General features: G+C 64.0%; 51 protein-coding genes and 1 tRNA gene (1 of these 52 only partly in view). 30 read left to right on the forward strand and 22 right to left on the reverse strand.

All coding sequences use genetic code 11. The features are described 5' to 3' along the window. Nucleotides 1-112: 112 nt before the first annotated feature. A complete protein-coding gene (locus FJ419_RS21010) occupies nt 113-808 on the reverse strand; it encodes an RlmE family RNA methyltransferase (RefSeq protein ID WP_140633990.1) in 696 nt (231 codons plus the stop codon). Beyond that, a complete protein-coding gene (locus FJ419_RS21015; RefSeq protein ID WP_140697653.1) occupies nt 808-2157 on the reverse strand; it encodes a Ppx/GppA phosphatase family protein in 1350 nt (449 codons plus the stop codon). The genes FJ419_RS21010 and FJ419_RS21015 overlap by 1 nt, the downstream gene beginning before the upstream one ends. A gap of 264 nt (nt 2158-2421) precedes the next feature. Here FJ419_RS21015 and FJ419_RS21020 point away from each other — a divergent pair, with 264 nt between their 5' ends. Both FJ419_RS21020 and FJ419_RS21025 read left to right on the forward strand, forming a co-directional pair. Further along, nucleotides 2422-3354 (forward strand): YbhN family protein, encoded by a 933-nt coding sequence (locus FJ419_RS21020; RefSeq protein ID WP_140697656.1) that lies wholly within the window; start codon nt 2422-2424, stop codon nt 3352-3354. A gap of 195 nt (nt 3355-3549) precedes the next feature. After that, nucleotides 3550-3623 (forward strand) — tRNA-Gln (locus FJ419_RS21025). Between the two features lie 47 nt (nt 3624-3670). On the opposite strand, the gene FJ419_RS30850 is transcribed toward FJ419_RS21025, so the two are convergent. Continuing rightward, nucleotides 3671-3838 carry a hypothetical protein gene (locus FJ419_RS30850; protein WP_181170767.1) on the reverse strand — a complete coding sequence of 56 codons (168 nt, stop codon included), beginning with the start codon at nt 3836-3838 and terminating at the stop codon, nt 3671-3673. A 138-nt stretch (nt 3839-3976) separates the two neighbouring features. Between FJ419_RS30850 and FJ419_RS21030 the strand changes: the two genes are divergently transcribed. Next, nucleotides 3977-4225 (forward strand): hypothetical protein, encoded by a 249-nt coding sequence (locus tag FJ419_RS21030; protein WP_140697659.1) that lies wholly within the window; start codon nt 3977-3979, stop codon nt 4223-4225. On the opposite strand, the gene FJ419_RS21035 is transcribed toward FJ419_RS21030, so the two are convergent. Next, nucleotides 4214-4633 carry a hypothetical protein gene (locus FJ419_RS21035; RefSeq protein ID WP_140697662.1) on the reverse strand — a complete coding sequence of 140 codons (420 nt, stop codon included), beginning with the start codon at nt 4631-4633 and terminating at the stop codon, nt 4214-4216. The genes FJ419_RS21030 and FJ419_RS21035 overlap by 12 nt on opposite strands. A gap of 409 nt (nt 4634-5042) precedes the next feature. Between FJ419_RS21035 and FJ419_RS21040 the strand changes: the two genes are divergently transcribed. Then, nucleotides 5043-7301, forward strand: a complete 2259-nt coding sequence (locus FJ419_RS21040) for a hypothetical protein (RefSeq protein WP_140697665.1) — start codon at nt 5043-5045, stop codon at nt 7299-7301. A gap of 113 nt (nt 7302-7414) precedes the next feature. Here FJ419_RS21040 and FJ419_RS21045 read toward each other — a convergent pair whose 3' ends face one another. Then, on the reverse strand, nt 7415-8068 hold the full coding sequence (locus FJ419_RS21045) for a hypothetical protein (RefSeq protein WP_181170768.1): 654 nt from the start codon (nt 8066-8068) through the stop codon (nt 7415-7417). 110 nt (nt 8069-8178) lie between these two features. On the opposite strand from FJ419_RS21045, the gene FJ419_RS21050 reads away from it, so the two are divergent. Continuing rightward, nucleotides 8179-8835, forward strand: coding sequence for a hypothetical protein (locus tag FJ419_RS21050; protein WP_246679279.1), 657 nt, complete (start codon nt 8179-8181; stop codon nt 8833-8835). Between the two features lie 401 nt (nt 8836-9236). Further along, a complete protein-coding gene (locus tag FJ419_RS21055; protein WP_140697671.1) occupies nt 9237-9470 on the forward strand; it encodes a hypothetical protein in 234 nt (77 codons plus the stop codon). A gap of 131 nt (nt 9471-9601) precedes the next feature. Here the strand turns inward: FJ419_RS21055 and FJ419_RS30855 are convergent, their stop codons facing one another. Further along, nucleotides 9602-9775, reverse strand: a complete 174-nt coding sequence (locus FJ419_RS30855; protein WP_181164972.1) for a hypothetical protein — start codon at nt 9773-9775, stop codon at nt 9602-9604. Nucleotides 9776-10083: 308 nt separating this feature from the next. On the opposite strand from FJ419_RS30855, the gene FJ419_RS21060 reads away from it, so the two are divergent. Beyond that, nucleotides 10084-10263, forward strand: coding sequence for a hypothetical protein (locus tag FJ419_RS21060; protein WP_140697675.1), 180 nt, complete (start codon nt 10084-10086; stop codon nt 10261-10263). Between the two features lie 977 nt (nt 10264-11240). Here FJ419_RS21060 and FJ419_RS21070 read toward each other — a convergent pair. Next, nucleotides 11241-12674 (reverse strand): aldehyde dehydrogenase family protein, encoded by a 1434-nt coding sequence (locus FJ419_RS21070; RefSeq protein ID WP_140697681.1) that lies wholly within the window; start codon nt 12672-12674, stop codon nt 11241-11243. 257 nt (nt 12675-12931) lie between these two features. Between FJ419_RS21070 and FJ419_RS21075 the strand changes: the two genes are divergently transcribed. After that, nucleotides 12932-13957, forward strand: a complete 1026-nt coding sequence (locus FJ419_RS21075; RefSeq protein WP_246679285.1) for a YeiH family protein — start codon at nt 12932-12934, stop codon at nt 13955-13957. Between the two features lie 25 nt (nt 13958-13982). On the opposite strand, the gene FJ419_RS21080 is transcribed toward FJ419_RS21075, so the two are convergent. Genes FJ419_RS21080 through FJ419_RS21090 form a run of 3 tightly spaced genes read right to left on the reverse strand, consistent with a single transcriptional unit; the run spans nt 13983 to nt 15386 of the window. Next, nucleotides 13983-14492, reverse strand: coding sequence for a GAF domain-containing protein (locus FJ419_RS21080; RefSeq protein ID WP_140697684.1), 510 nt, complete (start codon nt 14490-14492; stop codon nt 13983-13985). Between the two features lie 34 nt (nt 14493-14526). Next, nucleotides 14527-15081 (reverse strand): GNAT family N-acetyltransferase, encoded by a 555-nt coding sequence (locus FJ419_RS21085; protein ID WP_140697687.1) that lies wholly within the window; start codon nt 15079-15081, stop codon nt 14527-14529. Further along, nucleotides 15078-15386, reverse strand: coding sequence for a DUF1778 domain-containing protein (locus tag FJ419_RS21090; protein ID WP_140697869.1), 309 nt, complete (start codon nt 15384-15386; stop codon nt 15078-15080). The genes FJ419_RS21085 and FJ419_RS21090 overlap by 4 nt, the downstream gene beginning before the upstream one ends. Nucleotides 15387-15564: 178 nt before the next feature. On the opposite strand from FJ419_RS21090, the gene FJ419_RS21095 reads away from it, so the two are divergent. The 7 genes from FJ419_RS21095 to FJ419_RS21125 all read left to right on the forward strand — a co-directional run bounded on the left by FJ419_RS21095 (nt 15565) and on the right by FJ419_RS21125 (nt 22313). Continuing rightward, nucleotides 15565-15993, forward strand: a complete 429-nt coding sequence (locus FJ419_RS21095; protein ID WP_140697690.1) for an NUDIX domain-containing protein — start codon at nt 15565-15567, stop codon at nt 15991-15993. Then, nucleotides 15990-16967 (forward strand): GlxA family transcriptional regulator, encoded by a 978-nt coding sequence (locus FJ419_RS21100; protein ID WP_140697693.1) that lies wholly within the window; start codon nt 15990-15992, stop codon nt 16965-16967. The genes FJ419_RS21095 and FJ419_RS21100 overlap by 4 nt, the downstream gene beginning before the upstream one ends. Nucleotides 16968-17116: 149 nt before the next feature. Beyond that, the gene (locus FJ419_RS21105) at nt 17117-18421 is read left to right on the forward strand and encodes a Xaa-Pro peptidase family protein (protein ID WP_140697696.1); all 1305 of its coding nucleotides are present in this window, start codon (nt 17117-17119) and stop codon (nt 18419-18421) included. 14 nt (nt 18422-18435) lie between these two features. Then, on the forward strand, nt 18436-18681 hold the full coding sequence (locus tag FJ419_RS21110) for a hypothetical protein (protein WP_181170769.1): 246 nt from the start codon (nt 18436-18438) through the stop codon (nt 18679-18681). Nucleotides 18682-18689: 8 nt separating this feature from the next. After that, entirely contained in the window at nt 18690-19367 is a 678-nt protein-coding gene (locus FJ419_RS21115; protein WP_140697702.1) for an isochorismatase family protein, read from the forward strand. A 5-nt stretch (nt 19368-19372) separates the two neighbouring features. After that, nucleotides 19373-20413, forward strand: coding sequence for an alpha/beta hydrolase (locus tag FJ419_RS21120; RefSeq protein WP_140697705.1), 1041 nt, complete (start codon nt 19373-19375; stop codon nt 20411-20413). Nucleotides 20414-20672: 259 nt separating this feature from the next. Continuing rightward, nucleotides 20673-22313, forward strand: a complete 1641-nt coding sequence (locus tag FJ419_RS21125) for an ABC transporter substrate-binding protein (protein ID WP_140697708.1) — start codon at nt 20673-20675, stop codon at nt 22311-22313. Between the two features lie 330 nt (nt 22314-22643). Here the strand turns inward: FJ419_RS21125 and FJ419_RS21130 are convergent, their stop codons facing one another. Further along, nucleotides 22644-23426 carry a hypothetical protein gene (locus FJ419_RS21130; protein ID WP_140697712.1) on the reverse strand — a complete coding sequence of 261 codons (783 nt, stop codon included), beginning with the start codon at nt 23424-23426 and terminating at the stop codon, nt 22644-22646. A gap of 149 nt (nt 23427-23575) precedes the next feature. Between FJ419_RS21130 and FJ419_RS21135 the strand changes: the two genes are divergently transcribed. From FJ419_RS21135 to FJ419_RS21165, 7 genes are read left to right on the forward strand one after another with little or no spacing between them, the layout of a single operon-like run. Beyond that, entirely contained in the window at nt 23576-24202 is a 627-nt protein-coding gene (locus tag FJ419_RS21135; RefSeq protein WP_140697715.1) for a DUF4129 domain-containing protein, read from the forward strand. Next, nucleotides 24199-25413: a DUF4350 domain-containing protein gene (locus FJ419_RS21140; protein ID WP_140697720.1), complete on the forward strand. Its 1215-nt coding sequence runs from the start codon at nt 24199-24201 to the stop codon at nt 25411-25413. The genes FJ419_RS21135 and FJ419_RS21140 overlap by 4 nt, the downstream gene beginning before the upstream one ends. Further along, entirely contained in the window at nt 25400-26356 is a 957-nt protein-coding gene (locus FJ419_RS21145) for a MoxR family ATPase (protein ID WP_140697723.1), read from the forward strand. Before FJ419_RS21140 ends, FJ419_RS21145 begins: the two co-directional genes overlap by 14 nt. Next, on the forward strand, nt 26353-27657 hold the full coding sequence (locus FJ419_RS21150; protein WP_140697726.1) for a DUF58 domain-containing protein: 1305 nt from the start codon (nt 26353-26355) through the stop codon (nt 27655-27657). The genes FJ419_RS21145 and FJ419_RS21150 overlap by 4 nt, the downstream gene beginning before the upstream one ends. Continuing rightward, entirely contained in the window at nt 27654-28670 is a 1017-nt protein-coding gene (locus FJ419_RS21155) for a stage II sporulation protein M (protein WP_140697729.1), read from the forward strand. Before FJ419_RS21150 ends, FJ419_RS21155 begins: the two co-directional genes overlap by 4 nt. Beyond that, the gene (locus FJ419_RS21160; protein ID WP_140697732.1) at nt 28657-29535 is read left to right on the forward strand and encodes an RDD family protein; all 879 of its coding nucleotides are present in this window, start codon (nt 28657-28659) and stop codon (nt 29533-29535) included. The genes FJ419_RS21155 and FJ419_RS21160 overlap by 14 nt, the downstream gene beginning before the upstream one ends. Before the next feature lie 15 nt (nt 29536-29550). Next, a complete protein-coding gene (locus tag FJ419_RS21165) occupies nt 29551-29904 on the forward strand; it encodes a hypothetical protein (protein ID WP_140697735.1) in 354 nt (117 codons plus the stop codon). A gap of 8 nt (nt 29905-29912) precedes the next feature. Here the strand turns inward: FJ419_RS21165 and FJ419_RS21170 are convergent, their stop codons facing one another. Next, nucleotides 29913-30599, reverse strand: a complete 687-nt coding sequence (locus FJ419_RS21170; RefSeq protein WP_140697738.1) for a D-lyxose/D-mannose family sugar isomerase — start codon at nt 30597-30599, stop codon at nt 29913-29915. A gap of 204 nt (nt 30600-30803) precedes the next feature. On the opposite strand from FJ419_RS21170, the gene FJ419_RS21175 reads away from it, so the two are divergent. Further along, entirely contained in the window at nt 30804-31862 is a 1059-nt protein-coding gene (locus FJ419_RS21175) for a D-TA family PLP-dependent enzyme (RefSeq protein ID WP_140697741.1), read from the forward strand. Between the two features lie 109 nt (nt 31863-31971). Here the strand turns inward: FJ419_RS21175 and FJ419_RS21180 are convergent, their stop codons facing one another. The 8 genes from FJ419_RS21180 to hutI form a co-directional block, all read right to left on the reverse strand. Continuing rightward, on the reverse strand, nt 31972-32775 hold the full coding sequence (locus tag FJ419_RS21180; RefSeq protein ID WP_140697744.1) for a heme ABC transporter permease: 804 nt from the start codon (nt 32773-32775) through the stop codon (nt 31972-31974). Between the two features lie 198 nt (nt 32776-32973). After that, entirely contained in the window at nt 32974-34743 is a 1770-nt protein-coding gene (locus tag FJ419_RS21185) for a glucan ABC transporter ATP-binding protein/ permease (RefSeq protein WP_140546108.1), read from the reverse strand. 375 nt (nt 34744-35118) lie between these two features. Next, on the reverse strand, nt 35119-43698 hold the full coding sequence (locus FJ419_RS21190) for a glucoamylase family protein (RefSeq protein ID WP_140697747.1): 8580 nt from the start codon (nt 43696-43698) through the stop codon (nt 35119-35121). A 268-nt stretch (nt 43699-43966) separates the two neighbouring features. Then, complete coding sequence (locus FJ419_RS21195; protein WP_140546971.1) at nt 43967-44554, reverse strand: HutD family protein; 588 nt, start codon at nt 44552-44554, stop codon at nt 43967-43969. A 5-nt stretch (nt 44555-44559) separates the two neighbouring features. Beyond that, on the reverse strand, nt 44560-46233 hold the full coding sequence (gene hutU, locus FJ419_RS21200; protein ID WP_181170770.1) for a urocanate hydratase: 1674 nt from the start codon (nt 46231-46233) through the stop codon (nt 44560-44562). Nucleotides 46234-46264: 31 nt separating this feature from the next. Then, the gene (gene hutG, locus FJ419_RS21205) at nt 46265-47080 is read right to left on the reverse strand and encodes an N-formylglutamate deformylase (RefSeq protein ID WP_140697753.1); all 816 of its coding nucleotides are present in this window, start codon (nt 47078-47080) and stop codon (nt 46265-46267) included. 220 nt (nt 47081-47300) lie between these two features. Beyond that, complete coding sequence (gene hutH / locus FJ419_RS21215; RefSeq protein ID WP_140697756.1) at nt 47301-48836, reverse strand: histidine ammonia-lyase; 1536 nt, start codon at nt 48834-48836, stop codon at nt 47301-47303. Then, a complete protein-coding gene (hutI, locus tag FJ419_RS21220; protein WP_181170771.1) occupies nt 48833-50062 on the reverse strand; it encodes an imidazolonepropionase in 1230 nt (409 codons plus the stop codon). Before hutI ends, hutH begins: the two co-directional genes overlap by 4 nt. Before the next feature lie 97 nt (nt 50063-50159). Between hutI and FJ419_RS21225 the strand changes: the two genes are divergently transcribed. Continuing rightward, nucleotides 50160-51515, forward strand: a complete 1356-nt coding sequence (locus FJ419_RS21225; protein ID WP_140697762.1) for a formimidoylglutamate deiminase — start codon at nt 50160-50162, stop codon at nt 51513-51515. A 13-nt stretch (nt 51516-51528) separates the two neighbouring features. After that, on the forward strand, nt 51529-52275 hold the full coding sequence (hutC, locus tag FJ419_RS21230; RefSeq protein WP_140697765.1) for a histidine utilization repressor: 747 nt from the start codon (nt 51529-51531) through the stop codon (nt 52273-52275). 183 nt (nt 52276-52458) lie between these two features. On the opposite strand, the gene FJ419_RS21235 is transcribed toward hutC, so the two are convergent. After that, nucleotides 52459-52803, reverse strand: coding sequence for a RidA family protein (locus FJ419_RS21235; RefSeq protein WP_140697768.1), 345 nt, complete (start codon nt 52801-52803; stop codon nt 52459-52461). A 220-nt stretch (nt 52804-53023) separates the two neighbouring features. Here FJ419_RS21235 and aztA point away from each other — a divergent pair, with 220 nt between their 5' ends. The 4 genes from aztA to FJ419_RS21255 all read left to right on the forward strand — a co-directional run bounded on the left by aztA (nt 53024) and on the right by FJ419_RS21255 (nt 56232). Beyond that, nucleotides 53024-53851: a zinc ABC transporter ATP-binding protein AztA gene (aztA, locus tag FJ419_RS21240; RefSeq protein ID WP_140697771.1), complete on the forward strand. Its 828-nt coding sequence runs from the start codon at nt 53024-53026 to the stop codon at nt 53849-53851. After that, a complete protein-coding gene (aztB, locus tag FJ419_RS21245) occupies nt 53851-54723 on the forward strand; it encodes a zinc ABC transporter permease AztB (protein WP_140697773.1) in 873 nt (290 codons plus the stop codon). The genes aztA and aztB overlap by 1 nt, the downstream gene beginning before the upstream one ends. A gap of 29 nt (nt 54724-54752) precedes the next feature. Beyond that, nucleotides 54753-55694: a zinc ABC transporter substrate-binding protein AztC gene (gene aztC, locus FJ419_RS21250; RefSeq protein WP_140697776.1), complete on the forward strand. Its 942-nt coding sequence runs from the start codon at nt 54753-54755 to the stop codon at nt 55692-55694. Nucleotides 55695-55893: 199 nt separating this feature from the next. Next, entirely contained in the window at nt 55894-56232 is a 339-nt protein-coding gene (locus tag FJ419_RS21255) for a TIGR01244 family sulfur transferase (RefSeq protein ID WP_140697780.1), read from the forward strand. A gap of 74 nt (nt 56233-56306) precedes the next feature. Here the strand turns inward: FJ419_RS21255 and FJ419_RS21260 are convergent, their stop codons facing one another. After that, nucleotides 56307-56774, reverse strand: a complete 468-nt coding sequence (locus FJ419_RS21260) for an Lrp/AsnC family transcriptional regulator (protein WP_140697783.1) — start codon at nt 56772-56774, stop codon at nt 56307-56309. Nucleotides 56775-56911: 137 nt separating this feature from the next. Here FJ419_RS21260 and hppD point away from each other — a divergent pair, with 137 nt between their 5' ends. Continuing rightward, nucleotides 56912-57671: the 5' portion of a 4-hydroxyphenylpyruvate dioxygenase gene (hppD, locus tag FJ419_RS21265; protein ID WP_140697787.1), read on the forward strand. 356 nt of this gene lie beyond the right edge of the window; only the first 760 of its 1116 coding nucleotides appear in the window; it begins with the start codon at nt 56912-56914; its stop codon lies off the right edge, out of view.

Raw genomic sequence — 57671 nt, forward strand, 5'->3', positions numbered from 1 at the left:
ATGAGGGGTGCTCCAGGGAAAGCTAGCGTCTCACTCCGCTGGAACACCCCTCATCCGTCTCGGCGCTATCGCGCCGATCCACCTTCTCCCACAAGGGGAGAAGGTAAAGGCGCTATCCCTTGAACTCCTTCGCCAGCAAATACAGCTCCACCGATTCATCGCGCGAGGCCGGCGGCTTCACGTGATGGACGGAGCGGAAATTCTGCTTCAGCAATGACAAAAGCTCGTTTTCGGCGCCGCCCTGAAACGCCTTGGCGAGGAAATGTCCGCCGGGCTTCAGGACGTGCAGCGCGAAATCGGCCGCGACTTCGCAAAGATGCATGGTGCGCAGATGATCGGTGCGGCGGTGACCGGTCGTGGGTGCCGCCATATCGGACAGCACCAGGTCCGGCTGGGCACCGAGCGCCTCGGCAAGTTTTTGCGGCGCGTCGGGATCAAGGAAATCCATCTGCAGGATGACGGCGCCCGGAACCGCGGCCATTTCGAGATAGTCGATGCCGACGACATGTGGGTTTTCCGCCGTCGACTTCGTCCGCGCGGCCGCCACCTGGCACCAGCCGCCGGGCGCAGCGCCGAGGTCGATGACCTTCATGCCGGGCTTCAGCAGATGATGCTTGTCGTCGATCTCGATCAGCTTATAGGCCGCGCGCGAGCGGTAGCCGTCGGCCTTGGAGCGCTGCACATAGGGATCGTTCATGTGGCGCTCGAGCCAGCGGCGCGAGGATTCCTTCAAGCCGCTCTTCTTCTTGATCCTGGTCTTGAGAACGCGAATGCCGGCGGAACCCGGCTTATCTGGTTTTCTAGCCATCAACGGCCTCGCCCGCCATCGCGCCAGATACCGTCATCGGCCATCAATTCGCTCAGGATCCCCTCGCGCAGGCCGCGGTCGGCGACGCGCAAGCGCTCGGACGGCCAGACACCGCGGATCGCTTCCAGGATGGCGCAGCCGGCGAGCACGAGGTCGGCGCGGTCGGCGCCGATGCAGGGGTTGGCGCAGCGCTGCTGAAAATCCCAGCCGATCAGCCGTTCGATCATGCGGTCGACGCTGTCGCGGTCCATCCACAGGCCGTCGACGCGGCGGCGATCGTAGCGATCGAGATCGAGATGCACGCCGGCCAGCGTCGTCACCGTGCCGGAGGTGCCGAGCAGGTGGAAGTTGGGACTTGCCAGCACATGTGCCAGCCGGTCGCGGCCGTCGAAGACCTTCAGCCGCGCGGCCACGTCGTCGACCATGGCGGCAAAGGTCTCGCGCGTGACCGTGCGGCCGCCGAAGCGCTCGGCGAGCGACACCACGCCGACGGGCAACGACGTCCAGGAGACAATGTGGTTGGCGAGCCGCGGAGAGCGCCGGCCGGTCAGGTCGATCAGCGCGATTTCCGACGAGCCGCCGCCGATGTCGAACAGCACCACGCCTTGCGTGTCGCGCTCGACCAGCGAGCCGCAGCCGGAAACGGCAAGGCGGGCCTCGGTCTGGCGGTCGATGATCTCGAGCTTCAGTCCGGCCTCGCGCTCCACCCGATCCAGGAACTCGACGCCGTTTGCGGCCGAACGGCAGGCTTCGGTGGCGATCAGCCTGGCTTTCCTGATCTTGCGGTTGCGCAGCTTTTCGCCGCAGATCTTCAGCGCCTCGACCGCGCGGTCCATCGCGGCCTGGCTGAGCCGGCCGCTGGCGGTCAGGCCCTCGCCCAGCCTGACGATGCGCGAGAAAGCGTCGATGACGCGGAACTGGCCGTGACGGCCGGGCACAGCGACCAGCAGCCGGCAATTGTTGGTGCCGAGGTCGAGCGCGGCGAAGACAGGCAATTCCTGTTGCGGCGGTCGCTGCGGGGCCGCCAGCCTTGGCTCAACCGGCAAAAGCCCGCTCGGAGGCTGCCTTGCCGCCGTGGCGGCAGGCGCGGCAGGCGGCACGGCGACGTTCTCGTCGCGCGCGAACACCTTGCGGCCGCGCTTGCGCTTGCGTCGCTTGCGCGTCTTGCCTTTCGGTTGATCGCCATGCTGGTCGGCCTGGCTTAGGCCAATCTGTCGCTGGCCGGCATGTCTTTGGTGCGCGCCCGCGTGGCGGCTGAATCGCGCCGTGTGCGGGCCCGCCGATTGCGTCGGCGATGCCCCGGACATGCCCACTGCCGACGCGCCCGCGCCGGTATCGTGGTCTTCCACTTTAGTTCCTTCCGGCGCCGCGCGAACCGGTAGCGGACGCAGCAGGCACCTCGATTTGTTTCAAGTTGGCAACAGAGTAGCAGCGCCGTTCACAATCACCAAGAGCGCGAGGCCGAATTTCGCTAACGTCGCATTTTGCCGGATCACGTTGGGGCAATGTCTTGCCGGTTGAATAGCCGGCTTCAATCAGGCATGTCTGAAATGAAGGTTCGAAGGGTTGGGCAACATCAAAATCAATGAGTTGCAACGCATGATGACGACGCCATGAATTGGAGGCGCTATTTCTGGCCGGTCATAGGCATCGCGGCCGTGGCGTTCTCGCTGTGGCTGCTCATCCACGAACTGCGCGGCGTTTCGCTCGACGACGTCTGGGCCGGCATTGCCGCCATCCCGCCGCGCGGCTGGGTGCTCGCGGCACTGAGTGCGGTCGTCGCCTATGCCTCGCTCGCCGGCTACGACCACATCGCGCTGCTGCATATCGGCAAGAAAGTATCGTGGCTGTTCGTCACGCTGTGCTCCTTCACCACTTACGCGGTGTCGCACAATATCGGCGGCTCGGTGTTTTCCGGCGCGCTCATCCGTTACCGCGCCTACGGCACGCGAGGGCTGACCGGCCAGGAGGTCGGCGTGCTGGTGGCGATCTGCTGGTTCACCTTCATCCTGTCCAGCGTTTTTCTTGGCGGCCTCGTGCTGTTGCTGGAACCCCAGATCATCGATCGTTTCACGGGCGCGCCGCATCACGGCGCCGCATTCGCCGCCGGGCTCGCCATGCTCATCCTTGCCGGTGCCTACGCCTTCGGCAGTTGGCTGCGGCTGAGACCGCTGAAGATAGGCAGCTTCCAGCTGCACTATCCGGCGCTGCCGATCGTGGCGCGGCAATTGCTGATCGGACCGGTCGAACTGCTGGGGGCCGCCGCGATCATCTATTTTGCCCTGCCCGAGATCGGCAATCCGGGCTATTTCGTGGTGCTCGGGGTGTTCATGGTGTCGTTCTCGATCGGGCTCCTGTCGCACGCGCCTGGCGCGCTGGGCGTGTTCGAATTCGTCTTCCTCACCGGGCTTTCAGACATGGATCCGGTCGGCGTGCTCGCCGCACTTCTGGTGTTCCGCCTGTTCTATCTCATCATTCCGCTGCTGATCGGCCTTGGCGTGGTGCTCTATTTCGAGCATTCCCAATACAGCAAAGGCGAGAGCTGAGCCTTCGGCGCCTGGCGGCAGAGCCAATGCATGTCGCCCAAAGCGCGGAACGGCTTTGGGTGACAGGCATCGGACAAAGGCGCAAAAAGCCTGCGTTGATCTCAGCTGCGGGCTTGACTATTTTCGGATGGCGGCTACAAGGCAGCGCTCGCGGCACATGAGCCGCCCGCATCGCGCGATACCAGACGCGCCTGCTGGGGAATAGGTTAACGGTAGACCCACGGACTCTGACTCCGTTAGTCCTGGTTCGAATCCAGGTTCCCCAGCCACTCTTATTTTCGCAATAAAATCAGAGGTTTAGCTCTTTTTTGAGCGGCTAAGTGATACGTTGCTGGGCACCTCTAGGCCCACCCTGTGGAAATCGCTTCCCCCATTGGATGGCCTTGTCGCGGGCCTCATTGTCCGCCTCGTTGATTTCCTTCAGTCGCTCAATGAGCGCGTGAAAGCGGTCGTTCGGAATGAAGGTGTCGGGTTTGGCTATCATCACGCCGCCTCCGGTAGGGAAACGTCCTCGCGGCAGATTGCTGTAGATTTTGAACAAGGATGGGTTCAGCTATTAACCTAAGCGGGATACGCTATTCGCATATCACAAGCGCTGCCCCTGAAATTTGGAGTGCGAAAGATGACCGATCTTGTAGGGCCGAAAGGATTGCTCACCAGCATTGTCGGACTCGGCGCTTTTGTTCCTGTATTATTATTTATAATTATTATTTGCTATATCGTCATTAAGGACCTTCCGACTATGGATCGGCAAGGTCGATATCTGTCACACTTTATATTTAGTCGGAAGAGAGAATGGAAAATTCTGCTTTCTCTCTGGTTTTTAGGCGCGGGTATGGTGCTTGCCACAGCCATAATGTCAAAGTTGTAGTTTCTCTGCTATCGGCTCCTTGAGTTCAAAAATTTCCGGGCCTGCTCTGCCTACGCACCTCGTCTGCCACGACGCCGCGCATGGACCGCTCAAGCTGCTTCTGCATCTGCTTAGCGAGGTCGGCGTTCTGCTTCGGGTGCCGGCGCTGCCATTGACGGTGATCGGCGCATTGATCTGGATCGGCTGCGCAACCGGCGTGTTCTGGTTCGCCGTCATGTGAGCGCGGCGCACGCCCGGCGCGCTGCCGACATAGCCGCCACCGTCGAAGTCCGCGAGCGCGCCACGGTGAAGGGCCTCAAGGTTGCCGACGCCGATCCGGTCGGTTGTCCGCTTTGACATGACATATTCGCCCTTATGGACGATGCCGGCCGGCTCATACTTCCCCGCGCGAAGAGCGGGCATCGCCATGGCCGTTCTGCATGGCCGGAAGTACTGCCGAGGTGGTTGACCATGGGGGTCTGTGACCTAGCTAGGGTTCAGAATGGACCGTCCGGACTCCCCAAAAAGCGGATTGGAACGCACCGTGGGAGAACTTTTGGGATATTGACGATGGAGAGGTGCGAGTCGGCTTTTCGGAACATTGACGGCGGGCGACAACCGGCGGCCACGGTATCTTCGAGCTTCGGTTCGAGCGCACATCTTCTGCGCCGGCATCTTCTGCCGGCGCACGACCGCGCTCCGCAACGCAACAACTACATTCGCACGGCACTGCAGGGCCCGAAGCAGTGACAGCTTTCGAGAGCAGCAGCAGCTTTAGCCGGCATCGGGGAGAAGACCCAAACACCGCTTCGCGAACTTAAGTTGCACCCAACACCACATGGGCACGACGATGCCAAATCATCTTGCCGAAATTTACACAAATAATACAGACCTCGCCATCCAGGGCGGGATTGCGATACTCGTACTGGCGGGCGTCTTTCTTGTGCTCCGGCATGCCCTTGTCGCAGTGCTGCGGAGTCGCCCGAAACCAAATGCCTACCTGAAAGAATGCAAGCCTGTTCCTCTCGAGGAGGTTCCTTGGGTCTGGGAACGCCCGGTCGATCTTGCAACCGGACCTGGTTCTTCTCAGGCTGTCGTGTCCTCGGATGCGGATGCCCGGCTTCAGGATGCAAACTACCGTCAGTTCGGGGTGCGAATCGAGCATTTCGAGATGATCTCCGAAGCTTATGAGAGTTCGCCAGGCGACCTGCCCAATCCCTTCGCTTCCCCGACAAACATCGCTACGGCCTCACCTCCCCGTGTTCGCTGGCCTATCGGTCTTGTATCACGCCTGGGCATCGCCACGATCTGCCTGGCCGTGCCGATTGGCTATACGATGACGAGACAAAATCGGGTCGAAAGCGCCCCCGCCATTTCTCGGGCCCAGAATCCCTCCCAGCCCGATCTTTCGCGATCCTTCGCGGGTCCGGCGAGTGCTGCATTGGATATGGAGGGACCAGCCCAGGGCGACGGGCGTACGAATGCCGAATCGCCTGGCCCGGATCTCGCGGCTGCCAAGGCTGAAGTCGAGGCTGCTCGTGCTCAGGCATCCGCTGCGAGGGATCTGGCCGGCCAGGAGCACCGAGCTGTGGAAGAAGAGCGCGCCAGAAGCGCCTCTCTGCAGAGTGCGCTCTTGGAATCGCGCAAGCAGGTCGACGCGCTGAGGACAAGCATGGCAGCAGCCGACAACGCATACGGGGAGCGTTTGCGCAAGGAACTCGCGGCAGCCCGCACGTATGACGCATTGCAGCGCATTGCGGGAGATGCTCGCAGGCTGCTGGGCGAGAGCATCAACTATGTCGTTACGCAAATGCCGGCTGCTCATATGGAGAGTCAGCGAACTGAATTGATGGCGCGCGACCTATCCCAAGCGCGGGCGCAAATTTCACAGCTTCAGGCCACGGCCGCCGAGGACCGCGCCAGTGCCAAGGCCTCGCTTGCGCAAGTGAACGGAGTGCTTGACGACGAGCGCCGGAAGTCGAAGGACCTTCGTGGCGACCTCGCCGCAATGGAACTGTCCAAGGCGGCGATCGCGGATAAGGCTGAGCGGGAACGAACCGGTGCAGCCACAGCGAGAGGACGGGTGGAGCAGACCGCAACCGAGACTGCGCAGATCCTCGCCCGAGAACGCGCTTCCGCAGCATCGACCCGTGAGGACCTCGATAAAGCCCGCCTCGAGCGTGACGCGACTGAACAGGAACGAGCCAAGGCTGTGTCAGCAAGAAAGCGTGCGGAGCAGACCGCAGCCGAAACGGCGCAGGCTCTGACACGAGCACGCGCTTCCGCAGCATCGACCCGTGAGGACCTCGATAAAGCCCGCCTCGAGCGTGACGCGGCTGAGCAGGAACGTGCCAAGACTGTTTCAGCAAAAGAGCGTGTGGAGCAGACCGCAGCCGAGACGGCGCAGGCTCTGACACGAGAACGCGCTTCCGCAGCATCGACCCGTGAGGATCTCGATAAAGCCCGCCTCGAGCGCGACGCGGCTGAACAGGAACGAGCCAAGGCTGTCTCGGCAAAAGAGCGTGCGGAGCAGGCCGCAGCCGAGACGGCGCAGGCTCTGACACGAGAACGCGCTTCCGCAGCATCGACCCGTGAGGACCTCGATAAAGCCCGCCTCGAGCGCGACGCGGCTGAACAGGAACGAGCCAGGGCTGTCTCGGCAAGAGAGCGTGCGGAGCAGACTGCAGCCGAGACGGCGCAGGCTCTGACACGAGAACGCGTTTCCGCAGTCTCGGCCCAAGAGGATCTCGACAAGGCCCGCCTCGAGCGCGACGCGTCCCGAACACTTTTGGGCCAGGCCGCCCTCAGATTGAAAGAGGCTCTGGACGAGCAACGTGAGGCCACCGTTGCTCTGGCCCGCGACTTGGCCGCCGCGCGCGCGGACAATGACAAGCTCAGGGCTGAGCGCCGCAGCGCGCAAATTGAGCCGCCGCTGCAGCCTCGCTCTGGCCGCGCATCGGCCGGCACCGGTCAGATGAATGCTGTCAGCCAGAAGACGACTACGCGCAGCAAGCTTCGCAACTCCTCGCGGGTGATCCGCGTGCGTACTATCGCGCTTCCCTTTGCCCTCCGACCAATACACCCGACGTCGGATTGAATTCAAAACGATTGCGACGACGGTGAAGGCTCCAGTCATTGGCCTGCACCATTCGCAACACACGGAGGCCCGGAAAAGGGGATGAATTTTCGCAAGGAGTTCCGCGCTCTGCGCTATGTCAGACCGATCACGCTGCCTTTCGCGTTCAATTCGCACCCGACCGGCGCCTGACGCGTCTCCACCCGTCCCTGATGCATATAGTCGATGCTGACCTGAATGGGGGCCGAGATCTTGCGTTTGCTCAACCGACGTATGGAACCTGCGCTGCTGACGCGCACACTGGCCGCGCCAAACTTGGCGGCGGCTTGCTCAATTGCGTCCTGGCAGGCGCGAACGACCTTATCCGGGACACCGGGCAGCGCTTCGATCGGGTGGACCGCTGATAGAACAGTGTTGTCTTCGAGAGGCTGCAGGGCGGGCGGGAGGCCGAGCGAATGTCCGCCGTCTGTGGACAGGTCGACAATGGCTGCCGGAGTTGACGGTATTGAGGCAGTTGGAGTGGTGCTGATCCCGTCATCGTTCGACGGCGGACTGCCGGTGTCGCCGACGGGATCGCCGGGATCAGCGGGATCGCCGGCAGGTCCTTTGCCCTTGCCTTTGCCGTTGCCGCCATTGTCATGGCTGCCATGCCCCCCGTTACCACCCTGATGGCCGCCACCGTCATGCCCTCCGCCGTGCGGGCCGGCGGCTGCAGTTCCAGCGCAAGCTACCGCGATCGAACAAGCCAATGCAAAATGAGCCAAGCTGAATCCAAGGGATTGACGCACGGTAGTCTCCAATGTGCCCAGCCGTCCTTGCGCGGTATGCGGTCAGAACGTCTAAACCGCCGCTGCCCCAAGGCAAAAACTGGCGAATACGGTGCCCACGGAGTTAACTAGTGGATAAATCCGCTGCATCAAGGATGCTGTGGGGGACGATCGATAGCGGCAACACAGCAATTTTTCCCAAGACCCAGAAACCACAACGCCGCAAGTTACTGCGGCGATGTTCCAGCTCCCTGCTCGGCTTGGAGAAAGTGATGACGACCACAATGTCCCCGTTTCTCACCGCCCTCACCTCCGATGGCCCTTCCGCCGATTGGGCGAAAGACATGGACCTGTACGCTTGGCTCATCGGCAGCTGGGACATGGACACGGTCCACCATCTCGACGATGGCGCGATCCGCAAATCGGATGGCGAATGCCATTTCGGCTGGGTGCTCGAAGGCCGCGCCATCCAGGATCTCTGGATCAGGCCGAGGCGCCCTGCCCCGTCCACCATGTACGGCACCACCTTGCGCGTCTTCGATCCCGGCATCGACGGCTGGCACATCATCTGGAGCGATCCGCTCAACCAGAATTACTCACGCCAGATCGGGCGGGCCGAGGGCAACGACATCGTCCAGATCGGCCATGACTCGCGCGGCCTGCAAGCGCGTTGGCGGTTCACCGACATCACGGCCGGCAGCTTCCATTGGATCGGCGAGGAAAGAGCTGCCGAGAGCGATCCCTGGCGGGTGACTTATGAGCATTTTGCGCGGCGGGCAGGTTCCTGACGCTCTGTCTGTGGCCGATCGCAGATTTCCAGGATCGCTCCTCCTTCCGCGCGCGCTCGCCTTAACGAATCACGATCATACGGCCTTGACGATGCCGAGTGGGAGTGCGTGCCGACGCCTTTCCGCGTCCCGGCGCACAGGCGGCCTTCAACCGCTTACTTTGAGCCTTTCACCGCCAAGTGCCGGTGTCGCTCGAACATCGCCAGTTTGTGCCATATGTCATCCGCACCTCGGATCGGCACCCTTCGCATCTGAACGTAGTGATGCTCGATGCGCTTCTTACATTAGCAATCAACGATATATTAATGGCTACTGTGCAGCCTGTTCGACTCGGGAAATCTCCCGATCGACGATCCGGCACTCGGTGTGCCGAGACGCTCGACCGATGCGGAGCAAAACGCATGAGTGTCGAAACAGCATTGGCGCAGCTACTGCGCATGATCCACCATCGCGCCCTGAATTTGGCTGCACTACCGGACGATGAGAGAGATCCATACTACGACAGCATCCGCCGGTCCTGTTGCGGAGCGGCCGAGCACATCGGTCAATCCCCCGACAATGCCGCCATCACCGCAAACAGCATGGTCGAATTTACCCGGGCGATGGTCGGCATCATCGAGGCGGGGCGCGGATAAATCGCACGTCGACACGCTCGCGACGAGCTCGGCAGGTGCCGAGAAGCGCGGCTACGGCGCGTTGCCTGCGGCTCGCGAGATGACGATTGCCATGCGCAGGTCGACGATCGGGCTTCCGAGCGATCGCTATCTCAGATCCCGCCCCAGATGTTCGAGGACAGGTGCTTGGTTGTCGGCATCACCGGCCAGCAAATATCCAGCTGATTGTCGGACGGCATGCCGTTCCGCATCCGCGTTGGGTTGCGGGCATCCTGCGCATATTTCAAGGCCGCGCCCATGCGGTTCAATGTCTTCAGGATCGACATAAAGTTCATCCTCAATTCGCCATGGCTGTAACGGGGGAATCCCGCCGCCTTCATGATGGCGCCTTGGATGACCGACGATCGTTTCCGCCGCGTTGCACGCAGGCGCAAGGCTCGTAACGAGAAGGACAGCCTTTGAAACATTTGTATGCAAACGAGCCGCCATGGCTTGCGAGGCGTCTGGCCGGCTCGGCTACTGCCGTTGCCGTTTCGAAACAAATTAACGTTCAAGCGCCATCAAACCGAAACCAAACTGCAGGAAAACCGCCATCGACCGGCCTGACCGGAATTTAAACAAAGGAAAAATCGAAATGTCCAAGATTGTTCGCAATGCAATTCTCGCCATTGTTGCTGTCGCCGGCTTTGCTGGTTCGGCTTATGCTCAGCAGGCGGCGCTCAATTCGTGCAGCAACCATGACGATTACTACGCCATGTGCCTGGGCGCGAACAACGGCGGCCACCATGATAGCCGCGGAAGCGATCGTCGTTAATCGATTATCCGCTGAAAAAAGCTCCGCAGGCATCTCGCCGGCGGGGCTTTTTCGCGCTTCACCACACCCCACCGGAAAACCTATGCCCTCGGGTTACCAGGTCAATTGCTCGAAGTTCGGAAAGAACGTCATTTTCAAATTGCGACGGTTGGTGAACCACCCTGGTAACCAGGCCCAGCTTGTACGCCGGCAGGCCACCCACAATGGAATCACGGCAAGTCGGCGGCCGCTATGGTAACCCGCATTTAATTAGCGTTAACTAATTATAGACCGCGCTGTTCTATTCTGACACAGCGCGGTCTACTGCCACACAATGACCGTGCAGGCGGCTCTGGCCAAACGCACCCCCCACCCAGCTGGAGCCGCCACCCTCACCATACTCGGCCCGGTTGAATTAATCCTTACCAAATATCCTTTCTGGTGTGTTTCGCGGAAAGGTAGCCTTGCAACCAAATGCTCGGTCGGTCGAGCACGACGCTTGGCCCTGAGCGCAGTTCCGTTGCCAGGAATCACTCTCGTTACAACGCGGTAGTCTGGCGGTCGCAGGACTGAAACATTGCTACTTTAACGTGCTATCGGTATCGGTAGGTGCATAGGGAGCGTGTGGCAAAATGTCGATTCCTCAAAACCTGAATGAGACAGATCTCAGATTCGAATGTCCAAGATGCCGGCATCCGATTATCCGGAAAGGCTCCTGGTTCAAGTCCGTGGCTACATTCAAATGCGGGGGCTGCCAAACGTCGATACGGCTTGGATATCCGGCAAAGCTGCGATTGTTCGAAAAACACAGGGAGTCAGCCAGCCCTAATCGCATCAGCCAAGCCTAATACGTGTCATCTCATTCCGACTAGGCGACGTCTCCGTTGGATCAGTCTTTGATATAGTGGCCGTCCCTGGTCGACTTGTTTTCAAACATTAATAACGCGGTTGAACCGCGCCTTTTTACTTCAGCGCCGACGATCACTGGCTACAGTGCCCTACTTCGCCGCCGCATACCCCGCGATGCCCTTGGTCTCGAGGAAATCCTCGAGACCGTATTCGGCATATTCGCGGCCGTTGCCGGACTGCTTGTAGCCGCCGAAGGGCAGGCCCGCGTCCCAGGCAGGGTAGTTGATGTAGACAGTGCCCGAGCGCATGCGGGCGGCCGCCTGGCGCGCCTTCTCGATGTCCTTGGCCTGGATATAGGAGGCAAGGCCGAAGACGGTGTCGTTGGCCTGCTCGATCGCCTGCTCGACTGTGTCGTAGGGCATGATCGACAGCACCGGCCCAAAGATTTCTTCCTTGGCGATGCGCATGTCGTGCGTCACGTTGGCGAAGACCGTCGGGCGGACATAGTAGCCGCGGTTGAGCTCGGCCGGGCGGCCGGGTCCGCCGGCGACCAGCGTTGCGCCTTCGTCGATGCCGCTTTGGATCAGGTCCTGGATCTTGCCGAACTGCAGTTGGCTCACCACCGGACCGAGCTTCGACGCGGGCGCGTCGGCCGGGCCGACGGTGAATTTCTCTGCCGCCTTCTTCGCATAGCCGGCGGCCTCGTCATGGCGGTCGCGCGGTACGAACATGCGGGTCGGCGCGTTGCAGGACTGGCCGCTGTTGGAGAAGCAGCCGGCGACGCCCTTGGTGACGGCCCGCTCCAGATCGACATCGGGGAACAGGATGTTGGCCGACTTGCCGCCGAGCTCCTGATGCACGCGCTTGACCGTGTCGGCCGCTGCCTTGGCGACCAGGATGCCGGCGCGGGTCGAGCCGGTGAAGGACATCATGTCGACATCCGGATGGCTGGCCAGCGACTGGCCGACGCCGGGGCCGTCGCCGTTGACGAGGTTGAAGACGCCCCTCGGCACGTCGGCCTCGTCGATGATCTCGGCGAAGATGATAGCGTCGAGCGGCGCGATCTCGGACGGCTTCAGCACCATGGTGCAGCCGGCGGCAAGCGCCGGACCGACCTTGCAGGTGATCTGGTTCAGCGGCCAATTCCACGGCGTGATCAGGCCGACGACGCCGATCGGCTCCTTGACGATGAGCGAGGAGCCCTTGATGTGGCGGAACTGGAAGGTCCTCAGCACCTCGGCCATCTTCTCCAGATGCGCTTGGCCGACGCCGACCTGGCTGTCCAGCGCCATCTGGCGCGGCGCGCCCATCTCGCGCGAGACGGCGAGCGCAAGGTCCTTGCTGCGCTTCTTATAGACTTCGATGACGCGGTTGAGGATGTCGAGCCGCTCCTCGACCGAAGCGAAGCCGAAAGTGGCGAAGGCGCGCTTGGCCGCCGCCACCGCCTTGTCGACATCGGCCTTGGAGCCGAGCGAAATCTGCGCGAACGCGTCCTCGTTGGATGGGTCGATGACATCGAGTGTGTTCGGCACAACAGGATCGACCCAGGCGCCGTCGATATAGAACTGCAGATTGTGTGACATGGTTTTCCTCGGCCAGCCGTGGGTGCTCGATTGTGGTGAATTGTCGTCGTATACCGCCAGAGATAACGGGGCGGCATACGCCCTGTCAAACGCAAGCGCCTGTTGAGCCCACTGGTTGGCGATGATCGTTCGCAAAAGGCGATCATTATAACTCAAATAATTCGTTGGAAAGATTGGTTCTGGAATGGCATTTCGGCGGCGAGCGCGCCTGGAGAATTGAATTGTCATTCCTACCCGTCACCGCGAACGATCTTCCAATCGATCTGAACCCGGTCAACGCCGAGCGCAAGCGCCCTGCCCTGACCTCGATCTCAGCCGGCGTGGTACCGGGACTGGTCCTGGTGGCGATGATCGCCAGCGTCGCCTATTCGGCGCGCGGTTTGTCCGGCCTCACCTTGTTCAGCCCGATGATCCTGGCCGTGGTGGCCGGCATGATCTATTCCAACGTGCTCGGCCTGCCCGCCCACGCCAAGGCCGGCATCGCCTTTTCGCAAAAGCGCCTGCTGCGCTTCGCCATCGTGCTGCTCGGCTTCCAGCTCACGTTCGGCCAGGTCGCGGGCATCGGCCTCGGTGGGGTCGGCATTGTCGCGGCCACGCTCGGTGCCACCTTCCTCTTCACCGTCGCGCTCGGCAAGCTGATCGGCGTCGAGGCCAAGCTGGCGCAGCTGATCGCCGCCGGCACCTCGATTTGCGGGGCTTCGGCGATCGTCGCCACCAACATCGTCACCGACGCGCGCGACGAGGACGTGACCTACGCGGTTGCCGCGATCACGCTGTTCGGCACCGTCGCCATGCTCGGCTTTCCGCTGCTGGCGCCGGTCTTCGGGCTCGACCAGCACGCCTTCGGTCTGTGGGCCGGAGCCTCGATCCATGAGGTGGCGCAGGTGATCGGCGCCGGCTTCCAGAACGGCACGCTTGCCGGCGAGACGGCGACCGTCGCCAAGCTGACGCGTGTCGCGATGCTGGCGCCGATGGTGATCGCGCTCGGCCTGATGGCGCGCCGCGGCAGCTCAGACACTTCCGGCGCCAGGCCGCCGCTACCCTGGTTCGTCGTCGCCTTCGTCGCGGTGGTGGCGCTGAACAGCCTGATCGCGATCCCGGTTCAGGTTCATGCCGCGATCGCCCTGGCCGCCCAGGTCATGCTGACCATGGGGCTCGCCGCCATGGGCCTTCAGGCCGATATTTCCCAGCTGCGCTCGCGCGGTCTTCGACCGCTGATGCTGGCCTTCTCGGCCTTCCTGTTCATCGCGGTCTTCAGCCTGACGCTGGTGAAGCTCGTCTGAGGCGGGCCGAGACCGGCCTCACCTCTCAGTCTTCGTCATCATCCTCGAACTCGCACGCCGCGACATAGATCGCGGCGAGCTTCTCGATGCCTGCCTGGTCTTCCTTGTCGAAGCGCCCGGGCATCGGGCTGTCGAGGTCGAGCACGCCGAACGCGCCTTCGGCATCGCGCAGAAGCACGACCAGCTCCGAGCGCGAATCGGCATCGCAGGCGATGTGGCCGGGAAATTCGTTGACGTCCTTGACCAGCATCGACATGTCGAGTTCGATGGCCTTGCCGCAGACGCCCTTGCCGACAGCGATGCGAACGCAGGCGGGCTTGCCCTGGAAGGGCCCGAGCACCAGCTCGTCGTCGGAGGCGAGGAAATAGAAGCCGGCCCAGTTGAGGTCGGGCACCATCTGATAGATCAGCGCCGCGGTGTTGGCGGCGTTGGCAACGGAATCGCCCTCGCCTTCGAGCAGCGCTTTCAATTGCGTGGCCAACCCCTTGTAGAAGGCTTGCTTATTGCTTGTGTCGATTGCCGTTGCCGCAAACATCGTATTGTTGCTCCGTTGCCCTTAGCGCCCGGCTTCATGCTTGATATGCCTTCATCAGATCCTGAACGGTTTTGATCGGCAGGAACAGTCGCAATTCGTTGGACGGCAATGCGGTGAAACCATGATCGACATAGAGCTTCATCCTGCGCGCTATCTTGGCCGGATCGCCGCAATCCAGTACATCCAGCATGACAACGGCAATTCCGATTTGCTCGGCAACCCTCGCTATGCGCGCCAGCGCGTCAAGCAGAAGATCGCCGCCATATCCATTGCCTGCGAAACGCAGGTCAACGCCCATCATGGACAAATAGGCCGCGGGGATGCTCCCATGTCCCGGCCGGGTTCTCGCATATTTGTGCGGTAGCTCGCCATAATCCACCGAGTGCGAATTGATGGCGTAAAAGCCGATCAGGTCTTCGGTTGGGCTGAGCATGACGAAGACACGAAGATTGTCGGCTTTGGACAGTTTGTTGGCTGTCCGTTTGAAGAAATTGTCGACCTGATCCACGCCACAGAAAAAAGCCGTTCGATCATGCTTTTCAGGATCGAACGGCTCTATGACATTGGCGACTTCGGGCTGCCGCGTCACTTGGAAATGACGGTTTTGGCATAGCGGGCAAACGACGCCCGCAGTCGGTCCGTTGGCGGTGGGGGATTGTCGATAGCCGCAAAGAAGGCAGCATGATCGACAGGCCGCAGAGCGGTGCGCTCATGAGCCTCTATCGTTTCCATGGCGGCCTTGTAGGCGGCATTCATTGTGAAAACCGAGTCATCGACACCGGCAAGAGCTGCGGCTTGCTGAATGGCCTTCTTGATGCGCGGTTTTGTGCGGAAGTTCATCCGCTCGCTGCTGCGCTCCTCGATCTCTCGAATTTCATCATGGAAATTTTCCATGTTCTTGCTCCTTCGCACATCTATGTACGTCGCATCGGCGTACAGGTCAAGAAAGCTGCATAACGGCGAGTTGCGGCGGTTGCCGCAGGCATTCTTGGTCGTTTCTCCGTTGCAAGAGCGCTGACGCGCCCGATAAAGTCCCTCCCCTCTGCCACCAGCCGCCGGGAAACAGCCCATCGTGACCTCCAGCCATTCCAAGACGGCGAGGGCCAGGACGATCCGGATCGCCGCCGCTGTCATCCGCGACGACGGCGGCAGGCTGCTTCTGGTGCGCAAGCGCGGCACGACCGTCTTCATGCAGGCCGGCGGCAAGATCGAGCCGGGTGAATTGCCCACCGCCGCCCTGGCGCGCGAATTGCGCGAGGAGCTGGGCGTTGCCGTCGATCCGGCCGCGGCCTTCCATCTCGGTTCCTTCTCGGCGCCCGCCGCCAATGAGCCGGACACCTGCGTCGAGGCCGAGCTGTTCGAACTCTCCATCATCGGCGAGCCGGTCCCGGCCGCCGAGATCGAGGAGATGATCTGGCTGAACCCGGAACTGGCAAGCGGCATGGATCTCGCGCCGCTCACAGCCGATATCGTGCTGCCGCGCTACGGCCGCCAGCCATGAGCGGGCGCAGCCAGGCAAAACAGGCGGCGGGCGAAGCGCCCCTTACTTTCGCGGTGCTGGTTTTTCCCGGCTTTCCGATGATGGCATTTTCATCCGTCATCGAGCCGCTGCGCGCCGTCAACATTCTTGCCAAGCGCGACTGCTATCGATGGGTGATCGTCGGCGCCGATGCGGGTAGCGTGGATGCATCGAACGGCGTCGTCATCCAACCCGGCTTCTCGGCAGCCGACGCGCCGAAGGTCGACCGCATCGTGGTGTGTTCCGGCGGCGACGCCGATCATGTCGTGGCCGATGAGGCGATGAGCTGGATCCGCAAAAGCCTGCGCGGCGGCGCGCATATCGGCGCTGTCGCCGACGCTGCATTCTTCCTCGCCCGCGCCGGCCTGCTCGACGGCCATGCCTGCACCTTGCACTGGACCAGCCAGGCAGCCTTCACCGAGGCTTTTCCGGATATCGAGCTTCGGCGCGATCTCTTCGTCATCGACCGCAAGCGCTTCACCTCGGCCGGCGGCGTCGGCAGCCTCGACATGATGCTGGAAATCATCACGCGCGATTATGGCGCCGAGCTTGCGGCTGGTGTCGCCGAATGGTTCGTGCACTCGCCATTGCGGTCGAGCGTCGACCGCAAGCTGATGCCGCTCAGGCTGCGCACGGGCGTCCAGAACGAGCTGGTTCTGTCGGCCATCGCCATTATGGAGGATGCGGTCGAGGAAAGGCTCGGCATGGCGGAACTGGCCGAACGGCTCGGCGTCTCGCCCGACAAGCTCGAGCGCAGTTTCCGCGCCGAGCTGGATATCTCGCCCAATGGATATTACCGGCGGCTGCGACTTAAGCGGGCTGCCGATCTGCTGGCACATTCGACGCTGATGGTGCGCGATGTGGCGCTGGCTTGCGGCTTTGCGTCGATGTCGAGCTTTGCAAGAGCGTTTCGCGAGGAGCACGGGCGCGCGCCTAAGGCGATGCGGCGGCATTAGTGTGTTTGTGCGCGCTGACGCGATGAAACGCTGGCGCGAAGGATCACGGCGTTGCCCGTTCGCCTGCGGCGTCCGGCACGACATCTGCGGGAATCCGCACACACTTCGTGTGACGTATAGATCATGTTCTCCGCAACAGGAGGCCTCCCATGAGCATCGTCGTATTCGACCCCGACAGCACCGAGGATGTGGACTTCAAGGATCGCATGCGCCACCCCGTCGCGGCCGATCCGGCCGGCGGCATGTGGCTGTCCGACACCGAGCCGTCCTTCATCGACGCTGACGCGCTGCGCAAGGGGCGGCTGGCCAAGCTGCGCGCCTGGATGCGCGAGGCTGGCTATGGCGGCGTCGTTTTGTTCGATCCATACAACCAGCGCTACGCCACCGGTTCGCGCAACATGTTCGGCTATTTCCTGCGCAACTCGACCCGCTATTTCTTCGTGCCCACCGAAGGGCCGATCGTGCTGTTCGAATATCCGCAGAGCTATCATGTCTCGATGGTGCTCGACACGATCGACGAGGCGCGGCCGTCCAAGCTCGTCTGGTCGTCGGTGTCGGGCCGCGACGACGAGACCGCGGGGCCGTTCGCCGACGAGATCGCGGAGCTTCTGAAGAAGCATGGCGGCGGATCGATGAAGCTTGGGCTCGACCGCTGCAGTCATCTGCAGGCGCTGGCGCTGGAAAAGCGCGGCTGTGAAGTGAAGGACTGCCAGGGCGAGATCCTGGCGGTGCGCGCGGTCAAGACGCCGGAGGAAGTGAAATGCCTGCTGGCCTCGATGGCGGGCGCCGAGGCCGCGGTGGCGGCGGTGCGCGAGGCGATCAAGCCCGGCGTTTCCGAGAACGAGCTGTTCGCCATCATGTATGGCGAGGTGATCCGCCAAGGCGGCGAGTTCATCGAGACCCGGCTGCTCACCTCGGGACAGCGCACCAATCCATGGTTCAACGAGGCGAGCGGCCGCAAGATCAGGCCGGGCGAGTTGCTGGCGCTCGATACCGACACGATCGGCTGCTACGGCTATTATTCCGACTTCTCGCGCACCTTCCGCTGCGGCCCGGGCAAGCCGACGCCCTATCAGAAATCGCTCTACCGCATGGCGCATGACCAGGTGCAGCACAACATCTCGATCGTGAAGCCCGGCATGGTGTTCCGCGAGATCGCCGAGAAGGCCTGGAAGATCCCGGACCGCTTCGTCGACCTGCGCTACACCTCGGTCATGCACGGCGTCGGCATGCATGGCGAAACGCCTTTCATCGCGCACGCTATGGACTACGAGACCTATGGCCGCGATGGCGTCATCGTGCCCGGCATGGTGGTGAGCGTGGAAAGCTATATCGGCGAGAAAGGCGGTCGCGAAGGCGTCAAGCTCGAGGATGAGGTCCTGATCACCGAGACCGGCACCGAACTGCTCTCGCGGTTTCCGTATGAGGATGAGTTTCTTGAGCCGCAGGTTTGATGCAGGCAAGCACGATGAGCGCCGGTCCGGCATCGCAAGCCTTGGCGATTGGCCGCAACACCAGTGCCGTCGTCATTCCAGGGCGAAGCAAGGAGCGAAGCGACGCGGCGCAGACCCAGGAATCCATGCCGTTCCGTCTCCGCTTCGCCACGGTGCGGAATTCTGTTTGGCAGCAATTGACGATCAAGGTAACGGCATGGATTCCAGGGTCTTCGCGACGCCGCTGCGCGGCTGCTGAGCCCTGGAATGACGAAATTTGAGCATACGCATGAAAACGCCCATTTCCATCCGACGCGGTACAGTGGCCGCGGTGTTCATCGATCTCCAGGAGGAGCATCGCAAGGACAAGCGCTATCTGGTCGAAGGTTTTGCCGACATCCTCGCCAATGTGCAACGCCTGCAGGAGGCGGCGCGGCGTAATTTCGTGCCGCTCTACCACTGGGCATATATCGTCGATCTCGCCGCGGCGCGGCCGTTCCACCCAGTCGATGAAAGCGGGAAATCGGCCTTTTCCGACAAGGACGATCCGCTGACCGCAATCTGCCATGAAGTGGCGCCGCAAGATGGCGAAGCCACGCTGGTCAAGCAGGAAGCCAGCGCCTTCGGCAAGAACGATTTTGGCGACAAGCTCAAGGCCTCCGGCATCGAATGGCTGGTGATTGCGGGCGTTTGGACCGAGGCCTGCATCGACGCGACGGTGAAGGACGCGGTAGCGCGCGGGTTTCGCGTGCTTTTGGTCAAGGATGCCTGCGGCAGCGCAAGTGCCGCCATGCACCAGACCGGCATCCTCAATCTCGCCAACCGTCTCTATGGCGGCGCCGTCACCAACACGCTCGACGCCTGCCGGCTGTTGGCGGGAGACACCGTGAAGGTGTGGCAGGTCGAGGGTTCGGTGCCGCTGCGCTTCACATTCGAGAACGCGGCGCAGCTCTACGCCGAGCTTTGACGGCAGTGACCAGAGCCCAAACCGATCCGTCGAGCCGCGGCCACTACGCCGACCGGCTCGATCCGGAGTTGTGGGACTATATCGACGAGGTCAACAGCTGGTACCCGCCGGAAATCGTCGCCGCGCCGATCGCGAAGCGGCGCGCGGTCTACAATCGGATGTGCGCGGCTTTTTATCAGGCTTGTCCCGAAGGCGTGACGACCAGCGACGGCCTCGTCGCGACGGCGACGCATCCAATCCCGGTGCGGCACTATCGCATGGCGGGCAAGGCGGCAGCGACCGTCGTCTATTACCATGGCGGTGGTTTTGTCCTTGGCGACCTCGATAGCCATGACGACATCTGCGCCGAAATCTGCGCCGGCACCGGTTTCGAGGTGGTCTCGGCCGACTACCGGCTGGCGCCGGAGCATCTGCACCCCGCCTCCTACGACGATGCGTTGGCAGTGTTCGAATGGGTCGCCGCGACGAGCACACTGCCGATCGTGCTTTGCGGCGAAAGCGCCGGCGGCAATCTCGCCGCTGCGGTGGCGCAGGCAACGCGGCGCCATGAACGGCAGGCTGTTGGCCAGATGTTGATCTATCCGGGGCTAAGCAGCGACGAGACCGGGCGCTCTTATGTCGAGCATGCCGAAGCGCCGCTGCTCAGCGTAAGCGACATCGAGTTCTACCGTCGCATCCGGTCCGCGCCCGGGCAGTCGACGGACGACCCGACTTTCTCGCCGCTCAGGGACCGTGACTTCTTTGGCCTGCCGCCGACGATCATCGTCACCGCCGAATGCGATCCGCTGTCGTCGGACGGCGAAGTCTATCGCGAGCGCATCCTTGCCGCCGGCGGCCGCGCCTGGTGGCGCGAGGAGCCGAGGCTGGTGCACAGCTTTCTGCGCGCAAGGACGACTGTGCCGCGCGCTGCGGAGGCGTTTCGAAGGATCATCAGCGACATCTCGAAGCTGAGCGCCGGCGATGGAGCGCTAATCTCCCTCCTCGTGGGGGAGATGGCCGGCAGGCCAGAGGGGGGCGCGAAGGAACGCGGCTCCTCGGACTTCTGATCATCTGAACGACTTGAGAAGGTAGCGCTGACTGCCGAAACGCCGGCGGGACAGCGCCCCCCTCTGCCCTGCCGGGCATCTCCCCCACGAGGGGGGAGATTGGCTGTACCCTCTGCGGAACAGCGCACAAGAACTGCGGAAAACCAAACATTTCGCCGCCGAAAGCGGACCTATCATCCCCTCGCAGGCAACGGCGCTCCGGCGGACGCATCCGCCCCCGCATGGCGGCCCGGAGCGCCCAACAACAGAGGGAACGACGATGAAATTCATGCTGACCGACAGAAAACTGCATCCGCAAGCCAAGCCGATCACCGACGATTTCAAGAAGGGCGCGATCAGTCGGCGCGAATATCTGGCCTTGATGGCCGGCTTCGGCGTCAGCGCCGCCGGAGCGATGGCGCTGGGCGGGATCGCTGCCTCGCCTGCCCGCGCCGCCGAGCCGAAAAAGGGCGGCGTGCTGCGCGTCGCGATGAACGTCAAGGGCTTTAAAGACCCGCGCACCTTCGACGGCGTCGAGATGTCCAATGTCGCGCGCCAGTGCAACGAATATCTGGTGCGCTGGAAGACCGACTTTTCCTTCGAGCCCTGGCTGCTCGAAAGCTGGGAGACCAGCGATGACGCCAAGACGATCACGCTGCACGTGCGCAAAGGCGTCACGTGGTCGAATGGCGACATTTTCAACGCCGAGGACGTGATCCACAACCTCAACCGCTGGTGCGATGCCTCGGTCGCCGGCAATTCGGTCGCGGCGCGCATGGGCGCGCTGGTCAATGCCGACACCAAGAAGCCGGTAGACGGCGGCATCCAGAAGGTCGACGACTATACCGTCAAGCTCAACCTGCCGAAGCCCGACATCTCGCTGATCACCGGCATGGCCGACTATCCGGCGCTGATCATGCACCGCTCCTATGAAGGCGATGCCGATCCGAAGAAGGCTTTGGCCATCACCACCGGCCCTTGCGAGCTGGTGAGTTGGGACGCCGAGACGGGCGCGGAGGTGAAGCGCAAGGACAAGCCGTGGTGGAAGGGCGAGTTCTATCTCGATGGCATCAAATGGGTCGACTACGGCTCCGATCCCAACGCCACGCTGTCGGCCTTCGAATCCGGCGAGATCGACACCGACCACGAGACCACGGCGGACGCCGTGTCGCAAACCGAGCACATGGGCCTGCAGAATTCCGAGATCGCCACCGGCTCGACCATCGTCGCGCGCTTCAATGTCTCCAACGCGCCCTATGACGACGTCAAGGTGCGCCGAGCCGCGCAGCTTGCGGTCGATAATGCGGCCGTGCTGAAGCTCGGGCTGGACGGCCGCGGCAAGCCCGCCGACAACCACCATGTCGGCCCGATGCATCCGGAATTCGCCGATATCGGCCCGGCCAAGCGCGAGGTGGAACAGGCCAAGAAGCTGATTTCGGAATCCGGCAAGGCCGACCACGAATATGAGCTGATCTCGGTCGACGTCGAGTGGCAAAAGAGCACCGCCGACGCGATCGCCGCGCAGATCCGCGAGGCCGGCCTGAAGATCAAGCGCACCGTGCTGCCGGCCGCGACCTTCTGGAACGACTGGGCCAAGTTCCCCTATTCCTGCACCGAATGGCTCGGCCGCCCGCTTGGCGTGCAGGTGCTGGCGCTGGCCTACAAATCGGGCGGCGCCTGGAATGAAAGCGCCTATTCCAACAAGGAGTTCGACGAGCTTCTCGACAAGGCGCTTGCAACGCCGGATGCCGCCCAGCGCAAGGAGATCATGGCCAAAATCGAGACCAATTTGCGCGATGCCGGCATCATCATCCAGCCCTACTGGCGCTCGGTCTACCGAACCTATCGCAAGGGCGTACAGGGCTGCGAACAGCACCAGGCGCTCGAGCAGCATTTCGAGAAAGTCTGGCTGGAGTCCTGATCCTCCCAGGAGCGAGCGGCCGGCGCGACCTTCCCGGTCGCGTCGGCCGAGCGCTCATTTGTCAAGCGATTGCCTTTCGGCTCAGATTGCGTCGGCGGCGATTGCTACGAAAGACGGCCACCAGTTCGTCGACGCCACCGCCCTCCTTCGCCCGCCGCAAGGCTATGTAAGTGGTCGTCGCGACGGCAGGGCGAAAAAGCACACGGCGACCGCCAGCGAGAGAACCGGATTCCGTCCGATGAACGAGAGCGCATTGCCGACTACCCCGCCCAGCCGGAATCTGCTGGCTGCACCTGGGCTCTCCAAAGCCATCGGATTGATCTCTGCTGCCTAGGAGAAGATCTCCGCCAGTTCGTCGATGCTTGCGCCTTCTTTCGCCTGGCGCAGCTCGACATAGCTCACCGCGGTTGCGATCGAGAGCACCATCGAGACCACCGTCTGCACCAGCGCGGCGCCGATCTCGGCGATGATGCCGCCGAACAGCACCAGAACGAGCAGCATTCCCCATTGGATGATCATCGCGATGATGATGAGAATGAGGAACAGGCCGAAAAGTCCCCAGCGACTGCCCTTGGTGAGGACCCGGCTGCGCGACATCGAGCCGAACACGCCCCGCCGCTCCTGGATCAGGACCGGCACCGACATCGACCAGCCGAGCCAGAGGATAATGCCCGGCACGATCAACAGCATCAGGCCGATACCCGCGCTGAGACCGACGAGAAGGCCGATGCCAAGCGTCGGCAGCAGAAAGCGGATCGCAATCTGGATGCAGTCGCCAAATGACGGACGCTTGCCATTGAGGTCCTCGATGGTCGCCCGCACCAACGCCGACTGCAGCAGCAGCGCGCACACGAACGAAATCAATCCGGCGATGATGGTGATGTAGGAATTGCGAAACATGGCGCCTGGGTCGGCCATGGTGCCGGGGTCGCGCTGCATCATGGCGTCGATCTGCGGCTGGGTCCACAGCCTGATGAGCAATGCCGGCAGGCCCGAAAACAAAGCCGCCAACCCCACGCAAAGTCCGAGGTTTCGGCCAATCACTCCGAAGGTGTTGCTGAATACCCTGCCGATCTCGAATCTGCCGGGTCGTCCCAATGTTGCAGTCGTCATGATAATTTTCCCCCGAGTCACCGCTGCGTCTATCGGCGACTTCAAAGTAAATTTGCCAAGATTGAAGGGCTACGTCCAGTGCGCTTGCAATTGTCATGGCGTATTGCCAGTGTCGGCCCCGAACCGCAGGTTGCAGGGGGAACGAGCGGGTGACAGCCGCAGCGACGGAAGAGGCCGGACGGCTGGCGCAGTTGCACAAGCAACTGCTGGGGGACGATTCGATCCAGTTCGCCTTGCCGACCTACGTGCGGCCCGAGCCGCCGGAGTGGCTGAAGCCGTTTGTGGACGGCTTGGCGAAGCTCGGTCCCTACATGATTTATCTGTTCTGGGGCGCGGTCATCATCGGCGTCGCGATCATTGCTTTTCTGCTTTTCCTCGAGGCGAAAGGCATTGCCTGGCGCCTGCCATGGCGGCGGAAACGCGAAGAAACCGAAGCGAAGGAAGAGTGGCGCCCTGACGTGGGGGCCGCCCAGGTCCTGCTCTCCGAGGCCGATGCGTTCGCCGCGCGCGGCGAATATGACGAGGCGGTGCATCTTCTGTTGCGCCGCAGCGTCTCAGACATCGCCACCCGGCTGCCCGACTTCCTGCGCCCATCGCTCACCGCGCGCGACATCGCGGCGGCGGGCTCCATCCCCACCCGGCCGCGCGCCGCCTTCAGCGAGATCGCGCGCATCGTCGAGGCCGCCTTGTTTGCCCGCCGTCCCGTCGGCGCTGAGGGCTGGCAGCAGGCGCGCGGCGCCTATGAGCAGTTCGCCTTCCGGGATGCCTGGGCATGACCGCGCAGATGACAGGCGCAGCGCAAGAGCCGTTCAGCCGCAAGACCCTGTTCTGGGGCATTTTCGCCAGCCTGTTGGCGGCGGCCGGATTTTTCCTGCTGTCCACCTATGCGCCGGATTTCCGCCAGCCCCAGGGCGGCGCCACGCCGTTCTCGAAGGGCGGCACCGGCTATGCCGGGCTTGTCGAATGGCTGAAGCTCACCAACGGACAGGCGCCGCCGATGGAGCGCGGCGAAAAGGACCTCGCGTCTCCCCTGGCATCGACCTTCCTGCTGGTCGTCACCATCGCGCCGGGCAGCGACCCGGCCGCGCTCGATCGCCTCATCAAGCTGCGCTCTGGCAAAGACACGCTGTTCGTGCTGCCCAAATGGCAGACCTTTCCGTTGTTCAGCCACGAAGGCTGGGAGGAAAAAGTAGAGCGGCTGCCCAACAACGTCGTCAACGACTGGCTCGGCCGCATCGCCAAGGCCAAGCTCGGCGAAGCCAAGAACACGCTCTCGCAGATCAACATCGCCGGCCGCATGGTGGCCGCGCCGGACGAGCTGCAATGGGTGGCGGACGACCATCCGCTGATCGCGGCGGGCGACGGCAGGGCTATCCTGACCGAGCTCGACAACGAACCCTTCTACATCCTCACCGATCCCGATTTCCTCAACAATGCCGCGCTGAAGGACGAGCAGAAGGCGACCGCGGCGCTCGACATCATCGCCATGCTGGAGCCTGCCAAGGGCGCCGTCATGTTCGACCTGACGCTGCACGGCATCGGCGGCAACTACGATCTCGCCAAGCTGCTGATCGAACCGCCCTTCCTGGCTTTGACGCTGTCGGTGCTTGTGGCGGCCGCGCTCGCCTTCCTGCACGGGCTCGGCCGCTTCGGCCCACCGCGCGCGGAGGGGCGCGCCATCGCCTTCGGCAAGCGGGCGCTGGTCGACACCACGGCGATGCTTTTGAAGCGCGCCGGGCGGCTGCAGGAGCTTGGCGACCGTTACGCAGCGCTGATGCGCCAGCGCGCGGCCGCCCTGCTCGGCGCGCCGCACGGGCTGCAGGGCGAGGCGCTCGACCGCTGGCTCGATTCCCGCGACAAGGAAGAACAGCACGGCTTCACCGCCCGCTTCAGGGCAGTACACGATTCCAACAATCTAGCCGCAATGCACGAAGCAGCCGAGAAGCTGCATGACTGGACGGCAAGGAGGCTCATTGAACGTCGATGAAGTGAAGACCCTGGCGAACGCGATCAGGGAAGAAGTGGCGAAGGCGATCACCGGGCAGCGCGACACGGTCGACCTGATGCTGACGGCGCTGTTTGCCGGCGGGCATATCCTGCTCGAAGGGCCGCCCGGCACCGCCAAGACGATGACGGCGCGCTGCTTCGCGCAGGCGCTCGGCGTCGCCTATGGCCGTATCCAGTTCACGCCCGACCTGATGCCCGGCGATATCGTTGGCGCCAACATCTATAATTTCCAGACTGGGCAGTTCACGCTGACGCGCGGCCCGATCTTCTGCGAGCTTTTGCTCGCAGACGAAATCAACCGCACCCCGCCGAAGACGCAAGCCGCGCTGCTCGAGGCCATGCAGGAGCATGCCGTCACCTTCGACGGCACCACCCATTCGCTCGGCCGGAATTTTATGGTGGTGGCGACGCAGAACCCCATCGAGCACCAGGGCGTCTATCCGCTGCCCGAAGCGCAGCTCGACCGCTTCCTGTTCAAGCATCGGGTGAGCTATCCGGATCTCACCGAAGAGCGCGCCATCATCGTCCATCACGGCGGCGGCTCGGCCTCGCACGATATCGAGCAATACGGCATCAAGGCGCGGACGGACCGCAAGACGCTGGAAGCAGCGCTCGCCACGGTCGGCGACGTCACGCTGGTCGACGATGTCGTCGGCTATATCGCGGCCCTTGTGCGCGGCACGCGCGAAAGCCCTGACCTGGAAGTGGGAGCGAGTCCACGCGCGGGCGCCATGCTGGCGAGAGCCGCGCGCGCCAGGGCGGCGCTCGACGGCCGCAACTATGTCATCCCCGACGACGTCAAGGCGCTGGCCGTGCCGGCGCTGCGCCACCGTGTCGTTCTCTCGCCGGCGGCGCAGATCGACGGGCGGCTGGTCGAGCAGATCGTCTCCGACCTCGTCGAGCAAACGGAAGCGCCGCGTTGATCTATCCGAGCGGCCGAGCGGTCTGGGCAGCGGCGGCGGGGGCGATCCCGGCCTTCCTGATCGCGCTCGCTTTGCCGCATGTCTGGTATCTCGGCCTGTTGTGGATCTGCCTGCTGCTTGCGTTCCTGGCGGTGGACGCAGCCGCAGGCAGGGGCCGCGCCTCGCTTGACGCTACGCTGACGGCGCCGCCGCAGGTCGGCGTCGGCGGACGCTTCACGCTGCACGTCGCAGCCGGCGCAGGCGCAAGGCTGCGGCGCCTGCAGGCGCGTGTCGGGCATGACCAGCGGGTCCAGCCATTGGCCGGCACCGGCGGCGCGCTACCGGCCAGTGGCGGCACGCTCGATCTCGAATTCGAGGCCATCCGCCGCGGCATCGCCGGCTTCGATCGTCTCTGGCTGCGCTGGCAGGGTCCGTTCGGGCTGATCTGGAACCAGGTCGTGTTGCCGGTCGACCACAAGGTCGCGGTGCTGCCCAATGTCGACAGCGCGCGCGACGAGGCGATCACGCTCTTGCAGCGCTCGGCCCTTGCCGACGGCCATACGCAGAAGCGCGCCGGCCAGGGCCGCGAGTTCGAGGCGCTGAAGGATTACCAGCCCGGCATGGGGCGCCGCATGATCGACTGGAAGCGCAGCGCCCGGCACGGCAAGCTTCTGGCACGCGAGTTCCGGATCGAGGAGAACAACAACATCGTTTTGGCCATCGATAGCGGCCGGCTGATGTGCGAGCCGGTCGACGGGGTGCCAAAGGTCGACCGCGCGGTGACGGCGGCGCTTCTGTCGGCGTTCATCGCGCTCAAGGGCGGCGACCTCGTCAGCCTGTTCTCCTTCGATGCCAGGCCGCGCGTGTCGAGCGGCGCGGTGCGCGGCTCGCCGAGCTTCACCATGATCCAGAAGCGCGCAGCCGAGATCGACTATTCGACCGAGGAGACCAACTTCACCCTGGCGCTGACCACGCTTTCGGCGAAGCTCGACCGGCGCTCTCTGGTCATCGTCTTCACCGATTTCGTCGACCCGATCAGCGCCGAACTGATGCTGCGCACCGTTGGCCGGCTTACCGAGCGGCATCTGGTGCTGTTTATGCTGATGAAGGATGTGGAGCTCGAGACGCTGGCCGACATGGCGCCGGCGGCGCCCGAGGATGTCGCCCGCTCCGTCATCGCCGGCGATCTGTTGCGGCAGCGGCAGGTGGTGATCGGCAGGCTCAGGCTGTTTGGCGCGCATGTCATCGAGGCCGACCACCAGCGGCTCGGTCCGGCGCTGGTCGAGCGCTATGTCCAGCTCAAGGAGGAGAACCTTCTATGACGCTGTCGGCCGGCACCGATTCCGTGCGCCAGTCGCTGGCAAGCTTCCGCCAGGAGCGCGAGGCCGACTGGAAAGCCTTCGAGGCGCTGCTTGCGCGCGTCGAGAAGCGCGCGCCGCGCGCGCTCTCGGAAGACGAGCTGCTGTCGTTGCCGCTCCTCTACCGTTCGGCGCTGTCGTCGCTCTCGGTGGCGCGCGCGACCTCGCTCGACAGCGCGCTGATCGCCTATCTCGAGGCACTGTGCCTGCGCGGCTATTTCTATCTCTATGGCGCGCGGCGGAGCTTGAGAACGCGCATCGGCGACTTCTTCCTTCACGACTGGCCGGCGGCGATCCGCGACCTGTGGCGCGAAGTATGGACATCGGTCGGGCTCACCGTCATCGGTGCCATTGCCGGCTATTGGCTGGTCGCATCGGACAAGCGCTGGTACGACGCCATCATCGCGCCGAGCCTGGCGGGCGGGCGCAACCCGGATTCGTCGGCCGAGGCGCTGCGCAGCGTGCTTTACGGCGGCGGCGACCATTTCCTGTCGGGCTTCGCGGCCTATCTCTTCACGCACAACACGCAGGTCTCGATCCTGGCGTTCGCGCTGGGCTTCGCCTTCGCCGTGCCGAGCGTGCTGATCATCCTGATGAATGGCTGCATGCTCGGCGCCATTTTCCAGATCTATGCCGCCAAGGGCCTGGGCTTCGAGCTCGGCGGCTGGCTTTCGATCCACGGCACGACGGAGCTGTTCGCCATCGCCATCGCGGGCGCTGCCGGCATGCGCATCGGCACCAGCATCGCCTTTCCCGGCGAACTGACCCGCATGGCCGCCGCCGCCCAAGCCGGGCGCGTGGCGGCGACCGCTATGATCGGCGTCACGGTGATGCTGCTTTTTGCCGGACTGTTGGAAGGCATCGGCAGGCAGACGATCACCAGCGACCTCGCCCGCTATTCGATCGGCGGCGGCATGCTGGCGGTCTGGATCTCATATTTCTACCTGTTGCGGATGGTACGGCATGGCGACCGCTAGGACAGCCAGGGCAAAGAACCCTACCGCGCTGATACGTCCGCTGGTGACACCCGAAGGCGTGGACCTGCGGGTCAAGCTGGCGGATGCCGGCACCCGCGCTTCCGGATTCCTGCTCGACGTGGTGATCATCGTCGTCGCGGCCGTGATCGTCTCGCTGGTGATGATCTTCGGCCTTGCCGGGCTTGGCATCCAGGATGCGCAGCCGCTGTTCATCGTCTGGATCATCTTCATCTTCTTCCTGCGCAACGTCTATTTCATCGCCTTCGAAGCGGGCCGGCGAGCAGCCACGCCGGGCAAGCGCATGGTTGGCGTCAGGGTCGCTTCGCGCAGTGGCGCCGGCCTCACCATCGACCAGGTCATCGCGCGCAATCTGATGCGCGAGATCGAAGTTTTTCTGCCGCTGTCGATCCTCGCCGCGCGCGCCAGCGCCGATGTCGCCGACACGCTGACGACCATCTTCGGCCTGGTCTGGGCGCTGCTGTTCTCGCTGTTTCCGCTGTTCAACCGCGACCGGCTGAGGATCGGCGACCTGCTCGCCGGCACCTGGGTGGTCGAGGCGCCGAAAGTGGCGCTGGTCGAAGACCTTTCGCAGCGCAAGGACCCGGTCGCGGCCCGCTTCCAGTTCAGCCCCGCGCAGCTCGACGCCTATGGCATCGCCGAGTTGCAGAAGCTGGAGGAAGTGCTGCGCCGCGACGATTATTCGGCGCTGAAGGCGGTGGCCGAGACCATCGCCCGCAAGATCGGCGCCCGGGTCGAGCCGATCGATTCAAAGGTTTTTCTCACCGCCTATTACGGCGAGCTCCGGGCGCATCTGGAGCGCAAGCTGCTGCTCGGGAACCGCAAGGCGGATAAGTACGCGCGGTAGGTTGGAGCTCTCGGTATGTCCACCACGATCAGCCAAGCCGAGAGCGCCAGGATAGAAAGCGCGATTCAGGCAGCGGTGTCCGGATCGTGGGAGGAATTTGCGAAACTCACCGACGTACCGTTTCCAAACGATGCATCGATGAAGGAGCAATTCGAGGATTCCTATCCGCGGCTTAAGCAGGCCAGGGGAAATTGGCAAATGACCTCAGGCATAGGTGTCGTGCCTGAAGATGGGACGCGCGTGATCACAGTCATCATCAAAGCACCGCCCACCGTGGACATCGTCCTGACGCTGCACAGCACAAGCGATCAGGATGACAGCGCCATCAGCATTTGGACGTTTTTTCAGCAGCTGAATTGGGACGATTAGGCCCTCGCCTATCTCACCCACTTCTCGTAATCCGACACCAGCAGATGCAGCGGCGCGACGTCCTCGTCGATGTTGGAGAAGCGGCCGATCGGCTCGCGAAAAACGTTGTCGGTGAGGTCGTCATTGACGGTGGAAACCTCGCCGATCAGCACGTCCTTGCCCTCGGCCCAGAAGGCGTGCCAGACGCCGGGCAAAAGCGTCACGCTCTGGCCGGGATCGAGCTTCAGCAACCCGCCCGCCGGCAATCTGGTCATGGTGCCGTCGACCGGCACCGAGACTTCGGCCTTCGGGTCGATGCCGCCGTCGCGGTCGTGCATGAACAATTCCAGCACCAGCTTGCCGCCGCCACGGTTGATGATGTCCTCGGCCTTGATGTTGTGGCGGTGCATCGGAGACAGCTGATCCTTGCGCGAGATCATGATTTTTTCGGCATAAAGCATGCCCATGCCGAGCTTCATGTCCTCGTAGCGACCGTTGCGCACGGTGAACAGGAACAGGCCGAGCTCGTCGAACTTCTCCTGGCCGTAGTCGGTGATGTCCCAGCCGAGGCGCGAGGTGAAGATGGCCGGGGAATCGCCCTTATGCGCCTTCATCTCTTCCGGCGACCAATAGGCGAAGGGCGGCATGATATAGCCGAAGGAGCGGATGAAGGCGTCGGCTTCGCGGATGATGTCGTTGATCTTGGAGCGCTTCATGGGTTCTCTTCCTTCCGGCCGCCGCCTGCTGAAATCTGCCCTTCCGAATAGCCCAATGCCGGTCCTCTGTCGACGCAAACCGGCGGGTCTGGCCCCGTGACATGGGCCGCGTTCGGGGCCATAAACCCAACTGATTTGTTTTAACGCAATGTCTTTGTCCCGCAGCGGATCGCCGCACGGAAGACATGCTCGGACGGTGACCTCATGCCAAGCATAGACGACCTCGACACACCGGCGATCCTGATCGACGCAGCCCGAGCCGAAGCCAACATCACCAAGGCGCAGGCGCATGCCGACCGCCACGGATTGAAGCTCAGGCCGCATATCAAGACGCACAAGCTGCCTTATTGGGCCAAGAAGCAGGTGGCGGCGGGCGCCGTCGGCATCACCTGCCAGAAGATCGGCGAGGCCGAGGTGATGGCCGATGCGGGGCTCGATGACATTTTTCTCCCCTACAACATCCTCGGCCGCGCCAAGCTGGAGCGGCTCAAGGCGCTGCACGGCCGCGTCACACTGTCGGTGACGGCCGACAGCCATGAGACACTAGAGGGGCTGGCCGCCACCTTCACCGATGCGGGCCATCCGCTTTCGGTGCTGGTCGAGTGCGACACCGGCATGGGCCGCTGCGGCGTGCAGAGCGCCGGCGAAGCGCTGGCGCTGGCGAAAGTGATCGACCAGGCCAAGGGCCTCAGCTTTGGCGGGCTGATGACCTATCCGGCGGCGGGGCGCGCCGCCGAGGCGGAGGCATGGCTGAGCAATGCACGCTCTACGCTAACAGCGGCCGGGCTTGAATGTGCCCGCATCTCCAGCGGCGGCACGCCGGACATGTGGCGCTCCGGCGAGGACAGCGTGGTCACCGAATACCGGCCCGGCACTTACATCTATCTCGACCGCTACCAGGTCGCCAAAGGTGTCGGCACGCTGGACGACTGCGCGCTGACGGTGCTCGCCACTGTGGTCAGCCATCCGACGGCGACTCGCGCCATTCTCGACAGCGGCAGCAAGGCGCTGTCGTCCGATACGCTCGGGTTGCCTGACTTCGGCGAGTTGCTCGGCATGCCGGGCGCCCGCGTCACGGGTCTCAGCGAAGAGCACGGCACCGTCACGCTTTCGGACGGCGCCAAGCTGCGCATCGGCGAACGCGTGCGCGTCGTTCCGGACCATTGCTGCGTGGTGACGAATTTGTTCGACCAGGTGCGTCTGATCGACGGCAACAAGGTGCTGGAAACGCTGCCGGTGGCGGCCCGGGGACGGATGGGGTGAGCGGCCTTTCCTTCTCCCCTTGTGGGAGAAGGTGGATCGGCGCGTTAGCGCCGAGACGGATGAGGGGTGCTCCAGCGAAACGAGACGCTGGCTTTCCCTGGAACACCCCTCATCCGGCCGCTTCGCGGCCCCCTTCTCCCACAGGGGGAGAAGGGGGAGCTTGCTCCGCCTGCCTCGCGGCAACTCTCCGCATCGCGGTCACGCGCCGCCTGAAAATCTCCGTGCGCATCGCCATCAGGTGCAGGGCGAAGAACAGCACGGTGAAGCCGAGCGCCATCACGGCCAACGGCCACAGCATTGAGGGGTCGATGGTCGGGCCGCCGAGCCGGAACACGGATGCCGGCTGGTGCAGTGTGTTCCACCAATCGACCGAGAATTTGATGATCGGGATGTTGATGAAGCCGACCAGCGTGATGATGGCGGCCGCCCAGGCGGCGCGGCCGGCATCGTCCAGCGCGCGGGTCAGCGCGATGATGCCGAGATACATCAGGAAGAGCACGAAGACCGAGGTCAGCCGCGCGTCCCATACCCACCAGGTGCCCCACATCGGCTTGCCCCAGATGGAGCCGGTGATCAGCGCCAGCGCGGTGAAGGTGGCGCCGATCGGGGCCGCCGATTTCAGTGCCACATCGGCCAGCGGATGGCGCCAGACCAGCGTGCCCAACGCCGCGATCGCCATGATCGTGTAGCACATCATGGCGAGCCAGGCGAACGGCACGTGGATGTACATGATGCGCACAGTGATGCCTTGCTGGAAATCCTCGGGCGCGGTGAAGCTCATGTAGAGGCCGATGGCGAGCAGGATCGCCGCGACCGCCGCCAGCCATGGGATCACCTTGTCCGCCAAGCCGACGAAGCGCGTCGGATTGGCGAGATCGGCCCAGGCGCTCAGGCGTGAGGTGGTGTCGCTCATGCCGACCTAAATAGACCGGCAGTGTGCCGGCGGCAATTCCCCTTCTCCCCTTGTGGGAGAAGGTGTCGCCGAAGGCGACGGATGAGGGGGTGTTCCAGGGAAAGCCAGCGTCTCACTCCGCTGGAACACCCCTCATCCGTCTCGGCGCTATCGCGCCGATCCACCTTCTCCCACAAGGGGAGAAGGGAAAGGCGCTGATTACGCCGCTTCCGTCACCGCACGGCTGAGGCGGCGAACTTCTTCGTCGTTGAGCAGGCCGCCGGCGCGCAGCAGGGCGGCGAAGCGGCCGTTGCGCAGCGACAGCTCGGTGAAGCCGCCCATCTCGACCACCCTGCCCTTGTCCATGAAGACGACGAGGTCGGCGTCGCGGACCGTGGTCAGGCGGTGGGCGATGATGAAGGTCGTGCGGTTGCGGCGCAGCTCGTCGATGGCATCCTTGACGCGATCCTCAGTTTCGACGTCGAGCGCGCTGGTCGCCTCGTCGAGCACCAGGATCGGCGCATCCTTGAGCACGGCGCGGGCGATGGCGATACGCTGGCGCTCGCCGCCCGAGAGCTGGCCGCCGCGCTCGCCGACGACGGTGTCGTAGCCGCCGCTCTTGGCCAGGATGAAGTCCTGGGCGGCGGCGGCATTGGCGGCGGCGTGAACCTCGTCATTGCTGGCATCGGCACGGCCGACACGGATGTTGTCCTCGATCGAGCGGTTGAGCAGGCCGGCGTCCTGGAAGACGGTGGCGATCGAATGGCGCAGCGACTTGCGGGTCACCGTGCGGGTGTCGATGCCGTCGATCAGGATGCGGCCGCTGGCGGGCGTGAAGACGCGCTGCAAGAGATTGATGAGCGTCGTCTTGCCAGCGCCGGTCGGGCCGACGATGGCGACCGTCTGGCCGGCCTGGACCTCGAAGGAGACGTCCTCGATTCCGTGGCCCGAATTGGCGAACTCGAAGCTGACATCCTCGAAGCGGACGTGGCCTGTGACGTTGGTCAACTCGCGCAATCCGTCCGGCTCGGCGGTCTCGGCAGCCGAATCCTCGAGGCGATAGAACTCCTCGAGCTTGGCACGAGCCTCGGAAATCTGGGTGGTGAAGGCCGACATCTGGTCGAGACGGGCGATCAGCATTCCGGCAAAGCCGGTGAAGGCAACGACATCGCCGACGCGGAGCTGGCCACGGGTGACGAGATAAGCGCCGATCGAGAGCACGATCATCATCGAGATGGTCGACGACAGGCGGTTCAGCGCATTGGCGATCGCCCACCAGTCGAGCACCGGGTTCTGCGCGTCGAGCAGATCCTTCACATAGCGCTTCAGCGTCGCGGTCTCGTGGCCAATGCGGTTGTAGCTCTGCAGCACGGCAACGTTGCTGACGCTGTCGGTCACGTGGGCAAACACGGTGTGGTAGTGGCGTTCGACGGCAGTCTGCCCCGACTTGGTGCGGCGCATGACGAGCCGGCCGATGCCAACGTAAAGCACGCCGAGGCCCAGCAATACGACGGACATGCGGATGTCCATGGACAGCGCGGTCGGAACCAGCAGCACCAGCGCGATGGCCGTCGAGAGATGCACGCGCATGAATTCGAGCCACAGGCTGAACAGGGTCTCGACCGCGCGCAGCAGCGTGTGGAGGGAATTGGAAGTGCCGCGCTGATGGTGCCAGGCAAGCGGCATGGTGATGACGCGCTCGAAGGACTGGCACAGCACTTCGGAGCGGCGGGCATGGGCGAAGCGGTCGGCGCCGCGCGCCACCAGCACGAAGGCGACGACGTTGAAGGCACCAAGAGCGGCCCAGACGGCGAGCGTCGAAAACACCGCGCCTTTTTCGGAGATGGCACCGATCACCCGGCCCAGCAGGATGGGCTCAAGGATCGCGATCGCCGCGAGCGCGACGTTGGCGCCGCAAATCAGCGCAACGCGCTTCTTGTCGGACGCCAGATAACCCAGCGCTCTAAAGTAGATCTGCAGAAGTGACACTTCAGCTACTCCGCCAAACTCTTGTCTGTGCTCAATGCCCGAATTGTGCACCGCACCATTTTCTGACACGTATCGGTTAACGTGTCGCGAAACAATGCGTCGTCTATCGCTTCCGTTCCCATTTAGCGAACAAAAGATGACGACGGTACGAAATCTGACGTGATCACCTAACGGTTTGAGATAAAAGGTGAAATGTCAGGCTTGCGGCAAAATAATGGCACCTGCCTCGCGCTGCCACATTTTTAATCACAAGCTGCTTGCTTAGGCTGCCCTAAAGGAAGGCGCGCGATCGGACGCGAGAGCCGCGCCAAGTAAAAAACGGCGATCGGCCGCGCACCCCGAGGGATGCGCGGCCGACGAACCAAACCTTTGATTTTACGCAGGTATCCTGACGACGACCTCGGTCTTGTCGCCGGCTTTCGGCTCGAAAGAGGCCGATTTTTTCTTCGAACCATCGACTTCTAGCGAGATCGACTTGGTCTTTTTGTCGCGGATAACACGAAGCTTGATCTCGCCGTCGAACATCTTGAGCGTCGCGGCGTAGCCGTCCCAGTGCCCGGGCAGCTTCGGCCTAAACGTGATCTCCTTGCCGCGCCGCTCGATACCGAGAATGCCCTCCACCGCGGCGCGGTAAAGCCAGCCGGCCGAGCCCGTGTACCAGGTCCAGCCGCCGCGGCCGCCCTTGCCTTCGCCGGCATAGATGTCGGCGGCCACGACATAGGGTTCCACGCGATAGTGCTCGGCCGCCGCCTCGTCCGAAGCGTGGTTGACCGGGTTCAGCATCGAGAAGCAGCGATAAGCCTCGTCGGTGCGGCCCATTTCGGCCAGCGCGATCACGAACCAGGTGGCAGCATGGGTGTACTGGCCGCCATTCTCACGCACCCCCGGCGGATAGCTTTTGATATAGCCGGGATCCTTCTCGCTCTTGGAGAAGGGCGGCGTGAACAGCTTGACGATCTTGAGCTCGTCATCGACCAAGATATTGGTCGCCTGTTCCATGGCCGTCGTCGAGCGCGCTGGATCACCCTCGCCCGACAGCACGCTCCAGGACTGGGCGATCGAGTCGATCCTGCACTCGTCCGAATTGTGCGAGCCAAGCGGCGTGCCGTCGTCGAAGCTGCCGCGCCGGTACCATTGGCCGTCCCAGGCGGTGCTTTCCAGGGCCCGCTTCAGCGCGTCCGCGTGCTTGGCCCAAGCCTGCGCCCGCTTGGTGTCGCCCTGCCCTTTGGCGACAGGCGCGAAGTCGGTGAGCGTCTTCAGCAGGAACCAGCCCAGCCACACGCTCTCGCCCTTGCCGCCCTCGCCGACACGGTTCATGCCGTCGTTCCAGTCGCCGCCAAGGATGAGCGGCAGGCCGGCGGGGCTGCTGCGCTTGATAGCGAGATCGAGCGCCCGCGCGCAATGTTCATAGAGCGGCGCGGTGTTCTTGGTGATCTCCGGCGTGAAGAAGGCGTCGTGCTCGCCCTCGCCGAGCTGCTGTCCGTCGATGAAGGGCAACTGCTCCTTGAGGATACCGGCATCGCCCGTCACCTCGATGTAGCGGGCCGTCGCATGCGCCAGCCAGACTACGTCGTCCGAGATCATCGTGCGCACCCCGGCATCGGTGCGCGGCAGCCACCAATGCTGCACGTCGCCTTCGGGGAATTGCCGGCGCGCCGCGTTGAGTATCTGGTCGCGCGCCAGCTTCGAGTCATGCGCCAGAAGCGAGAGCGTGTCCTGCAACTGGTCGCGGAAGCCGAACGCGCCGCTCGCCTGGTAGAAGGCCGAGCGCGCGCGGATGCGGCAGGCCAGGCTCTGGTAAGGCAGCCAGTGGTTGACCATGGCGTTCATCGCTTCGTCGGGCGTCTCGACCTGGATGGTGTCGAGGAAGCCGCGCCAGACGCGCTCGTTATCGGCCAGGCGCTCATCGAAATCCTTGCCGCGATGGGTCTGCACCAGCGCGCTCGCATCGGCGGGCGTGGCCGCGTCGCCGAGCAGCCAGGACAGCGTCACGTCGCCGCCGGCGGCAATGTCGATGTCGCTGGCGACGACAGCGCAGGGATCATCGCCCGCCTCGATGCGGCCGGAAAGCGCAAGCCCGCCAAGCACGGCCTGCGGATATTCGGTCGTGCCGTGCCTGCCGATGAACTCGCTGCGGTCGGCGGTTACCGAATGGACAGGATGGCTGGCCGCCAGGAAAGCGACACGCTCGCCGAAGTCGAGGCCATAGGGATTCTGCGCCAGCATGGCGCCGGTGGCGGCGTCGCGCGACGGCACGATGGTCGCCGCCGTGCGCGAGCGATGGCCGCCCAGCACCCATTCGGCATAGGAGTAAATGCGAAGCCGCGCCGGCGCTGGGCCGGCATTCTGGATGCGCAGCCGGGTGATCTTCACGGGATCGGTGGGATCGACCACCTGCGTCAGGTCCATCGACAGCGAACCGCGCCTGGAGCGGAAGGTCGAGAAGCCCTGGCCGTGCCAGGTCTCATAGGTCATCGACGGATCGCGAACCGTCGCGGCCATCGGCGAGAAGGCCTTGCCGCTCAATTGGTCGAAAATATAGAAGCCTTCGCCCGGCCGGTTCGACACCGGGTCGTTCGACCATGGCGTCAGCTGATAGTCGCGGCTGTTGCGGCTCCAGGTGAAACCGGCGCCTTCGGCCGAGACGTGGAAGCCGAAGGAAGCGTTGGAGATCACGTTGATCCAGGGCTGCGGCGTCGAACGCCGGCCGGTCAGCCGGGTGACATAGTGGCGGCCGTCGCCGTCGAAGCCGCCAAAGCCGTTCCAGAGGCTGAGACCGCTGCCGTCGGCGGCGATGTCGGCTCCGCTTCGGCTTGCCGGCACCGGCAAGGGCAGCGGCGGAACGGGCTCGCGCGGCGTGCCGCCCTCGGCCTGCATCAGGGCATCGCGAGCCTGGAGCGCCGCCGTCTCGGCACGTTCGAGTTGATCGAAGATCGTGCCGTTGCGGGTGTGCAGCACGACGCGCGCCACCGACAGCAAGGTCTTGTAGGTCGGCTCGTCCATCAGGTCGCGACGCACCGCGAAAATGTGCTGGCGGGGCCCGAGCTCACGGCCGCGCAGGCGGCTGTTCTCGCACAGCGTCTCCACCGCGCGCTGCAGGTCCTGCACGTAGGACGAGGCCTGCTCGTTGACGACGACGAAGTCGATCATCATGCCCCGCGCCCGCATGTATTCCTGGAAGCGGAGCGCCTGGGCGACGATCTCGAGATCGGCGACGTCGCCGATGCGCACGAGGAAGATCGGGAAATCGCCGGAGATGCTGGTCGGCCACAGGCTCGACTGGCGGCCGAGGCCCGACGCGATAGATTCCGCCGGCAGGCGCAGGAACGGATCGGGATAGATCAAATAGCGCGCCAGCTTCTGCACATTGGCGGCGTCGGTGAGGCTGAGCCCCAGATGGCGCGTCTGCACCTGGCTGCGCGTCCAGGCAAGCATGGCCTGGCGGGCGAAGCTCTCCTGATGGTCGAGACGCGCGATCGCCTCGTCGAGCTCGCCGCGATTGGCGCCGACAGCGGTCCAGAAGGTCAGCGATATCTTCTTGTTGGCTGGAACGCGCACCTGGCGACGCAGCGCCGCTACCGGATCGAGGGTGAAACCCTGGCCGCCCGAAAGCCTGACGCCGGGGTCGAAGGCGACGGCATCGGCGATGGTGCGGCCACGGCCGATGAAGGCGCGCCGGTCGGTCTCGGCCTCGGCATCGCGCGACGGGCCGGACGGGTCGGTGACGAAATGCACCATGGTGAGGTCGGGATCGTTGTTGTCGCGCTTGCGCCTTGTGGCGAAGATCGCGCCGTTGTTCGGCGCGATCTCGGTCTCGACGAACATCTTGGAGAACGCCGGATGCGCGTTGTCCGACGTCTCGTTGCCGAGCACCAGCTCGGCGAAGGAGGTCACTTCGATGTGCCGGTCGGTGGCGCCGTCATTGTAGAGCGTGATGCGGCGGCCTTCGCCATTGCCTTCTGAAATGACGATGCATTCGACTTCCGAACGCAGCGAACCCACGGTCTTGGTGAAGCTCGCCTTGTCGTCGCCAAACAGCGTCTGGACGCGCTCGCCCTCGGCGCGCTTCGGCTCCGCGGTGGCGGACCACCAGTCGCCGGTCGCCGCGTCGCGCAGGAAGATATAGGAGCCGAGGCGATCCTCGCTCGGATCCGGCTGCCAGCGGGTGACGGCAAGCTCGCCGAAGCGGCTGTAGCCGGAGCCGGTGGCGGTGACCATGACCGAATAGCGGCCGTTGGACATGACGTTGGTGGCCCGCAGCGCCTTGATCGGGTCGAGCACGACACGGCTGTCCGGGCTCTCGGCCTCGGTCTCGTCCTTGGAGCGCTCGTCGGCTTCCGTCCTGACGGTCGCCGTCGGAATGTCGCGCGGCGCCTTCTCCTGCAGCAGAAGCTCGGCCGATTCGATCACCGGGTCGCTGTGGAAACGCTCGCGCAGCCGGCCCTCGAAAATAGCGTCGGCTACCGCCGCGATCGTCATGCCGGAATGGTGCGCCATATAGTTCTGCACCACGGCGTGGTCGGTGCCTTCGGGCACGCGTTGCGGCGTGAAATCGACCGCGTCGTAGAAGCCGTGGCGGCCGAGCGCGCCGATCGAGCGCAGCCGCTGCAGGTTCTGCACCGCCTCGCGCGGACTGAACTGTGCGGCTAGAATCGTCGCATAGGGCGCGATCACGGTGTTCTGGCCAAGGCCGCGCTTCAGGCCGAGCCCGGGCACGCCGAAATTGGTGTACTGATAGGTGAGCTCGCGGTCGCGGGCGTTGTAGGCCGCTTCCGAAATGCCCCAGGGCACGTTCTTGGAACGCGCATACTGGATCTGGCGCTTGATGATGAGCTTGCTGGTCTGGTTGAGGATCGAGCCCTGCGGCTCCTTCATCACCAGCGGCGGCATCAGATACTCGAACATCGAGCCCGACCAGGACATCAGCGCGCCCTGGAAGCCGATCTCGACGATCGGCCGTCCCAGACGGAACCAGTGCTCGGTCGGCAGGTCGCCCTTGGCGATGGCGAACAGGCTGGTGAGCCGCGCTTCGGAAGCAAGCAGGTCGTAGCAGCTCTCGTCGAGCTGGCGGTCCTCGACGCGGTAACCGATCGAGAGCAGCTTGCGCTCCTGCCGCATCAGGAAGGAGAAATCCATCTCGAAGGCGTAGCGGCGACAGCGCTCGCGCAAGGCGAGCAGCTTGGCGCGCAGAGAGGCGACCGCGCTATCGTCATTGTGCGAGTCGTGCACATGCGCCTCGCAGGTCGCTTCCAGCCTGGCCGCCCAGTCGGCGATGATATCGCTCTTCGGCGACGCCGCCTCGGTGTGGATGGCGGTGGCGAGCTTGCGGATTTCGCCGGCCAGCACCGCAAGGTTGATGGTGCGGATCGACGCCATCTCAGGCTGCGCCTTGATGGTCGCCACCGCGCGGCGCATGCCGTCGAGACGGTCGGCAAGGCGCTGGCGCAGCGGCCGCAGTTGCCGGCGGTCGTCCGGCAGCTCGTCCAGGCTCTCGTCGAGGATGGTGACGGTGTCGATGATGCCTTCGAAATCGCCTTGCAGATGCACGGAAGGCGCTTCGGCCCATTCGGCGCAGGACGCCGCCACCGCGACGAGATGCCCAGCGAGATTGCCGCTGTCGACCGCCGAGATGTAGAGCGGATAGAGCGGCTTCAGCGTCGTCGTGTCGTACCAGTTGTAGAGATGGCCGCGATCGCGCGGCATGTTCTCGATGGTCGTCATCGTGGCGTCGATGCGGGTGATGGCGTCCGACAGGCTGATCCAGCCGAAATCGCGCGCCGACACCACCGACAGCAGATAGACACCGATATTGGTCGGCGAGGTGCGCGGCGCCACAACCGGCGCCGGGCTTTCCTGGAAATTGTCCGGCGGCAGGTGATGCTGCTCGGCCGTCACGAAGGTCTCGAAATAGTGCCAGGTGCGGCGCGCGAAGGTGCGCAGCGCGTGGATGTCGGCGGTCGAGATGCGCAGCCTGTCCTCGGTCTCGGCCGAGCGGCTGATCCAGCAGGCGACGGCGGGCGAAGCGATCCAGAAGATGGCGAAGAAGAAGGCGACGAAGGCGCCGGTGGAATCGGCCAGCACCGGAATCGCCAGGCCGACGACGCCGATGATCACTGCGCCGTACATCATGCCGTAATAGGCGCCGAGATCGTTGCCGCCCTTGGCGGCTTGAGAGGCGGTACGCCATTCCAAAAGATTTTGCCGGCTGACGAAGAGCCGATAGATGGTGCGGATGATGGCATCGCCCATCATCCAGGCGAGATGCGCCATCAAAAGCACTTTCAACGCCACAAGCGCTGTGCCGAACACGGTATCGCGGGCCAAGGCGGAGAAATGGCCGCGCGGCGTCTGGTCGCCGCTCTTCGGCAGGATGCCGTTCACGATGTCGAAGGTCGGCGCCATGAACAGGCTGAGGATCATAAGAGCCTGCCACTGCGCGGCCTGGGTGAAGGGCAGCAGCGTCCAGCCGGCGACGCAGGCCATGACCCAGAAGATCGGGGTGACCGAGCGGCGCAGATTGTCGACCATCTTCCAGCGCGACAGCGCAGGCACGCCGGAGCGCGGGTCGAAGATATGGCCGAGCAACTGCCAATCACCGCGCGCCCAGCGATGGTGGCGCGAGGCGTCGACCGAGTAGCGGGTCGGATAGTCCTCGACCAGCTCGACGTCGGTGACCAGCGCGGCGCGCGCCAGCGCGCCTTCGAGCAGGTCGTGGCTGAGGATGGTGTTTTCGTCGATGCGGCCCTTCAGCGCCGCTTCGAAGGCGTCGACATGATAGAGGCCCTTGCCGGTGAAGGAGCCGTCGCCGAAGACGTCCTGGTAGAGGTCGGAGACCGCGAAGACATAGGGGTCGAGGCCGCGATTGGCAGAGAAGACACGCTGGAAGAAGGAGGCATCGTCGCCGCTGGTGAGCGAAGCGGTGATGCGCGGCTGCAGGATGGTGTAGCCGGCGGTGACGACGCACTTGACCGGATCGAAATGCGGGCGGTTCAGCGGATGGGCGAGCTTGCCGACCAGGTCCGAGACCGCGTCGCGCGTGGTGCGCGTGTCGGCGTCGAGCGTCATCACATAGACGACGTTTTCCGGCAGCGGCACGTCGAGCGGCAGGAAGGTAGTATCGCTGTCGCCGCGCAAAAGAAGGTTCAGCTCATGCAGCTTGCCGCGCTTGCGCTCCCAGCCCATCCAGCAGCCCTGCGCCTGGTTATAGAGCCGGCGCCGGTGCAAGAGGTAGAAGCGCGGCGAACCTTCGGACGGATAGCGGGCGTTGAGCCTGGCGATCTCGTCGCGGGCATATTGCAGGATCTCGATGTCGGCGACGTCGATCTCGGTCTTGGAATCCGGCCAGTCGGACAACAGCGCGAAACGGATCTCGTCCGCCGTGTTGGCGAGGTGGTGCACCTCGATGTTGCGGATGTTTTCCTCGACGTCGTCGCGCGAGCCGATCAGCGAAGGCACCACGACCAAGGTGCGCGATTTGGCCGGGATGCCGTGCTTGTTGTAATCGTAGCCGACAAGCCTGGTCGGCTTCAGGAACAGCGCTACCACGGTGTTGAAGAAGGCCAGCGCGCCTTCGCTGGCCGGAACGGCAAACAGCGCCAGCATCAGCGTGATCGATTCCACCGACAGGCCGAGATTGACGAGCGCTTTGCCCGACAGCACCAGCAGCAGCGCCGTCAAAAGGAAAACCGGCACGACGATGCCCAGCCAGCCGGCGCTGGCAAAGCCTCGCTTGAAGGTCACGTAGAAAGGCGGCCGGTAGCCGATCGCCCTTTCCAGCTCCTGCCGGCGCGGCCCGACCAGGAAGAAGCCGACATCGGTGTGCACGTCGGGGTCGGCGGTTTCGGGCACGCCGGACGCATCGGTGAGGCCGGGCGTGTGGCCAGCAAGCTCGATCGCCTTTTCGGCGACGCGGTATTCGGAGAGATGCGAGCGGCGCGCCAGCTGCTCGATCGCGGTGCGGTACTGGTCGCGCGAGAAGAAATCGAGGTTGGCGAAATCGGTCTTGTCGCGCAGCAGCGTGTCGATGCGGCTGACGCCCTCGAACCAGACCGTCCAGTCGACGTCATTGATGAGGCGCAGACCGCGAATGATGTTGCCGGTGGTGACATTGCCGCTAGAGAGCGTCTGATGCTCGGAGATGATGATCTCCTCGGCATCGGAACCGGTCTTTTCCAGCTCGCCTTCCAGCCATTCCAGCGCGCGGCCGGCGTTCTGCGACCCGTCGCGCAGGCGGTAGAGCAGCTGGGTGGCGAAGGTGGTGTCCTGCGCATGCGCGCTGTAGTTGGACAGGATCCTGGTGCGGTCGGCATTGTCGTCGGTCGCGAGAACCCGGTCGGCGACCTCGTTGGCGACATGGCGCATCTGCCTGGTGCGGTCGACGCGAACGGCGATGCGGCGCAGGTTCTCGATCAGCACGAAACGCAGCAGCGACGGCAGCGCCCAGAGTTCGCCGATCTTCATCGGCTCGACCGACTGGAAGCCCTCGACGATTGCCTTAAACATGCTGGCGGAGACCGAGCTGTCGGAATGCTCGACATAGCTCCAGGCAACGACGAAGGCGCGCGGCAAGACGGTGCCGTTGCCGAGCGTGAGCGTCGGCAACTGCCGATAGAAGCGGCGCGGCAGGTCGCGCTTGACCTGGAAGATGGTCTCCTCGACAAGGTAGTTGTTGTCGAGCAGCCATTGCGCGGCCGGCGTGATGGTCTCGCCCTTGGCCTGGGCGGCATTGGTCGAGCGGTAGACTTCGAGAATCTTCTTGGCGCTGTCGCGAATGCGGGTATGGAACTCGAACGGGGCGAGGCCGAACAATTCCTTGACTTCACCGTTGGCGAGCCCGACGCCCAAGGCGCGCAGCCGGTCCTCAGGCAGGAAATTGGAGCGTATCGGCGCTTCCGTCGCCGCCGGGAAACCGGCGCTTGTCAGTTCAATCTTGTTCGGGTTCGTCTGAATGTTCATTGAAAATTCCGTAAGGCGGGCGCAATGCGGCGTCACCGCCACGGCAATGCCCCTAAAACCGGATCAATTGCAATTGGTTGCATGACTGGTTGGCCGAAAGTTTGTTCTGCGCACCACAACAGGGGCGTGCCCTTTCGACAGCTCGTGGGCGAACGCCCCTCGCTCTCCGCCCCGGTTGGATCAGGGCAAGGATTCAGGCTTTTTCGTGGTACATGCAAGGGGCCGGGCGATAATTCGCCCAACCCGCGATCATGTTTGGCAACAGCCGTTAATGGTTGGCGGCGAGGCGGTGGAGCCCGATCACGAAAAGCGGGCCCTGCCCCTTGGGCTGAAGCCGCAATTCCGGGCTGTCGCGGTCGAGGATCAGCGTGTCGAGCGGTCCGAGGCTCGGCCCAGCGTCCGTGAGCAGCGTGGCGCCGGCGCCGACGGCAAGAACGAGGGTGGTGTCGGCGCGCGGCGCAATGCGAACCTCGCTGGAGAGCGATCGGCGCTCGACGCTATGGGTCATGCGGCCACGGCGGGTCATGATGTTGAGATCGGTGATCGGGCCGCCGATCAGCGCCGCGCCGGTAGGCACGTCGCCAGGAAAGGCGAGCGGCGCTGAGGCCGTGGTCAGCCGCGCCGGCGGCCGGCCGGCAATGTCGAGAATGATCCCCTCGCCTTCCAGCACCGACAATGTTCGATCTATGCCTGCGAAGCTTGAGAATGGCCCGCTGGTCTCGACGCGGGCCATCGAGACGCGCCAGTCGAAATCGTCGAACCCGGCGCCGCCGGGCGAAACGGCGATTTCGGTCGTCGTGCCGCCGCCATTCTTCCACGGCATGACGCGGTAATCGGCGGCACGAAGGATGCGCATCTGGCTCAGCCCAGGATGCCCGGCAGGTTCAGCTGGTGCTCCTTGGCGCACTGGATGGCGATGTCGTAGCCGGCATCGGCATGTCGCATCACGCCTGTCGCCGGATCGTTCCACAACACGCGCTCCAGGCGCTTTGCCGCGTCAGCCGTGCCGTCGGCGACGATGACCATGCCGGCATGCTGCGAGAAGCCCATGCCGACGCCGCCGCCATGGTGCAGCGACACCCAGGTGGCGCCGGACGCGGTGTTGAGCAGCGCGTTGAGCAGCGGCCAGTCGGAAACGGCGTCGGAGCCGTCCTTCATGGATTCAGTCTCGCGATTCGGCGAGGCGACCGAGCCGGAATCGAGATGGTCGCGGCCGATGACGACCGGCGCCTTGAGTTCGCCCTTGGCGACCATTTCGTTGAAGGCGAGACCGAGCCGGTGGCGGTCGCCGAGGCCGACCCAGCAGATGCGCGCCGGCAATCCCTGGAACGAGATGCGCTCGCGCGCCATGTCGAGCCAGTTGTGCAGATGGGCGTTGCCGGGGGTGAGCTCGCGCACCTTGGCGTCGGTCTTGTAGATATCTTCCGGGTCGCCCGAGAGGGCGGCCCAGCGGAACGGGCCGATGCCGCGGCAGAACAGCGGCCGGATGTAGGCCGGCACGAAGCCCGGGAATGCAAAGGCGTTCTCGAAACCCTCGTCCTTGGCGACCTGGCGGATGTTGTTGCCGTAGTCGAGCGTCGGCACGCCGGCGTTCCAGAATGCCACCATCGCCTCGACATGCTCGCGCATCGAGGCGCGGGCGGCCTTCTCGACGGCTTTCGGATCCGAGATGCGCTTCTCGCGCCACTCGGCCATCGTCCAGCCCTTCGGCAGATAGCCGTTGATCGGGTCATGCGCCGAGGTCTGGTCGGTGAGAATGTCGGGGCGGATGCCGCGCCTGAACATCTCAGGCACGATCTCGGCGGCGTTGCCGAGCAGGCCGACCGATTTTGCTTCGCCGGCCTTGGTCCAGCGATTGATCATCTCCATCGCTTCGTCGAGCGTCTCGGCCTTCTCGTCGACATAGCGCGTGCGCAGGCGGAAATCGATCGAGTCCGGATTGCACTCGATCGCGAGGCAGGAAGCGCCGGCCATGACGGCCGCCAGAGGCTGGGCGCCACCCATGCCGCCAAGGCCGCCGGTGAGAATCCACTTGCCCTTGAGGTCGCCATTATAATGCTGACGGCCGGCCTCGACGAAGGTCTCGTAGGTTCCCTGAACGATGCCTTGCGTGCCGATATAGATCCAGGAGCCGGCCGTCATCTGGCCATACATCATCAGGCCCTTCCTATCGAGCTCGTTGAACTTCTCCCAGGTTGCCCAGTGCGGCACGATGTTGGAGTTGGCGATGAGCACGCGCGGCGCGTTGGCGTGGGTCTTGAAAACACCGACCGGCTTGCCCGACTGCACCAGCAGCGTCTCGTCCTCGCCGAGCGTCTTCAGCGAAGCGACGATGCGGTCGAAGTCGTTCCAGGTGCGCGCCGCCCTGCCGATGCCGCCATAGACGACGAGCTCGTTCGGGTTCTCGGCGACCTCGGGATCGAGGTTGTTCATCAGCATGCGCAACGGCGCTTCCGTCGTCCAGTAGCGAGCGTTGAGCTTGTCGCCGCGCGGGGCGCGCACTTCACGTATGTTGTGACGAGGATCGGTCATCATTGTCCCTTTCAAGCAAGGCGGGCGGCGCGGGTCAGCGCCCAGCCCAGTCAATGGCGGTTTCGAGGATTGTTTCCAGCGTGGCGCGGATCGGCGCGGCGTAGCTTGGGTCGTAAGGCACCGGCCAATTTTCAGGCGAACCTTTTTCCGCAGGCTCGCGCATGTAGCCGCGATTGGAGAGTTCCATCTGCAGCGCATGCACGCCGCTCCCGGGCTGGCCGAAGCTTCTGGTGATCCAGCCGCCCTTGAAGCGGCCGTTGACCACCCAGGTTTCGCCGGTCGCGGCCAGGACGGCGGCCACTTTTTCCTGCAGCACGGGATCGGCGCTCTTGCCGTCATTCGTGCCGAGATTGAAGACCGGCAGCGTGCCGTCGAACAGCCGCGGCAGCACCGAGCGGATCGAATGGCAGTCATAGAGCACGATCTTGTCATGCATTCCGCGCAGCCGGTCGATCTCGGCCTGCAGGGCGCCATGGTAAGGCTCGAAATAGGTCTCGCGGCGCTGGTCGACCTCGGATGGGCTCGGCTCCTCACCCATGCGGTAGAGCGGATCGCCGTCAAAAGTGTCTGTCGGGCAAAGGGTGGTCGTCGCCTGCCCGGGATAGAGCGAGACGCCGGACGGATCGCGATTGACGTCGATGACGGTGCGCGAGATGGCGGTGTGCACGACGGTTGCACCGAGGTCGGCGGCGAAATCATAGAGCTTGTCGATCCACCAGTCGCAGTCGCGCCGCCCGAGCCAAGTCGAGACCAGACGCGAGTCGAGGCCGGCAAGGTCGATGCCGGTGTGCGGGATCGAAACCAGCAGCGGCGCGGTGCCCTGGGTGACATTGAGCCAGGACGGGGTCATGCGAGACCTCCGCAGGTTGGAGCTCTACGGCGCCCCCCTCTGTCCTGCCGGACATCTCCCCCACTTGGGGGGAGATCAGCGGTTTCGGCGCCCCGCTCAATCCTGCGACGTCGGCGATTGGCGAAAGCCGGCGTGAAGTCTGATCTCCCCCCTCGTGGGGGAGATGTCCGGCAGGACAGAGGGGGGCGCGACAGAGCGCGGCCTACGGCTGCATTCAATGTCACGACGCAATCCCCGGCAGCTTCACGGCACCCGCCGCATTCACCGCGGCGCTGCTGCGGACCATGGCGATCGCCTTTTCCATGTCGGGATGGAAATGGCGGTCATTGTCGAGATGCGGGACTTCGGCTCGCACGAGCTTGCGCACCGCCTCCAGCGCCTCGCTGGATGCAAGCGGCGCGTGAAAATCGCAGCCTTGGGCGGCGGCCAGCAATTCGATGCCGATGACGGCGGTCGCATTCTTGATCATGCCGAGCAGTCGGCGCGCGCCGTGGGCGGCCATCGAGACATGATCTTCCTGGTTGGCCGAGGTCGGAATGGAATCGACGCTCGCCGGATAGGCCTTCTGCTTGTTTTCGGAAACGAGCGCCGCGGCCGTCACCTGCGGGATCATGAAACCGGAGTTCAGACCGGGCTTCGGCGTGAGGAAGGCCGGCATGCCGGACAATGCCGGGTCGACCAGCATGGCAATGCGACGCTCCGACAGCGAGCCGATCTCGCAGACGGCGAGCGCAATCATGTCGGCGGCGAAGGCCACCGGCTCGGCGTGGAAATTGCCGCCCGAAAGCGCGGTGTCGTCCTCGGCGAAGATCAGCGGGTTATCGGTGACGCCGTTGGCCTCCGTCTCGAGCGTATCGGCGGCCTTGCGAAGCACGTCGAGCGCGGCGCCCATCACCTGCGGCTGGCAGCGCAGGCAGTACGGATCCTGCACGCGCTCGTCGCCGACACGGTGCGATTCACGAATGGCGCTGCCGGCCATGAGATTACGCAGTGCGTCCGCGGTCTCGATCTGGCCGCGATGCTTGCGCAACAGATGGATGCGCGGGTCGAAGGGGGCGTCCGAACCTTTGGCGGCATCGGTCGACAGCGCGCCGGCGACCAGCGCCGACTGATAGAGAACCTCGGCCTCGAACAGGCCGGCCAGCGCGAAGGCGGTCGAGAACTGCGTGCCGTTGAGCAGCGCGAGACCTTCCTTGGCGCCTAATGTCACCGGCTCCAGTCCATGCGAGACGAAGGCGACCTTGGCCGGGAACCGGCCATGCGGGGTAAAGCATTCGCCAACGCCGATCATGACGGCGGTCATATGCGAAAGCGGCGCGAGGTCGCCGGAAGCGCCGACCGAGCCTTGCGCCGGCACGACCGGAATGACATCGTTGGCGAGCATTGCTTCCAGCAATTCGATAGTCCGGGGCCGCACGCCGGATGCGCCTTGGGCCAGGCTGGCGAGCTTCAGCGCCATCATCAGCCGCACCACGGCGACGGGCATCGGCTCGCCGACGCCGGCGGCATGCGACAGCACGATGTTGCGCTGGAGCGTTTCGAGATCGTCAGCCGGGATGCGGACGCTGGCCAGCTTGCCGAAGCCGGTGTTGATGCCATAGACCGGCTCGCCCTTGGCGACGATGCGGGCGACGGCCTCGGCGCTGTCCCGGATCTTCGGCCGGCAGGCGGCGTCAAGCCGCGGCACGGCGCCGCGATAGATGGCCCGCCAGTCGGCAAGCGTGGCGCTGCCGGGCTTCAGGGTAAGTTCCGTCATTGTCCTCTCCAGATTCGGGCATGGAGCGGGTTGAAGCCCATGCGGTAGACGAGTTCGGCCGGGCGCTCGATGTCCCAGATGGCGAGATCGGCCGATTTGCCGGCTTCCAGCGTGCCGGTCCTTTCAAGCAAGCCCAACGCGCGCGCGGCCTCGCGAGTGACGCCGGCAAGGCATTCGTCGACTGTCATGCCGAACAGGGTCGCGGCCATGTTCATGGTGAGCAGCAGCGAAGTAAGCGGCGAGGTGCCGGGATTGGAGTCGGTGGCGACAGCCATCTTCACGCTGTGGCGGCGAAAGAGATCGACCGGCGGCTTCTTGGTCTCGCGGATGAAGTAGTAAGCGCCGGGCAGGATGGACGCCACGGTGCCGGCCTTGGCCATCGCTTCGGCGCCTTCCTCGTCCGTATATTCGAGGTGGTCGGCCGATAATGCGCCATAGCGGGCGGCAAGCGCCGCGCCATGCAGGTTGGAGAGTTGGTCGGCGTGGAGTTTTACCGGCAGGCCGAGCGCCTTTGCCTGATCGAACACGCGCGCCATTTGCTCCGGCGAGAAGGCGATGCCCTCGCAAAAACCATCGACCGCGTCGGCGAGCTTTTCGGCGGCGACCTGCGGCAGGATAGTGTCGGCGACGAGATCGATGAAGGCGTCCTTGTCGCCCTTGGCTTCCGGCGGCAGGGCGTGGGCGGCGAGACAAGTGGTGCGGATCGTCACCGGCCGCTCATTGGCCAGACGGCGGGCGGCGCGCAGCGACTTCTTTTCATTGTCGGCATCGAGGCCGTAGCCGGACTTAATCTCGACGGTGGTGACGCCTTCGGCGATCAGCGCGTCGAGCCGCGGCAGCGTCTGGGCGACAAGGTCGTCTTCGCTTGCGGCGCGCAGCGACTTGACCGAGGAGACGATGCCGCCGCCGGCGCGTGCCACTTCCTCATATGTGGCGCCGGCCAGCCGCATCTCGAACTCGTTGGCGCGGTTTCCCGCATAGACAAGATGCGTGTGACAGTCGATCAGGCCGGGGGTGATCCAGCGTCCTGCGCAATCGACAGTCTCGGCGCCTTGCCCGGCCGCAGCCGGCATGTCGGCTTCGGGGCCGGCATAGACGATAAGCCCGTCACGCGCGGCGACCGCGCCTTTCTCGACGATGCCGAGGCCGGCCGCACCCTCGGCCATGGTCGCCAGGCGCGCATTGCGCCAGACCCGATGACCGCTCCTGTTGTTTGCTCCACCCATCATCTTTTCCATTTGAAAGGATGGTGATTATGTATATACATATTGAAACGCGACGCAAGCAATATCGTCGCTCACGCATCGAGATTTGGAGACGCAGGTGACGGCGATCTTTGCGGAACAGGCGCTTCTGCCCGAGGGTTGGCAAAGCAATGTCAGGATCGCTTTCGGCGGCGACCGCATCTCGAAGGTCGAGGCCAGCGCTTCCGCGCAAGCCGGCGACGAGCGCCACGCCATCGTCATGCCCGGCATGCCCAATTTGCACAGCCACGCCTTCCAGCGCGGCATGGCGGGTCTGGCCGAATTGCGCGGCCCTTCGGCCGACAGTTTCTGGAGCTGGCGCGAAGTGATGTACCGCTTCGCGCTGTCGATGACGCCGGACCAGGTCGAGGCTGTGGCGGCGCAGCTCTATGTCGAAATGCTGGAGGCCGGCTTTTCGCGCGTCGGCGAGTTCCACTACCTGCACCACGATCGCGACGGACAGCCTTACGCCAATATCGCTGAAATGGCAGAGCGGATCTCGGCTGCCGCCTCAGACACCGGCATTGGCCTGACGCTGCTGCCGGTTTTTTACGCCCATTCGTCCTTCGGCGGTGCGGCTCCCAACCAGGGCCAGCGGCGATTCATCAATGATGTCGAGCGCTTCGGACGTCTGCTTGAGAAAAGCTGCGAGGCGGTTCATTCGCTGGAGCAGGCCGTCGTCGGCGTTGCGCCGCACAGCCTGCGCGCCGCAACACCGGACGAGCTCGATGCGATCGCCGCGATGGCGCCGGACGGACCGATCCATATCCATGTCGCCGAACAGGTGAAGGAAGTGGAGGACTGCGTCGCCTGGTCGGGCAAGCGTCCGGTCGAATTCCTTCTCGCCAACGGCAGCGTGGACAAACGTTGGTGCCTGATCCACGCCACCCATATGACCGAGGCCGAGACTGTCGCGATGGCACGGACGGGCGCCGTCGCGGGGCTCTGCCCGATCACCGAAGCCAATCTCGGCGACGGTACGTTCGCGGCGCCGCTCTTCATCGAGCATGGCGGGCGCTTCGGCGTCGGCTCCGATTCCAATGTGCTGATCGGCCTGCCGGACGAGCTTCGGCAGCTCGAATATTCGCAGCGTCTCGCTCACCGCGCCCGCAATGTGCTGGCCCGCGCCGGCGGATCGACGGGGCGTGCGCTGTTCGATGCTTCGCTCGACGGCGGCAGCCAGGCGCTCGACGCCGGTCCGGCGCAAATTGCCGCCGGCTGCCCTGCCGATCTCGTCTCGCTCGACCAAAATCATCCATCGCTCTCCGGCAAGACAGGCGATGCGATCCTCGACGCCTGGATTTTTGCCAATGGCAGCAAGGTCGATTGCGTCTGGGTGCATGGCAAGAAGCAGGTCAGCGGCGGCAGGCATGCGAAGCGCGATGCCATCGCCGCACGGTTCCGCAAAGTCATGACCGCGCTGTCGCAAGGCTGAACAGGAACATCCGATGAGTCTTGTCGAACCGGATGATGTCGAGGGCGGCGAGAACGTCTCGCTGCATCAGCGCATCCTGTCGGACATCCGCGAAAAGATCCTGTCGGGCGCCTGGGCGCCCGGACATCGCATCCCCTTCGAACACGAGCTGACGGCTCACTATAATTGCTCGCGCATGACGGTGAACAAGGCGCTGTCGCAGCTCGCCAAGGCCGGGTTGATCGAGCGCCGCCGCCGTTCAGGCAGTTTCGTGCGCCAGCCGCAGTCGCAGGCGGCGGTGCTGGAGCTGCACGACATCAGGATCGAGGTCGAGGCGCTCGGCCTGCCTTATCGTTATGAGCGGCTGGAACGCGTCAAGCGGCGCAGCGGCGCCGAGGACCGAGCGCTGCTCGGACTTTCCGCGCCGGGTCCGGTGCTGGCGCTGGAGGGTCTGCATTTTGCCGGCGAACGGCCGTTCGCGCTCGAGCAGCGGCTGATCAATCTTTCAGCGGTGGCCGAGGCCGGCGAGGAGGAATTTCTCGATATCGCGCCGGGCCCCTGGCTGATCGGCCGCGTGCCGTGGAGCGAGGCCGAGCACCGCATCCGCGCCATGGCCGCCGACGAGACGATCGCCGATGCGCTCGATATCGACGTGGGCGCGCCCTGCCTGGTGGTCGAACGCCGCACCTGGAGCGCCGAACATCCGGTGACGCATGTTCGGTTCGTCTATCCGGCGGACAGCCATACCCTGGTGGCAAGGTTTACGCCCTCGCAGGGGTGAGTGATCTCCCCCCTCGTGGGGGAGATGGCCGGCAGGCCAGAGGGGGGCGCCGTAGAGCGCAACGTCGATTGGTCTGGCCTGGGTCTTTATGCCGAAATTGAAAGGCCGGCGGGACAGCGCCCCCCTCTGCCCTGCCGGGCATCTCCCCCACAAGGGGGGAGATTGGCAGTTCCGGCGCCGCGCTTAAATCGCCGCCGTGACAATGATCTCGACCAGATATTCCGGAGCGGCGAGCTTGGCTTCGCCGGTGGCGCGTGCCGGGGTATGGCCTTGCGGCACCCACTTGTCCCATTCCGAGTTCATTTCGGCGAAGGTGCCCATGTCGGCCAGCCAGATGATCGCCTGGACGATCTTGGTCTTGTCGGTGCCGGCCTTGGCCAGCAATTCGTCGATGGTCTTGAGGATGTCGCGGGTCTGCGAAGCGACGTTGCCGCCGGGCTCGCCGACCTGGCCGGCCAGATAGACGGTGTTGCCATGGATGACGATCTGGCTCATGCGCGGGCCGACATCGATGCGACGAATGCTCATTGGAGGTTCCTTCGTTATGGGAGTCGCTGCTCTTTAGAGTCCGGGCGGACGCGGGGCAAGGCCGGCGGACGCGAAACCAATTGAGCCAAGTGTCCGGTCTCTGCCGCCCACCTACACGGCGAGTTGACCGGTCGTGACACAATTGCGCCAGCCTGGCGTGTTGACTAATGTAATAACATCACATATCGACAGCTCACTCGATTTCGCGGACCGCCGCCCGATGACCAATGCCTGCCTGACTTTCCGCGACCTGACGCTTGGCTACGGCAGCCATCCGGCGATCCATCATCTCAACGGCATCGTCCGCAAAGGCTCGTTGACCGCGGTGGTCGGCGCCAACGGCTCGGGCAAATCGACGCTGATGAAGGGCATCGTCGGCGTGCTGAAGCCGATGGAAGGCGCGGTGGTCCGCATGCCGGGCGTCCGCACCGCCTATCTTCCGCAGCAGTTGGAGCTCGACCGCTCCTTTCCGGCGCGCGTCGTCGATCTGGTCTCGCTCGGCCTGTGGCCGAAGCGCGGCATGCTCGGCCGCTACACCAGGGAAGACCGCGACTCCGTCAGCAGGGCGCTGATGGCGGTCGGGCTCGGCGGCTTCGAGAAGCGGCCGATCGACACGCTGTCCGGCGGCCAGTTGCAGCGCACGCTGTTTGCTCGCGTGCTTCTGCAGGACGCCGATCTCATCCTGCTCGACGAGCCGTTCAATGCGGTCGACGCCAAGACGGTCGGCGATCTCATCCAGTTGATAAAGCGCTGGCATGGCGAGGAGCGCACGATCATGGTCGTGATTCACGATCTCGATCTGGTGCGGCAGAATTTCCCCGAGACGCTGCTGCTTGCCCGCCAGCCCGTTGCCTGGGGCGATACCAAGGAAACGCTGCGCCCAGAAAATCTGCTCAAGGCAAGGCGCTTCCACGAGGCGTGGGAAGAAAACGCGCCGTGGTGCGAGCCGAGTGAGCATGAGCACAGCCATGATCACGCGCACGATCATGATCATGCGCATGACCACCGACACGACCATCATCACGGCTCCGGACCGAGGGCGGCGTGATGGATATCTACGGCCTGTTCATCGCGCCCTTCGCCGATTTCGCCTTTATGCAGCGGGCGCTGTTCGGCTCGCTGATGCTGTCGCTCGGCGCGTGCCCGGTCGGCGTCTTCCTGATGCTCAGGCGCATGAGCCTGTCTGGCGACGCGATGGCGCATGCCATCCTGCCGGGCGCCGCCGCCGGCTTCCTGCTTTATGGCCTCGAAATCCTGCCGATGACCATCGGCGGGTTGATAGCCGGCATCATCGTCGCGCTCGGCGCGGGCGCGGTGTCGCGCTTCACCATCCAGCGCGAGGACGCCTCGATGGCGGCCTTCTATCTCATCTCGCTGGCCGTCGGCGTGCTGATGGTGTCGATCCGCGGCTCCAGCGTCGACCTGATGCATGTGCTGTTCGGCACGGTGCTGGCGCTCAACGATGAGGCACTCATCTTGATCGGCGGAATCGTGGCGGTGACGCTCGCCTGTCTCGCCATCTTCTGGCGCGCGCTTGTCGCCGAATGCCTTGACCCGCTGTTCCTGCGCTCGGTGAGCCGCATGGGCAGCCCGGTGCATTTCATCTTCTTAGGCCTCGTCGTGCTCAACCTCGTCGGCGGCTTCCAGGCTTTGGGCACGCTGCTCTCGGTCGGGCTGATGATGCTGCCCGCCGCCGCGGCCCGCTTCTGGACGGCGCGCGTGGAGCCGATGTGCATCCTCGCCGTGCTGATCGGCTTCGCCTCCTGCATCGCCGGGCTGCTCTTGTCCTATCACGCCTCGCTGCCTTCCGGCCCGGCGATCATCCTTTCGGCCGGCGTCGTCTATTTCTGCTCGATCCTGTTCGGCACGCGCGGCGTGCTGCGTGCCCGCATCGTGCATCACCGACATCGGACCGCCTGACCGCAATCCCCAAGCAAGGAGACCGCCCAATGCTGAAATCCTTCCGCGCCGCGCTGACGCTGAGCGTTATAACATTAAGCGCTTTCGCAACATCGGCCGCCCTCGCGGCGCCGCTCAAGGTCGTAGCGAGCTTCACCGTGATTGCCGACTTTGCGAAAAATGTCGGCGGCGACCGGGTGGACATCACCACCATTGTCGGGCCGGACGGCGACGCGCATGTCTATGAGCCGAGCCCGGCGGACGCGGTGGCGATGGCCAAAGCCGACGTGGTGCTGGTCAACGGCCTGCATTTCGAAGGTTTTCTCCAGCGCCTAGTCGACGCCAGCGCCACCAAGGCCGCGATCGTGACGCTGACCAAGGGCGTGACGCCGATCGACTTCAAGCCGGAATTCGCCGATGCGGACGCCGCCGAAGGTGCTGGCACCGGCGGCGGCAAGACCGTCACCGATCCGCACGCCTTCCAGTCGATCGCCAACGCCAAGATCTATGTGAAGAACATCGCCGAGGCGTTCTGCACGGCCGATAGCGCAGGCTGCGACAGCTACAAGGCGAATGCCGCCGCCTACACCGCCAAGCTCGATGCGCTGGACGGCGAAGTGAAGGCGGCGATCCAGTCGATCCCCCAAGCCAAGCGCGTCGTCATCACCTCGCATGACGCCTTCGGCTATTTCGAGCACGACTACGGCCTGACCTTCCTGGCGCCGCAGGGCATCTCGACCGATTCCGAACCGTCGGCCGCCGATGTCGCCAAGCTGGTTGGCCAAGTCAAGCAAGACAAGGCGGCGGCGATCTTCGTGGAAAACATCACCAATCCGCGGCTGATCGAGCAGATCGCCGGCGAGACCGGCATCAAGGTCGGCGGCACGCTCTACTCCGATGCGCTGTCGGGATCCGATGGACCGGCCTCGACCTATATCGACATGATGCACAACAACATCACGCAGATCAAAGGCGCGATCCTCGGCAGCTGAGCGGCGAGGCATCCAACCGGGCCGGCATTTTGGGTTGCCGCAGCGTCCATTGCGTGTCCAAGAGGTACGCGGCGCTGCGGGAGCCCGGTTGGATTTTCCGGCCCACATTCTCTATTTGGCAGAGAAATCCGCTCGTACGGATTGCCGCTCATGTCCCGGGGTGGCATGACTGCGCCAAAGAGATTGCGAGGACCACATCATGGAATACCGCCAGATCAGCGACGACTATTCGGTCTCCGGCCAGATCCAGCCGCAGGACATCGCCGCCATCAAGGACGCCGGCTTCAAAAGCGTGATCTGCAACCGGCCGGACGACGAACAGCCGGGCCAGCCTTCGGCCGATAGCGTCAAGGCAGCGGCCGAGGCGGCCGGCCTCGGCTTCCGCTACATCCCGGTTATCAGCGGCCAGATCACCATGGACAACGTCGAGGACCAGGCGGCTGCGCTCGACGAACTGGAAGGCCCGGTGTTCGCCTATTGCCGCTCAGGCGCGCGCTGCACCAATCTTTATGGGCTGATCCAGCGGCAGCGGGGGTGACGGCTTAGCGCGATAGGCCAATTCCGCAAGCTGGCGATCCTTCGCGCCATCGTATCCGATAAATTCGCGAAAATTTAAATCGGCAGCGCACCGGTTTCCTTAAGCGTCTCCAGCACGATCGCCGTCTTCACATGCTGCACGGATTCGTGCGGCAGGAGCACGCCGTTGACGAATTCGGACAACGATTTGAGATCGGGCGTCACCACCTTCAGGATATAGTCCATCTCGCCGGTCAGCGCGTGCGCCTCCTGCACTTCGGGCAGGCGGGCGACCAACTCGCCGAAGCGGCGGGCGTTGTCGCGATTGTGAGTGGCTAAAGTCACCGAGATGACGTTGACCAGCGAAAAGCCCAGACGGTCGCGATCGAGCACGGCGCGGTAGCCCTTGATATAGCCGTCCTCTTCCAGCCGCAGACGGCGGCGCGAGCATTGCGAGGGCGACAGGTTCACGCGCTCCGCCAGATCGTTGTTGGTGAATCGCGCATCCTCCTGCAGAAGTGCCATTATCTTGCGGTCAAATTGGTCGAGACGCGTATCATCCACGAACAGTCCTCCGTTCATGCACAAATTGCGCACATGATGAGCATTTCAAGCGGTTGAATGCAAGCACCGTGCGGGCACTGCGCGCTATCATCGCGGAAATTGGCCAAGCACGGCCGCGACAGCTTTCGGAGGACTGCATGGGCCCCTTCCCGCACGACGCCCCGCCGGCCAGGATCAACAAGAAAAACCCAGCCGGCACCGACGGTTTCGAATTCGTCGAGTTCGCACATTCGGAGCCCGAAAAGCTCGCCGATTTGTTCACCCGCATGGGCTATGTCGCGGTCGCAAGGCACCGCAGCAAGGACATCACCGTCTGGCGCCAGGGCGACATCAATTATGTCGTCAATGCCGAGCCCGGCTCGCATGCGATGAAGTTCGTCCAAAAGCACGGCCCCTGCGCCGCCTCGATGGCGTGGCGCGTAGTCGATGCCAAACATGCCTTCGACCATGCCGTCTCGAAGGGTGCCACGCCCTATGAGGGAACCGACAAGGCACTCGACGTGCCGGCGATCGTCGGCATCGGCGGCTCGCTGCTTTATTTCATCGAAGCCTATGGCGAGAAAGGCTCGGCCTATGACGCCGAGTTCGAGTGGCTGGGCGAGCGCGACCCGAAGCCCGAAGGCGTCGACTTCTATTATCTCGACCACCTCACCCACAATGTCTATCGCGGCAACATGGACAAATGGTGGGATTTCTATCGCGACCTGTTCGGCTTCAAGCAGATCCATTTCTTCGACATCGACGGCAAGATCACCGGCCTGGTCAGCCGCGCCATCACCTCGCCCTGCGGCAAGATCCGCATTCCGCTGAATGAGTCCAAGGACGAGACCAGCCAGATCGCCGAGTATCTGAAGAAGTACAATGGCGAGGGCATCCAGCATATCGCGGTCGGCACCG

This window comes from Mesorhizobium sp. B2-6-2 (genome assembly GCF_006440615.1).
Lineage (GTDB): Bacteria > Pseudomonadota > Alphaproteobacteria > Rhizobiales > Rhizobiaceae > Mesorhizobium.

What these genes read in the sequence shown, in the direction of transcription:
- FJ419_RS21010 (WP_140633990.1), bottom strand. Translation starts at nt 808, where the DNA reads ATGGCTAGAAAACCAGATAAGCCGGGTTCCGCCGGCATTCGCGTTCTC.
- FJ419_RS21020 (WP_140697656.1), top strand. Translation starts at nt 2,422, where the DNA reads ATGAATTGGAGGCGCTATTTCTGGCCGGTCATAGGCATCGCGGCCGTG.
- FJ419_RS30850 (WP_181170767.1), bottom strand. Translation starts at nt 3,838, where the DNA reads ATGATAGCCAAACCCGACACCTTCATTCCGAACGACCGCTTTCACGCG.
- FJ419_RS21030 (WP_140697659.1), top strand. Translation starts at nt 3,977, where the DNA reads ATGACCGATCTTGTAGGGCCGAAAGGATTGCTCACCAGCATTGTCGGA.
- FJ419_RS21035 (WP_140697662.1), bottom strand. Translation starts at nt 4,633, where the DNA reads ATGGCGATGCCCGCTCTTCGCGCGGGGAAGTATGAGCCGGCCGGCATC.
- FJ419_RS21040 (WP_140697665.1), top strand. Translation starts at nt 5,043, where the DNA reads ATGGGCACGACGATGCCAAATCATCTTGCCGAAATTTACACAAATAAT.
- FJ419_RS21055 (WP_140697671.1), top strand. Translation starts at nt 9,237, where the DNA reads ATGAGTGTCGAAACAGCATTGGCGCAGCTACTGCGCATGATCCACCAT.
- FJ419_RS30855 (WP_181164972.1), bottom strand. Translation starts at nt 9,775, where the DNA reads ATGTCGATCCTGAAGACATTGAACCGCATGGGCGCGGCCTTGAAATAT.
- FJ419_RS21060 (WP_140697675.1), top strand. Translation starts at nt 10,084, where the DNA reads ATGTCCAAGATTGTTCGCAATGCAATTCTCGCCATTGTTGCTGTCGCC.
- FJ419_RS21070 (WP_140697681.1), bottom strand. Translation starts at nt 12,674, where the DNA reads ATGTCACACAATCTGCAGTTCTATATCGACGGCGCCTGGGTCGATCCT.
- FJ419_RS21080 (WP_140697684.1), bottom strand. Translation starts at nt 14,492, where the DNA reads ATGTTTGCGGCAACGGCAATCGACACAAGCAATAAGCAAGCCTTCTAC.
- FJ419_RS21090 (WP_140697869.1), bottom strand. Translation starts at nt 15,386, where the DNA reads ATGGAAAATTTCCATGATGAAATTCGAGAGATCGAGGAGCGCAGCAGC.
- FJ419_RS21100 (WP_140697693.1), top strand. Translation starts at nt 15,990, where the DNA reads ATGAGCGGGCGCAGCCAGGCAAAACAGGCGGCGGGCGAAGCGCCCCTT.
- FJ419_RS21105 (WP_140697696.1), top strand. Translation starts at nt 17,117, where the DNA reads ATGAGCATCGTCGTATTCGACCCCGACAGCACCGAGGATGTGGACTTC.
- FJ419_RS21110 (WP_181170769.1), top strand. Translation starts at nt 18,436, where the DNA reads ATGAGCGCCGGTCCGGCATCGCAAGCCTTGGCGATTGGCCGCAACACC.
- FJ419_RS21115 (WP_140697702.1), top strand. Translation starts at nt 18,690, where the DNA reads ATGAAAACGCCCATTTCCATCCGACGCGGTACAGTGGCCGCGGTGTTC.
- FJ419_RS21125 (WP_140697708.1), top strand. Translation starts at nt 20,673, where the DNA reads ATGAAATTCATGCTGACCGACAGAAAACTGCATCCGCAAGCCAAGCCG.
- FJ419_RS21130 (WP_140697712.1), bottom strand. Translation starts at nt 23,426, where the DNA reads ATGACGACTGCAACATTGGGACGACCCGGCAGATTCGAGATCGGCAGG.
- FJ419_RS21140 (WP_140697720.1), top strand. Translation starts at nt 24,199, where the DNA reads ATGACCGCGCAGATGACAGGCGCAGCGCAAGAGCCGTTCAGCCGCAAG.
- FJ419_RS21155 (WP_140697729.1), top strand. Translation starts at nt 27,654, where the DNA reads ATGACGCTGTCGGCCGGCACCGATTCCGTGCGCCAGTCGCTGGCAAGC.
- FJ419_RS21160 (WP_140697732.1), top strand. Translation starts at nt 28,657, where the DNA reads ATGGCGACCGCTAGGACAGCCAGGGCAAAGAACCCTACCGCGCTGATA.
- FJ419_RS21165 (WP_140697735.1), top strand. Translation starts at nt 29,551, where the DNA reads ATGTCCACCACGATCAGCCAAGCCGAGAGCGCCAGGATAGAAAGCGCG.
- FJ419_RS21170 (WP_140697738.1), bottom strand. Translation starts at nt 30,599, where the DNA reads ATGAAGCGCTCCAAGATCAACGACATCATCCGCGAAGCCGACGCCTTC.
- FJ419_RS21175 (WP_140697741.1), top strand. Translation starts at nt 30,804, where the DNA reads ATGCCAAGCATAGACGACCTCGACACACCGGCGATCCTGATCGACGCA.
- FJ419_RS21180 (WP_140697744.1), bottom strand. Translation starts at nt 32,775, where the DNA reads ATGAGCGACACCACCTCACGCCTGAGCGCCTGGGCCGATCTCGCCAAT.
- FJ419_RS21190 (WP_140697747.1), bottom strand. Translation starts at nt 43,698, where the DNA reads ATGAACATTCAGACGAACCCGAACAAGATTGAACTGACAAGCGCCGGT.
- FJ419_RS21195 (WP_140546971.1), bottom strand. Translation starts at nt 44,554, where the DNA reads ATGCGCATCCTTCGTGCCGCCGATTACCGCGTCATGCCGTGGAAGAAT.
- hutU (WP_181170770.1), bottom strand. Translation starts at nt 46,233, where the DNA reads ATGATGACCGATCCTCGTCACAACATACGTGAAGTGCGCGCCCCGCGC.
- hutG (WP_140697753.1), bottom strand. Translation starts at nt 47,080, where the DNA reads ATGACCCCGTCCTGGCTCAATGTCACCCAGGGCACCGCGCCGCTGCTG.
- hutH (WP_140697756.1), bottom strand. Translation starts at nt 48,836, where the DNA reads ATGACGGAACTTACCCTGAAGCCCGGCAGCGCCACGCTTGCCGACTGG.
- hutI (WP_181170771.1), bottom strand. Translation starts at nt 50,062, where the DNA reads ATGGGTGGAGCAAACAACAGGAGCGGTCATCGGGTCTGGCGCAATGCG.
- hutC (WP_140697765.1), top strand. Translation starts at nt 51,529, where the DNA reads ATGAGTCTTGTCGAACCGGATGATGTCGAGGGCGGCGAGAACGTCTCG.
- FJ419_RS21235 (WP_140697768.1), bottom strand. Translation starts at nt 52,803, where the DNA reads ATGAGCATTCGTCGCATCGATGTCGGCCCGCGCATGAGCCAGATCGTC.
- aztA (WP_140697771.1), top strand. Translation starts at nt 53,024, where the DNA reads ATGACCAATGCCTGCCTGACTTTCCGCGACCTGACGCTTGGCTACGGC.
- aztB (WP_140697773.1), top strand. Translation starts at nt 53,851, where the DNA reads ATGGATATCTACGGCCTGTTCATCGCGCCCTTCGCCGATTTCGCCTTT.
- aztC (WP_140697776.1), top strand. Translation starts at nt 54,753, where the DNA reads ATGCTGAAATCCTTCCGCGCCGCGCTGACGCTGAGCGTTATAACATTA.
- FJ419_RS21255 (WP_140697780.1), top strand. Translation starts at nt 55,894, where the DNA reads ATGGAATACCGCCAGATCAGCGACGACTATTCGGTCTCCGGCCAGATC.